This is a genomic window from Mesorhizobium sp. B4-1-4, from assembly GCF_006439395.2.
Lineage (GTDB): Bacteria > Pseudomonadota > Alphaproteobacteria > Rhizobiales > Rhizobiaceae > Mesorhizobium.
This window is the reverse complement of the sequence record NZ_CP083950.1, coordinates 748,430-802,103: the sequence shown is the minus strand read 5'-3', so window position 1 is coordinate 802,103 and position 53,674 is coordinate 748,430. Positions and strand designations below refer to the sequence as shown.

The 53,674-nt window shown below is 60.3% G+C and carries 61 protein-coding genes, 3 pseudogenes and 1 riboswitch (2 of these 65 cut by a window edge); of the genes and pseudogenes, 24 read left to right on the top strand and 40 right to left on the bottom strand.

What is annotated here, in order from left to right:
- The 3 genes from FJW03_RS03670 to FJW03_RS03660 all read right to left on the bottom strand — a co-directional run.
- Positions 1-158, bottom strand: the 5' portion of a protein-coding gene (locus FJW03_RS03670) for a DUF2277 domain-containing protein (protein ID WP_140761515.1). The gene continues 109 nt to the left of window position 1, outside the view; 158 of the gene's 267 nt are visible here — the first part of the coding sequence; it begins with the start codon at positions 156-158; its stop codon lies off the left edge, out of view.
- A gap of 111 nt (positions 159-269) precedes the next feature.
- Positions 270-521: an exodeoxyribonuclease VII small subunit gene (locus FJW03_RS03665; protein WP_013532792.1), complete on the bottom strand. Its 252-nt coding sequence runs from the start codon at positions 519-521 to the stop codon at positions 270-272.
- A gap of 3 nt (positions 522-524) precedes the next feature.
- A complete protein-coding gene (locus FJW03_RS03660) occupies positions 525-1,451 on the bottom strand; it encodes a histone deacetylase family protein (RefSeq protein WP_140761440.1) in 927 nt (308 codons plus the stop codon).
- A gap of 180 nt (positions 1,452-1,631) precedes the next feature.
- A riboswitch (cobalamin riboswitch) is annotated at positions 1,632-1,814 on the top strand.
- 48 nt (positions 1,815-1,862) lie between these two features.
- Here FJW03_RS03660 and bluB point away from each other — a divergent pair.
- Positions 1,863-2,444, top strand: a pseudogene (gene bluB / locus FJW03_RS03655) (5,6-dimethylbenzimidazole synthase); the annotation flags it as partial.
- A 164-nt stretch (positions 2,445-2,608) separates the two neighbouring features.
- Here bluB and FJW03_RS03650 read toward each other — a convergent pair.
- From FJW03_RS03650 to aroC, 3 genes are all read right to left on the bottom strand, one after another.
- Positions 2,609-3,592: a hypothetical protein gene (locus FJW03_RS03650; protein WP_226890576.1), complete on the bottom strand. Its 984-nt coding sequence runs from the start codon at positions 3,590-3,592 to the stop codon at positions 2,609-2,611.
- 391 nt (positions 3,593-3,983) lie between these two features.
- On the bottom strand, positions 3,984-5,084 hold the full coding sequence (ribB, locus tag FJW03_RS03645) for a 3,4-dihydroxy-2-butanone-4-phosphate synthase (RefSeq protein WP_140611106.1): 1,101 nt from the start codon (positions 5,082-5,084) through the stop codon (positions 3,984-3,986).
- Positions 5,085-5,170: 86 nt separating this feature from the next.
- Positions 5,171-6,292: a chorismate synthase gene (gene aroC, locus FJW03_RS03640; protein WP_140761445.1), complete on the bottom strand. Its 1,122-nt coding sequence runs from the start codon at positions 6,290-6,292 to the stop codon at positions 5,171-5,173.
- A 183-nt stretch (positions 6,293-6,475) separates the two neighbouring features.
- Between aroC and FJW03_RS03635 the strand changes: the two genes are divergently transcribed.
- Positions 6,476-6,730 carry a DUF1344 domain-containing protein gene (locus FJW03_RS03635; protein ID WP_140611134.1) on the top strand — a complete coding sequence of 85 codons (255 nt, stop codon included), beginning with the start codon at positions 6,476-6,478 and terminating at the stop codon, positions 6,728-6,730.
- Positions 6,731-6,888: 158 nt separating this feature from the next.
- Positions 6,889-7,608: a carbonic anhydrase gene (locus FJW03_RS03630; RefSeq protein ID WP_140761448.1), complete on the top strand. Its 720-nt coding sequence runs from the start codon at positions 6,889-6,891 to the stop codon at positions 7,606-7,608.
- A gap of 81 nt (positions 7,609-7,689) precedes the next feature.
- Here the strand turns inward: FJW03_RS03630 and FJW03_RS03625 are convergent, their stop codons facing one another.
- The 4 genes from FJW03_RS03625 to FJW03_RS03610 form a co-directional block, all read right to left on the bottom strand.
- Positions 7,690-8,277 (bottom strand): histidine phosphatase family protein, encoded by a 588-nt coding sequence (locus FJW03_RS03625; protein ID WP_140761451.1) that lies wholly within the window; start codon positions 8,275-8,277, stop codon positions 7,690-7,692.
- Between the two features lie 51 nt (positions 8,278-8,328).
- A complete protein-coding gene (fabI, locus tag FJW03_RS03620) occupies positions 8,329-9,147 on the bottom strand; it encodes an enoyl-ACP reductase FabI (protein ID WP_140611098.1) in 819 nt (272 codons plus the stop codon).
- 107 nt (positions 9,148-9,254) lie between these two features.
- A complete protein-coding gene (locus tag FJW03_RS03615; RefSeq protein WP_140611096.1) occupies positions 9,255-10,187 on the bottom strand; it encodes a DnaJ C-terminal domain-containing protein in 933 nt (310 codons plus the stop codon).
- Between the two features lie 100 nt (positions 10,188-10,287).
- Positions 10,288-10,749, bottom strand: coding sequence for an RT0821/Lpp0805 family surface protein (locus FJW03_RS03610; protein WP_140611094.1), 462 nt, complete (start codon positions 10,747-10,749; stop codon positions 10,288-10,290).
- 40 nt (positions 10,750-10,789) lie between these two features.
- Here FJW03_RS03610 and pdxH point away from each other — a divergent pair, with 40 nt between their 5' ends.
- Positions 10,790-11,407, top strand: a complete 618-nt coding sequence (pdxH, locus tag FJW03_RS03605; protein WP_140611092.1) for a pyridoxamine 5'-phosphate oxidase — start codon at positions 10,790-10,792, stop codon at positions 11,405-11,407.
- Between the two features lie 8 nt (positions 11,408-11,415).
- On the opposite strand, the gene FJW03_RS03600 is transcribed toward pdxH, so the two are convergent.
- Positions 11,416-12,168: a crotonase/enoyl-CoA hydratase family protein gene (locus tag FJW03_RS03600; RefSeq protein ID WP_140761454.1), complete on the bottom strand. Its 753-nt coding sequence runs from the start codon at positions 12,166-12,168 to the stop codon at positions 11,416-11,418.
- Positions 12,169-12,195: 27 nt separating this feature from the next.
- Positions 12,196-13,965: an acyl-CoA dehydrogenase gene (locus FJW03_RS03595; RefSeq protein WP_140761457.1), complete on the bottom strand. Its 1,770-nt coding sequence runs from the start codon at positions 13,963-13,965 to the stop codon at positions 12,196-12,198.
- A gap of 317 nt (positions 13,966-14,282) precedes the next feature.
- Here FJW03_RS03595 and FJW03_RS03590 point away from each other — a divergent pair, with 317 nt between their 5' ends.
- Positions 14,283-15,065: a hypothetical protein gene (locus FJW03_RS03590; protein ID WP_140761460.1), complete on the top strand. Its 783-nt coding sequence runs from the start codon at positions 14,283-14,285 to the stop codon at positions 15,063-15,065.
- Here the strand turns inward: FJW03_RS03590 and FJW03_RS03585 are convergent.
- The 3 genes from FJW03_RS03585 to FJW03_RS03575 are packed head-to-tail and all read right to left on the bottom strand — an operon-like array spanning position 15,049 to position 17,276.
- Positions 15,049-15,297, bottom strand: a complete 249-nt coding sequence (locus FJW03_RS03585; protein WP_140761463.1) for a hypothetical protein — start codon at positions 15,295-15,297, stop codon at positions 15,049-15,051. The two genes, FJW03_RS03590 and FJW03_RS03585, sit on opposite strands and share 17 nt — an antisense overlap.
- Positions 15,290-16,894 (bottom strand): DNA-packaging protein, encoded by a 1,605-nt coding sequence (locus FJW03_RS03580; protein WP_140761468.1) that lies wholly within the window; start codon positions 16,892-16,894, stop codon positions 15,290-15,292. Before FJW03_RS03580 ends, FJW03_RS03585 begins: the two co-directional genes overlap by 8 nt.
- Positions 16,815-17,276 (bottom strand): hypothetical protein, encoded by a 462-nt coding sequence (locus tag FJW03_RS03575; protein ID WP_140761470.1) that lies wholly within the window; start codon positions 17,274-17,276, stop codon positions 16,815-16,817. The genes FJW03_RS03580 and FJW03_RS03575 overlap by 80 nt, the downstream gene beginning before the upstream one ends.
- A gap of 227 nt (positions 17,277-17,503) precedes the next feature.
- Here FJW03_RS03575 and FJW03_RS03570 point away from each other — a divergent pair, with 227 nt between their 5' ends.
- Both FJW03_RS03570 and FJW03_RS03565 read left to right on the top strand, forming a co-directional pair.
- Positions 17,504-17,746: a hypothetical protein gene (locus FJW03_RS03570; protein ID WP_140761473.1), complete on the top strand. Its 243-nt coding sequence runs from the start codon at positions 17,504-17,506 to the stop codon at positions 17,744-17,746.
- Positions 17,743-18,492, top strand: coding sequence for an HK97 family phage prohead protease (locus FJW03_RS03565; RefSeq protein ID WP_140761476.1), 750 nt, complete (start codon positions 17,743-17,745; stop codon positions 18,490-18,492). The genes FJW03_RS03570 and FJW03_RS03565 overlap by 4 nt, the downstream gene beginning before the upstream one ends.
- 7 nt (positions 18,493-18,499) lie before the next feature.
- On the opposite strand, the gene FJW03_RS03560 is transcribed toward FJW03_RS03565, so the two are convergent.
- Positions 18,500-18,763, bottom strand: coding sequence for a hypothetical protein (locus FJW03_RS03560; protein WP_140761479.1), 264 nt, complete (start codon positions 18,761-18,763; stop codon positions 18,500-18,502).
- 69 nt (positions 18,764-18,832) lie between these two features.
- On the opposite strand from FJW03_RS03560, the gene FJW03_RS03555 reads away from it, so the two are divergent.
- On the top strand, positions 18,833-19,450 hold the full coding sequence (locus tag FJW03_RS03555; RefSeq protein ID WP_140761482.1) for a hypothetical protein: 618 nt from the start codon (positions 18,833-18,835) through the stop codon (positions 19,448-19,450).
- Between the two features lie 217 nt (positions 19,451-19,667).
- Positions 19,668-19,886, top strand: a complete 219-nt coding sequence (locus tag FJW03_RS03550; protein ID WP_140761485.1) for a hypothetical protein — start codon at positions 19,668-19,670, stop codon at positions 19,884-19,886.
- Positions 19,887-20,121: 235 nt separating this feature from the next.
- Here FJW03_RS03550 and FJW03_RS03545 read toward each other — a convergent pair whose 3' ends face one another.
- Positions 20,122-21,081 carry a DUF2971 domain-containing protein gene (locus FJW03_RS03545; RefSeq protein ID WP_140761487.1) on the bottom strand — a complete coding sequence of 320 codons (960 nt, stop codon included), beginning with the start codon at positions 21,079-21,081 and terminating at the stop codon, positions 20,122-20,124.
- 2 nt (positions 21,082-21,083) lie between these two features.
- On the bottom strand, positions 21,084-21,437 hold the full coding sequence (locus tag FJW03_RS03540) for a hypothetical protein (protein ID WP_140761489.1): 354 nt from the start codon (positions 21,435-21,437) through the stop codon (positions 21,084-21,086).
- Positions 21,438-21,569: 132 nt separating this feature from the next.
- On the opposite strand from FJW03_RS03540, the gene FJW03_RS03535 reads away from it, so the two are divergent.
- Entirely contained in the window at positions 21,570-21,809 is a 240-nt protein-coding gene (locus FJW03_RS03535; protein WP_140761493.1) for a hypothetical protein, read from the top strand.
- Between the two features lie 15 nt (positions 21,810-21,824).
- On the top strand, positions 21,825-21,980 hold the full coding sequence (locus tag FJW03_RS03530) for a hypothetical protein (protein WP_181173172.1): 156 nt from the start codon (positions 21,825-21,827) through the stop codon (positions 21,978-21,980).
- A 29-nt stretch (positions 21,981-22,009) separates the two neighbouring features.
- Here the strand turns inward: FJW03_RS03530 and FJW03_RS03525 are convergent, their stop codons facing one another.
- From FJW03_RS03525 to FJW03_RS03510, 4 genes are all read right to left on the bottom strand, one after another.
- Entirely contained in the window at positions 22,010-22,819 is an 810-nt protein-coding gene (locus tag FJW03_RS03525) for a hypothetical protein (RefSeq protein WP_140761496.1), read from the bottom strand.
- 300 nt (positions 22,820-23,119) lie between these two features.
- Positions 23,120-23,293, bottom strand: coding sequence for a hypothetical protein (locus tag FJW03_RS03520; protein WP_181173174.1), 174 nt, complete (start codon positions 23,291-23,293; stop codon positions 23,120-23,122).
- A gap of 130 nt (positions 23,294-23,423) precedes the next feature.
- Positions 23,424-24,521, bottom strand: coding sequence for an IS630 family transposase (locus tag FJW03_RS03515; protein ID WP_140767530.1), 1,098 nt, complete (start codon positions 24,519-24,521; stop codon positions 23,424-23,426).
- 179 nt (positions 24,522-24,700) lie between these two features.
- Positions 24,701-24,952 carry a hypothetical protein gene (locus FJW03_RS03510; RefSeq protein ID WP_140760812.1) on the bottom strand — a complete coding sequence of 84 codons (252 nt, stop codon included), beginning with the start codon at positions 24,950-24,952 and terminating at the stop codon, positions 24,701-24,703.
- A 314-nt stretch (positions 24,953-25,266) separates the two neighbouring features.
- On the opposite strand from FJW03_RS03510, the gene FJW03_RS03505 reads away from it, so the two are divergent.
- Positions 25,267-26,034, top strand: a complete 768-nt coding sequence (locus FJW03_RS03505) for a hypothetical protein (RefSeq protein ID WP_140760810.1) — start codon at positions 25,267-25,269, stop codon at positions 26,032-26,034.
- Positions 26,035-26,147: 113 nt separating this feature from the next.
- Here the strand turns inward: FJW03_RS03505 and FJW03_RS03500 are convergent, their stop codons facing one another.
- The 6 genes from FJW03_RS03500 to FJW03_RS03475 all read right to left on the bottom strand — a co-directional run bounded on the left by FJW03_RS03500 (position 26,148) and on the right by FJW03_RS03475 (position 29,729).
- Complete coding sequence (locus tag FJW03_RS03500; RefSeq protein ID WP_140760809.1) at positions 26,148-27,182, bottom strand: hypothetical protein; 1,035 nt, start codon at positions 27,180-27,182, stop codon at positions 26,148-26,150.
- Positions 27,183-27,269: 87 nt separating this feature from the next.
- Entirely contained in the window at positions 27,270-27,572 is a 303-nt protein-coding gene (locus tag FJW03_RS03495) for a hypothetical protein (RefSeq protein WP_140760806.1), read from the bottom strand.
- A gap of 87 nt (positions 27,573-27,659) precedes the next feature.
- Positions 27,660-28,193: a hypothetical protein gene (locus FJW03_RS03490; RefSeq protein WP_140760804.1), complete on the bottom strand. Its 534-nt coding sequence runs from the start codon at positions 28,191-28,193 to the stop codon at positions 27,660-27,662.
- A complete protein-coding gene (locus FJW03_RS03485; RefSeq protein ID WP_140760802.1) occupies positions 28,190-29,233 on the bottom strand; it encodes a hypothetical protein in 1,044 nt (347 codons plus the stop codon). Before FJW03_RS03485 ends, FJW03_RS03490 begins: the two co-directional genes overlap by 4 nt.
- On the bottom strand, positions 29,230-29,487 hold the full coding sequence (locus FJW03_RS03480) for a hypothetical protein (protein ID WP_140760800.1): 258 nt from the start codon (positions 29,485-29,487) through the stop codon (positions 29,230-29,232). Before FJW03_RS03480 ends, FJW03_RS03485 begins: the two co-directional genes overlap by 4 nt.
- Positions 29,487-29,729: a hypothetical protein gene (locus FJW03_RS03475; protein WP_140760798.1), complete on the bottom strand. Its 243-nt coding sequence runs from the start codon at positions 29,727-29,729 to the stop codon at positions 29,487-29,489. The genes FJW03_RS03480 and FJW03_RS03475 overlap by 1 nt, the downstream gene beginning before the upstream one ends.
- A gap of 149 nt (positions 29,730-29,878) precedes the next feature.
- On the opposite strand from FJW03_RS03475, the gene FJW03_RS03470 reads away from it, so the two are divergent.
- From FJW03_RS03470 to FJW03_RS03455, 4 genes are all read left to right on the top strand, one after another.
- Entirely contained in the window at positions 29,879-30,328 is a 450-nt protein-coding gene (locus FJW03_RS03470) for a hypothetical protein (RefSeq protein ID WP_140760796.1), read from the top strand.
- Positions 30,329-30,505: 177 nt separating this feature from the next.
- A complete protein-coding gene (locus FJW03_RS03465; protein ID WP_140760794.1) occupies positions 30,506-32,326 on the top strand; it encodes a hypothetical protein in 1,821 nt (606 codons plus the stop codon).
- 395 nt (positions 32,327-32,721) lie between these two features.
- The gene (locus FJW03_RS03460) at positions 32,722-32,967 is read left to right on the top strand and encodes a hypothetical protein (RefSeq protein WP_140760792.1); all 246 of its coding nucleotides are present in this window, start codon (positions 32,722-32,724) and stop codon (positions 32,965-32,967) included.
- Positions 32,968-33,032: 65 nt separating this feature from the next.
- Positions 33,033-33,593 (top strand): hypothetical protein, encoded by a 561-nt coding sequence (locus tag FJW03_RS03455; RefSeq protein ID WP_140760789.1) that lies wholly within the window; start codon positions 33,033-33,035, stop codon positions 33,591-33,593.
- 327 nt (positions 33,594-33,920) lie between these two features.
- Here the strand turns inward: FJW03_RS03455 and FJW03_RS03450 are convergent, their stop codons facing one another.
- Positions 33,921-35,216 carry a tyrosine-type recombinase/integrase gene (locus FJW03_RS03450; RefSeq protein WP_140760787.1) on the bottom strand — a complete coding sequence of 432 codons (1,296 nt, stop codon included), beginning with the start codon at positions 35,214-35,216 and terminating at the stop codon, positions 33,921-33,923.
- A gap of 321 nt (positions 35,217-35,537) precedes the next feature.
- Here FJW03_RS03450 and FJW03_RS03445 point away from each other — a divergent pair.
- Positions 35,538-35,778: pseudogene (locus tag FJW03_RS03445) on the top strand (hypothetical protein).
- Between the two features lie 58 nt (positions 35,779-35,836).
- Here FJW03_RS03445 and FJW03_RS03440 read toward each other — a convergent pair.
- Positions 35,837-36,937, bottom strand: coding sequence for an autotransporter domain-containing protein (locus tag FJW03_RS03440; protein WP_226890575.1), 1,101 nt, complete (start codon positions 36,935-36,937; stop codon positions 35,837-35,839).
- Between the two features lie 426 nt (positions 36,938-37,363).
- Here FJW03_RS03440 and FJW03_RS03435 point away from each other — a divergent pair, with 426 nt between their 5' ends.
- Together FJW03_RS03435 and FJW03_RS03430 are read left to right on the top strand one after the other, a co-directional pair.
- Positions 37,364-38,806: a caspase family protein gene (locus FJW03_RS03435; RefSeq protein WP_140760783.1), complete on the top strand. Its 1,443-nt coding sequence runs from the start codon at positions 37,364-37,366 to the stop codon at positions 38,804-38,806.
- 234 nt (positions 38,807-39,040) lie between these two features.
- Positions 39,041-40,150 (top strand): glycoside hydrolase family 25 protein, encoded by a 1,110-nt coding sequence (locus FJW03_RS03430; RefSeq protein WP_226890574.1) that lies wholly within the window; start codon positions 39,041-39,043, stop codon positions 40,148-40,150.
- 15 nt (positions 40,151-40,165) lie between these two features.
- On the opposite strand, the gene purD is transcribed toward FJW03_RS03430, so the two are convergent.
- The gene (gene purD, locus FJW03_RS03425; RefSeq protein ID WP_140760779.1) at positions 40,166-41,443 is read right to left on the bottom strand and encodes a phosphoribosylamine--glycine ligase; all 1,278 of its coding nucleotides are present in this window, start codon (positions 41,441-41,443) and stop codon (positions 40,166-40,168) included.
- Positions 41,444-41,600: 157 nt separating this feature from the next.
- Positions 41,601-41,768: pseudogene (locus tag FJW03_RS03420) on the bottom strand (phytanoyl-CoA dioxygenase); the annotation flags it as partial.
- A gap of 37 nt (positions 41,769-41,805) precedes the next feature.
- Between FJW03_RS03420 and ubiA the strand changes: the two are divergent.
- Complete coding sequence (gene ubiA, locus FJW03_RS03415; protein ID WP_181165675.1) at positions 41,806-42,789, top strand: 4-hydroxybenzoate octaprenyltransferase; 984 nt, start codon at positions 41,806-41,808, stop codon at positions 42,787-42,789.
- A gap of 242 nt (positions 42,790-43,031) precedes the next feature.
- On the opposite strand, the gene FJW03_RS03410 is transcribed toward ubiA, so the two are convergent.
- The 3 genes from FJW03_RS03410 to FJW03_RS03400 all read right to left on the bottom strand — a co-directional run bounded on the left by FJW03_RS03410 (position 43,032) and on the right by FJW03_RS03400 (position 46,197).
- A complete protein-coding gene (locus tag FJW03_RS03410) occupies positions 43,032-43,598 on the bottom strand; it encodes a DUF6101 family protein (RefSeq protein ID WP_140611076.1) in 567 nt (188 codons plus the stop codon).
- A 184-nt stretch (positions 43,599-43,782) separates the two neighbouring features.
- Positions 43,783-45,213, bottom strand: coding sequence for an FAD-binding oxidoreductase (locus FJW03_RS03405; protein ID WP_140760777.1), 1,431 nt, complete (start codon positions 45,211-45,213; stop codon positions 43,783-43,785).
- Positions 45,214-45,222: 9 nt separating this feature from the next.
- Complete coding sequence (locus FJW03_RS03400; RefSeq protein WP_181173131.1) at positions 45,223-46,197, bottom strand: L-threonylcarbamoyladenylate synthase; 975 nt, start codon at positions 46,195-46,197, stop codon at positions 45,223-45,225.
- Between the two features lie 186 nt (positions 46,198-46,383).
- On the opposite strand from FJW03_RS03400, the gene FJW03_RS03395 reads away from it, so the two are divergent.
- Together FJW03_RS03395 and FJW03_RS03390 are read left to right on the top strand one after the other, a co-directional pair.
- Positions 46,384-46,815 (top strand): hypothetical protein, encoded by a 432-nt coding sequence (locus tag FJW03_RS03395; RefSeq protein ID WP_319022916.1) that lies wholly within the window; start codon positions 46,384-46,386, stop codon positions 46,813-46,815.
- Positions 46,816-46,941: 126 nt separating this feature from the next.
- On the top strand, positions 46,942-47,328 hold the full coding sequence (locus FJW03_RS03390; protein ID WP_140760769.1) for a hypothetical protein: 387 nt from the start codon (positions 46,942-46,944) through the stop codon (positions 47,326-47,328).
- A gap of 75 nt (positions 47,329-47,403) precedes the next feature.
- Here FJW03_RS03390 and FJW03_RS03385 read toward each other — a convergent pair whose 3' ends face one another.
- The 3 genes from FJW03_RS03385 to FJW03_RS03375 all read right to left on the bottom strand — a co-directional run bounded on the left by FJW03_RS03385 (position 47,404) and on the right by FJW03_RS03375 (position 50,739).
- Entirely contained in the window at positions 47,404-47,733 is a 330-nt protein-coding gene (locus FJW03_RS03385; protein ID WP_140760767.1) for an ATPase, read from the bottom strand.
- Positions 47,734-47,840: 107 nt separating this feature from the next.
- Complete coding sequence (gene glyS, locus FJW03_RS03380) at positions 47,841-50,150, bottom strand: glycine--tRNA ligase subunit beta (protein ID WP_140760765.1); 2,310 nt, start codon at positions 50,148-50,150, stop codon at positions 47,841-47,843.
- 196 nt (positions 50,151-50,346) lie between these two features.
- On the bottom strand, positions 50,347-50,739 hold the full coding sequence (locus FJW03_RS03375) for an endonuclease domain-containing protein (RefSeq protein ID WP_140760763.1): 393 nt from the start codon (positions 50,737-50,739) through the stop codon (positions 50,347-50,349).
- 228 nt (positions 50,740-50,967) lie between these two features.
- On the opposite strand from FJW03_RS03375, the gene FJW03_RS03370 reads away from it, so the two are divergent.
- The gene (locus FJW03_RS03370; RefSeq protein ID WP_140611060.1) at positions 50,968-51,147 is read left to right on the top strand and encodes a hypothetical protein; all 180 of its coding nucleotides are present in this window, start codon (positions 50,968-50,970) and stop codon (positions 51,145-51,147) included.
- On the opposite strand, the gene FJW03_RS03365 is transcribed toward FJW03_RS03370, so the two are convergent.
- Complete coding sequence (locus FJW03_RS03365; protein ID WP_181173137.1) at positions 51,144-52,064, bottom strand: glycine--tRNA ligase subunit alpha; 921 nt, start codon at positions 52,062-52,064, stop codon at positions 51,144-51,146. The genes FJW03_RS03370 and FJW03_RS03365 overlap by 4 nt on opposite strands.
- A gap of 318 nt (positions 52,065-52,382) precedes the next feature.
- On the opposite strand from FJW03_RS03365, the gene FJW03_RS03360 reads away from it, so the two are divergent.
- Entirely contained in the window at positions 52,383-52,844 is a 462-nt protein-coding gene (locus FJW03_RS03360; RefSeq protein ID WP_140760760.1) for a GNAT family N-acetyltransferase, read from the top strand.
- Positions 52,845-52,922: 78 nt separating this feature from the next.
- Here the strand turns inward: FJW03_RS03360 and FJW03_RS03355 are convergent, their stop codons facing one another.
- Positions 52,923-53,674 carry the 3' end of a tetratricopeptide repeat protein gene (locus FJW03_RS03355; RefSeq protein ID WP_140760836.1) on the bottom strand. The gene runs 1,024 nt beyond the window's last position, so only the last 752 of its 1,776 coding nucleotides appear in the window; its start codon lies off the right edge, out of view; the stop codon is at positions 52,923-52,925.

Sequence of the window (53,674 nt, the reverse complement as noted above, 5' to 3'; positions counted from 1 at the left end):
GCGATGGCCTCCACCGCATGGTCGAACGCATGCTGGTTCTGCTTCGAAGGACGCGTCGTCCCGCTCAGCTTGCGGACAAATTGAAGTGCCGCGTCGCGAACTTCATCGTTGGTTGCCGGCGGGTCAAAATTGAACAGGGTCTTGATGTTTCTGCACATCGCTTCCGTTTCTCCTCTTGTCCTGGAGCCGTTCCAATCCGGACGAGCTTGATCCTCAATCATGATCGTGTCCAAAAACCGGCGAGGCAAGACCGTCATCGCGACCCTGCCTCAGTCCGCGTCGAGCGGTTCCGTTCCAACCGGCTTTCCGTCGCGCGACAGCCTGATCTTCTCGACCTTGTCCTCCGCAGCCTTCAGCAACCGGTCGCAATGCGCCTTCAGCGCCTCACCGCGTTCATAGATCCGGATTGACTGATCGAGCGGCACGTCGCCACGCTCCAGGTCATCGACGATCTTCTCCAGCGCATCGAGTGCCTGCTCGAAGCTCATCGCCTTGACGTCTTCATTGGTCTCACCAGCCATTATTCATCCTTTCATCAGCCGCGCGACATGGGCCGCGACCGAAAATGCCAATCCCTGCAGATCGTAGCCGCCCTCGAGCAGGCTGACGAGCCGGTTGTCGCCGTGACGCGCGGCGCGTTGCATCAGCTGGCCCGTCGCCCAGTCGAAATCATCCTCGGTCAGATTGATCTCGGCCAGCGGGTCGCGGTGGTGCGCGTCGAAGCCGGCCGAAATGATGATCAGATCGGGCGCGAATTTGTCGAGCGCCGGCAGGATCCGCGACAGGAAGGCATCGCGAAACACCTCGCTGCCAGTCTGCGGCGCCAGAGGCGCGTTGACGATGTTGCCAGCGCCGGTTTCGTTCTTCGCGCCGGTGCCGGGATAGAGCGGCATCTGATGCGTCGAGCAATAGAGCACCGAAGGATCGTCCCAGAAAATATCCTGTGTGCCGTTGCCGTGATGCACGTCCCAATCGACGACGGCGACCCGCTCGGCGCCATGCTTCCTCTGCGCATAGCGGGCCGCGATCGCCGCCGTGTTGAAGAAACAGAAACCCATGGCGGTGGTTTTCTCGGCATGATGGCCGGGCGGCCGTGCTGCGACGAAGGCATTGTCGGCCCGGCCAGTGAAGACGTCGTCGACGGCCGCATTGGCGGCACCGATCGCGGTGATCACCGCCTGCCAGCTCTTCGGACTGGCGGTGGTGTCGGCATCGACGCGGGCGATGCCCTCTTCGGGGATGGCGGCGCGCACACGCGCGACGAAATCGGCCGGATGCGCATAGAGGATAGTGGCTTCATCTCCTTCCGGCGCCTTGACCCGTTCGAGCGCGGCAAAGGCTTCGTCGTCGAGCACGCGCTCGATAGCGCGCAAGCGGTCCGGCCGTTCGGGGTGGCCGGGCGGCGTGATGTGTTCAAGGAAGATAGGGTGCGTGTAGAGACGGGTGGCCATCGTCCCTATCTAGTGCCCCGACACGGCAATGGCCATGCGTTGCGGCTTGATCGCTGGGGAAAATCACGTCTGCGTCCATTCGCGTCGCTGCGGGGATTGGCGCGGCCGGGGCTTCGGGGTAAGGTCGCCACCACTGCCTGGTGCCCGCCGGCCTGTTTGTTCTCAGTCGCATTATGCGACGCCAAGTGAAATCCACTTGGCTGCAAATGCTCTGGCGGGAGAATCGGGAACACGGTTGAATTCCGTGGCGTGCCCAACGCTGTAAGGGGGACCGCGCCGGTAAATGCCACTGTCGATGACGGGAAGGCACCGGACGCGGGTTGATCCCGAGCCAGAAGACCGGCCTGGCAGGCATCGTCACCCGCATGGTCAGGCGGGCGGCATTGATTTGAAGTCGCAAGGGGACAAGCGATGCCGGAAGCCATGACCGCTCCTGTGGGCGATGGATTTGACCAGATGGCGCGCGACGCCGTCTACCGAGCCATGTTCACCAGGCGCGATGTTCGCAGCCATTTTACTCCCGAGACCATCGACGACGAGGTGCTGGCTCGGCTGCTGCTTGCAGCCCATCACGCGCCATCGGTCGGGTTCATGCAGCCGTGGAACTTCATCGTCATTCGCGGTGCCGGGCGCCGGGAGAAGGTACGTGACCTGTTCCTGGCCGCGCGTGAACAGGAACTGCCAGCAATCGAGGAAGAGCGACAAGCGCTCTACCGCAAGCTCAAGCTGGAAGGCATCTGCGAAAGCGCGCTCAACATCTGCATCACCTGCGACCGCCAGCGCTCGAAAGGTTCGCCGCTGGGGCGTTGGCACAATCCGGAGATGGATCTCTACAGCACGGTCTGCGCGGTGCAGAATTTCTGGCTGGCGGCACGGGCCGAAGGCATCGGCGTCGGCTGGGTCAGCATCATCGAGCCTGAGGCGTTGAAGCGGCTGTTGGCCATTCCCGAGCACGTGACGCCGATCGCCTATCTCTGCGTCGGCCGTGTTTCCGAGTTCGCGCCCAAGCCGGACCTCGAGACACATGGCTGGGGCCGGCGATTGCCGCTGCCCGAATTGATCATGAGCGAGACGTTTTGCGGCCAGGGCGAGGCGCCGCTCAAATCAGCGGTGTCGAGCCTCTATACCGTCGCCGGCACGCCCGCCAGCCCGGCCGATCAGCGTGTCGCGCCGGCCGTGTCCCAGCGCGAACCACCGAAGGAGGAGAGCGCCTTGTCCTTGAGGTCCCTGAACTTCGACGATGCCTCGGCCAGCCGAGCGTCCCAAGCCGGATCTGGCACCTGGCCGGCGATGGTCTTGAAGTAGACCTGCATCAGGCAGGCGATGGCGAAGGGCTCGATGAAGGCTGCCTTGAAGGCCCAGGCAAAGACGATGGCGAGCACGAAGGCCCAGCCGGCGAGCTGCCCGGGCATGAGGAAAAGAATGGCGCCGGCCGGGGCCAGCATCAGCAGGAAGATGACAAACGACACGCCCCACATGATGATCGCCAGCCAGACGGCGTTCTTGACCATGATCTTGCCGTTCTGGGCGTAGAGCACGACGCCTTGGCGTGCGGTTTCGAATGGCGAGGACGAGTTGATGCGGATATCGTAGCCGAGGATGATCTCGTCGACATAGGTGAGCGACAGGCGGATTACCGTGTTGATGAAAGACACAAGGCCGCTCAGGCCTGGAATGGGCAGGAAAGCGGCTACGCCGCCAAGCAGGCCGGTAATGGCGCGGATAGCGCCCTTGACCAGCTGGTCGACGACGAAAAGGACGTTAGCCTCGGCGAAACGCTCGGTCACGACCTCCTTTGCGTACACGATCTGGTTCTTACCGTCGGGAACGTCACGGCCGTCGATCAGATGGACCATGACGGCGATATGGCCGGCCTTGACGACGTAGAGGATGTATTCGCGGATCCAGTAGACGGCGATCGAGACGGCGCCAAAGCCGACCACGCCGCCCCATAGGGCAAAGGACAGCGGCCCGCCGGGATCGGTGGAGATATGGCCGACGCCATAGCCGACGGAGGCGCCCGTGCCAGTCGCCAGGATATAGGCCAGAGTGATGCCGAAATAGACGATCATGCGAAAAACAATGAAAGGCCAGGTCCGCATCATGATGGACACCGACCTGCCGATATCGAAATCCCACATGCCCCGAATCTCCCCTCAGAGAGGGCTGGGAGGATGCGCTCATCCCGAAGATTGTCAACCGGGGGGCGACGAGAAGAAGCGAGCAGCCGCTCGTTTCGCAAACGTTCGGAATTGGCCGAGGCTTCCGCGACGTCGTCATCCACGGGCGGAGCGACGCGAAGCGGAGCGCAGACCCGAGGATCCATGCCGTAATCTTGATCGAAGATCACAGCGGAGCAGAATTATGGACGTGGCAACACGTCGAAGTCGCGGCATGGATCCTATGGTCTGAGCCGCGTCGCTTCGCTCCTTGCTTCGCCATAGGATGACGAGGCAAGCGGACGCTTCAGTCAATCGCCAACGCAGGTGACCTGCCAGCAGGACCTTTCCGCCGCGTCGATCCCTCGGTGGACTACAGAATCTCGGTCTTGGCGATATGGATGCCAAAACCTTCCAAGCCGACATAATGGCGCTCGCGCGAGGCGATCAGGTTGATCGAGGAAATGCCGAGATCCTTCAGGATCTGCGCACCGAGGCCAATTTCGCGCCATTCGTTTTCGCGCCGGCGCGCCTCTTCGTGATCCTCGCGGTCGCCCGACGCCGGGCGCTTGCGCTCCTGGTGGGCGACGCCAACCGAGCCTTCGCGCAGATAGACGATGACACCGCGCTTACGCTCGCCCATCGCCTTCATGATGCCGTCGAGCCGATGGCTGGTGCCGAAGACGTCGGTCACCACGTCTTCGGAATGCAACCGCACCGGAACGTCCTCGCCGTCGCGGATATCGCCGAAGACCACCGCGACATGATGCATCGTGTCCCAGGGCAACGTATAGGTGAAGACCTGCGCCTTGCCGCCGAGCGTGTCGATCTCCGAGCAAGCCACGCGTTCGACCAGCGTTTCCTTGCGTTGCCGGTAGGCGATGAGATCGGCGACCGAAACCTGCTGGAGGCCATGCTCCTCGGCGAAGGCCGCGACCTGTGGGCCGCGCTTGACGGTGCCGTCGTCATTGACTAGTTCCGAAATGACACCGATCGGCGGCAGGCCGGCGAGTTTGCACAGATCGACCGCCGCCTCGGTATGGCCCGAACGCATCAGCACGCCGCCTTCGCGCGCGATCAGCGGGAAGATGTGGCCGGGACGGACGAAGTCGGAGGCGCCGACATTGCCGTTGGCGAGGTTGCGCACGGTCAGCGTGCGGTCGTCGGCCGAAATGCCTGTTGTCGTGCCGTGCTTGAAATCGACGCTGACGGTGAAGGCGGTGGTGTGGGCTGAATCGTTGTCGGCCACCATCGGCGCAAGATTGAGCCGCTTGGCTTCCTCGCGCGGCATCGGCGTGCAGACGATGCCCGACGTATTGCGCACGATGAAGGCCATTTTCTCGGGCGTGCAGTGGACGGCGGCAACGATCAGGTCGCCCTCGTTCTCGCGCCCGTCATCGTCCATGACGACGACGATCTCGCCGCGTTCAAAGGCACGAATGGCTTCGACGATCTTCTTCTGGTCGTAAGGCATGGACGCTCACTTCGTTCGCAGGGCAGTAGGGGAATAGGGCAGTAAGGCAGTAGGGAAAAGGAAAATATGTTGGGCAGGCAGGCTGCCTACTGCCTACTGCTACTGCCTATTCCCTGCCCTGTCTGTCCTCGATGGCGCAGATAATGATCGGCAATGGCGCAGGCAACCATGGCCTCGCCGATCGGCACGGCGCGGATGCCGACGCATGGGTCGTGCCGGCCCTTGGTCATCACCTCGATGTCATTGCCGTCCTTGTCGATCGACTTTCGCGGCGTCAGGATCGACGAAGTCGGCTTGACGGCGAAACGGGCGACGATCGCCTGGCCGGTCGAGATGCCGCCGAGGATGCCGCCGGCATTGTTGGACAGGAAGACCGGCTTGCCGTCGTTGCCCATGCGCATCTCGTCGGCATTCTGCTCGCCGGTGATGCGGGCGGCTTCGAAGCCATTGCCAATCTCGACGCCCTTGACGGCGTTGATCGACATCAGCCCGGAGGCGATGTCCTGGTCGAGCTTGGCGTAGATCGGCGCGCCGAGCCCTGGGGGGACGCCATCGGCGACGATCTCGATCACCGCGCCGACCGAGGAACCCGATTTGCGGATGCCGTCGAGATACTGCGTGAAAACGGGAATAGAGGCTGGATCGGGGGTGAAGAACGGATTTTCCGGGTCGCCAATAAAATTCCAGTTCCAGTTGGCGCGATCGATCGACTTTTCGCCCATCGACACCAGCGCGCCGCGCACCACCATGCCCGGCACCACCTTACGCGCGAGTGCGCCGGCCGCCACGCGCGCCGCGGTCTCGCGGGCCGAGGAACGGCCGCCGCCGCGATAGTCGCGTATGCCGTATTTGACGTCATAGGTGTAGTCGGCATGGCCCGGCCGGTATTGGCGGGCAATCTCGCCATAGTCCTTCGAGCGCTGGTCGACATTTTCGATCAGCATCGAAACCGGCGTGCCGGTGGTGATCATCGTCTCGCCGTCCTCGTCGAGCACGAAACCGGACAGCACCTTCACTTCGTCGGGCTCACGGCGCTGGGTGACGAAACGCGACTGGCCGGGCCGGCGCTTGTCGAGTTCGGCCTGGATTTCGTCGCGCGTGAAGCGGATACCCGGCGGACAGCCATCCACCACGCAGCCGAGCGCTGCGCCATGGCTTTCGCCCCAGGTGGTGACGCGGAAAAGATGGCCGAACGTATTGTGAGACATGGAAAAGTGCCCTGCCCGGCATCGAAGCCGACTGAAGTCTGCCTTCTATTGGCGTTTTCCACAGGGGTCAAACTGTGATCTGGCGGATTTAGTTTTGACACATTCGGTTGGTTTCTGCTCTGCTCCATTCGCCGTTGAGGATCCGCCGCCACCGTGCCGGCGCAATGACCAAAGAGGACGATGATGCGTACCCTGATTGGCGCTGTTGCCGCCATACTGCTGCTTTCCACCGCCGCTTTCGCCGGGCAGACCGAAGGCTTGATCAAGAAGATCGACAAGGACGCGCTGACCCTGACGCTGGATGACGGCAAATCCTATAAGCTGAACGCCGAGACCGATCTCGACTCGCTGAAGCCGGGCATGGACGTTGTCATTGCCTATGACGTGACCAATGGCGAGAACGTCGTCACCGACATGGAATTGCCGGACACCGAATAGGAGCCTCCGGCTGCGCACGGCCGGATCCATTCCGACAGGCTCGGAATCGAGCTCCCGGATGGACCGGACGAGAGTTAGCACTTGCTAATGCAACTCATTGGTAGCAGTCTCAGCTCGCGGATCCAGTCATCGGCTGGATCGGCGGCGGGAGCAGGACAATGTGCAGCGACTGCGAGGGCGAAGGGATCCGCCGGAGGGATTTCCTCAAGGTCGGCGCGGGGCTCGTCGCGACCGGTTTTGGCGGAGCGATCTGGCCGGCGCGCGCGGCCGAGGGCACTGCGACGCCTCTGCCTCCCGATGAAGCGTTGGCCGCGTTGAAGTCCGGCAACGAACGCTATGTCAGCCATCCGGAACTCTGTTCGATTGACCTTGCCGCGCAGCGGAATGCTGTCGCTACACACCAGGCGCCTTGGGCCACGGTCATCAGTTGCGCCGACAGTCGCGTTCCGCCGGAGCTGATTTTCGGCGGCCACGGCGTTGGAGAACTGTTCGTCGCCCGGAATGCTGGCAACCTCGTCGACACCGCGACGCTCGGCACGGTCGAATATGGCGCGGAGGTACTCGGTTCGCCGTTGATCGTCGTCCTCGCGCACACAAGCTGCGGTGCGGTCAAGGCGGCTTGCGACGTGGTCACCAAGAACGCCACTTATCCGGGCGCGATCGGTCCGATGATCGAGCCGATCTTGCCGGCGGCAATCGCGGTGCGGAGCGAGGCGGGCGATTTTGTCGACAACACGGCTAAGGAGAGCGCAAGGCGGACCGCGAGGCGCCTTGCCGTTTCAAGCAAGCTCTTGGCCGGTCTCACCGGGACCGGGAAGCTGAAGATCGTCGCGGCGATCTACGATCTTGAAACGGGTGTGGTGACCTACCTCGAATGATACGTTCATCCGGGCGACCGCGCTCAGGGTTGGGAGCCTAGCGAACCAACCTCGGATGAATAACCATCATAGCCAGGACAGCTACAGCCACTCCAGGCATTCACCCTGCAGCCGGAGCACGCGATCGTGCGGTATCTCCAGGTTCGCGGCCTCGTCCTCGGGCATCTCAAGCACGAAGCGAAACAAGGTCCGCATGACGCCGCCATGCGTCACGCAGATCGTGTTGTGGTCGAGCGCGTCGAATCGGGGCTTCACCCGTTCAAGCAGCATCTGGTAGCTCTCGGCACCTTCGCCGGGCGGCTGGAAGTTCCATTTATCCAAAGCGCGAGTCTTCTTCGCACGGGGATAGCGTGTCTCGAGCTCGGCAAAGGTGAACCCCTGCCAATCGCCGAAATTGACTTCAACGAGATCGGGATCGGTTCGATAGGCGAGCGGATCGAGCTTCATCGCGACGCGGATGCGCTCCATCGTTTCGCGCGTCCGCCTCATCGGGCTGGCGATGAAATCGAAATCCTCCGGCTTGTGGACGAGGCCGGCCAACCGATTCCCGTTTCCGGTGGCCTGTTGGCGGCCGAGCTCATTGAGATCGGTGTCGGCCTGACCCTGAAGCCGGGCCTCGGTATTCCACGCGGTCTGGCCGTGGCGCACGATGTAAACCAGCGGGTACATCAGGTCTTCCGGAGGTGAGGCCTGGGCCTAGGCGGAGGATTGGCGGGAAAGCTATTCCTTGACCGTCGAAATATCAGGCGCGTCGACCGCCTTCATGCCGACCACGTGATAGCCGGAATCGACGTGATGCACTTCGCCGGTCACGCCACGCGACAGGTCGGACAGGAAATAGACGCCGGAATCGCCGACCTCTTCCTGCGTGACCGTCTGCTTCAGTGGTGAATTGTATTCGTTCCACTTCAGGATGTAGCGGAAGTCGCCGATGCCGGATGCGGCCAGCGTCTTGATCGGGCCGGCCGAGATTGCGTTGACGCGGATCTTCTTGGCGCCGAGATCGACGGCAAGGTAACGCACGCTGGCCTCGAGCGCGGCCTTGGCAACGCCCATGACATTGTAGTGCGGCATCACCTTCTCGGCGCCATAATAGGTGAGCGTCAGCAGTGAACCGCCCTCGGTCATCAGCGCCTCGGCGCGCTTGGCGATGGTGGTGAAGGAAAACACCGAAATGTCCATGGTGCGCAGGAAGTTGTCGCGCGTCGTCTCGACATAGCGGCCGGTGAGTTCGTCCTTATCGGAGAATGCGATCGCGTGGACGAGAAAGTCGAGCTTGCCCCAATGCTTGGCGACATTGGCGAAGACCTCGTCGAGGCTGGCCGGATCGGTGACATCGCAATGGCCGGCCACATAGGCGCCCAGTTCCGCCGCCAACGGTTCGACACGCTTTTTGAACGCCTCGCCCTGATAGGTCAGCGCGATCTCGGCGCCATGGTCGGCGCATGCCTTGGCGATGCCGAAAGCGATCGACCTGTTGTTCGCGACGCCCAGAATCAGGCCGCGCTTGCCGGCCATCAGGCCCTGTCCACCCGCCATGTGCGTGCTCTCCGCAAGAGTATCTGCTTTGTGGAGAGCCCTATCGCACAGGCACAGGGCCCCTTCAAGCGCTCAAACCGGACAGTTCGGGGGACAAAAGTCGCCGATCAGCCTTTTTGGCCACGCAGCATCGCTTCCAGAGCGCTGTCACCACCCTCCGGCAGCATGATGCGCACATGAGCGTAGAGATCGCCGTGACCGCCGGCTTTTTCCGGCAGGCCCCTGCCCTTGAGTCGCAGCACCTTGTCCGAACTCGACCAGGCGGGAACGTTGACCGCGAGCCTGCCTGTCGGCGTCTCGACCGGCACCTTGGCGCCCAGCACCGCATCCGCCAGCGACACCGGCAGATCGGCATGCAGGTCGCGGCCCTCGATACGGTAACGCGGATGCCGGCGGATATGGATCTTGACCAGCGCGTCGCCGGGCTGGCCCGGCCCCTGCTCGCCTTGCCCCTTCAACCGAATGGTCTGACCATCCTCGACGAAGACCGGCAGTTTGACCGCCACCTTGCGGCCATCCGGGAACATCGCCGTCACCTTTTCGGCGTTCGCCGCTTCCTCGATGGTGATGTCGAGCGTGACGTTCAGATCGGCAGCGGTGGCGGGCTGGCGGCGGTCGCCCATGCCGGCGCCGCGCGCGCCCGAAAAGGCGTCGCCGAAAATCTGGCTGAAGATGTCGCTGTTGCCGTCGAACGGATCACCGCCTGGCCGCCCGGAGCGGAACTCGAATCGCGAACCGCCGGGCCCCTGCTGCTGGCGGCGGAACCCGGCAAAGGGGTCGCCGCCACCTGCGGCGCCTTCAAAGCCCTGGAAGCGCGGCTTGCCGTCGGCGTCGATCTCGCCGCGATCGAAGGCGGCGCGTGTCTTCTCGTCGCCGACGATCTCATAAGCCTGATTGGCCGCGGCAAAACGGTCCTTCGCCTTGGGATCATTCGGATTCTGGTCCGGATGATGTTTCTTGGCGAGTTTCCGGTACGCCGATTTTATATCCTTGGCCGATGCGTTCTTTGCAACGCCCAGCACCTCATACGGGTCGCGCATGCTTTCTGCCCTGGGGAAGGAGTGAGTCCATACTTGCCCCCTATATGCGCTTGCATAGGAAGAAATTCCAGTAGCGGACTGTCACATCAAAGGCGGAAAATCAGAGCGCCTTGAAGCCCTGCATGCGCCAGCCGCCGGCGCCGGCGAGGCAGAGTTCGCCCTCGAACATGGCAACGCCATCAAAGCTTTCGCGCGAAGCCTTGAAGCGACGGCAGGTCTGGCCCCTGTCCTTCAATTCCGCCAGCTCAATGATGGAGCCGCGCGACCCGGTGCCGGCATTCGCCCACGGCACGGCCTGGCCGCCGAGCTGTACGATGTCGGCGGAAGACACCGCATTGCCGATCGTCGTCTGGTCGGAGTCGCGATCCGAATCGGCCGGCTTGGCCAAAGTCGATGTGCCGCTGGTCAGGATCGAGCGGTCGACCTCGGCTTTCTCCAGGCTGAAGCCACCCGCGCCACAGCCGGCAAGCGGCAGGGCGATTGAGACGATCGCGGCTTTCGCGCTGGCCGAAGCGATAACGCCCCATTGCCTGCTGTCAAAAGCTTGCGCGATACGCGACAATCGGCAACCTCCCCGGCTTAGTGACAATTTGAGAAAAATTATGAGTGACACAGAGTTAACAACCAGTGACTTTACCGATGCGGCCGAGCCCTTTCGCCTCTTTGCCGCATGGCTGGAGGACGCCACGAAAAGCGAAGTCAACGATGCCAACGGCGTAGCGCTGGCAACCGTCGATACCGAGGGCATGCCGGATGTGCGGATGGTGCTGCTCAAGGGGTTCGATGAAAGCGGCTTTGTGTTCTACACGAATTTCGAAAGCGCCAAGGGCCAGGAAATTCTGGGCAGCATGAAGGCGGCGATGTGTTTCCATTGGAAATCGCTGCGCCGCCAGGTGCGCGTGCGCGGTCCGGTGGAGATCGTCACCGATGCCGAGGCCGACGCCTATTACGCGACGCGGCCGCGCGGCAGCCGCATCGGCGCCTGGGCCTCGAAACAGTCGCGGCCGCTGGAAAGCCGCTTCGCCCTGGAGAAAGCCGTCGCCGAATACACGGCCCGTTACGCCATCGGCGAGATCCCCCGCCCGAAGCACTGGTCGGGCTTCCGCATCGTGCCGAAGACCATCGAGTTCTGGCAGGACAAGCCGTTCAGGCTGCATGACCGGATGGTCTTTTCGCGCAACGCCAAGGGTGGTTGGGATAAGACGCGGCTTTATCCCTGAAAAGGGCCTCAGCCCTTCTTTCTGGTCATGAACGCGGTGAGCGCCTCGCGCGCCTCATCGGATTTCAGCCGCTCGCGAAAATGCGCGCTTTCCACGCCGATGCGGGCGACGACGTCGTCGCGCGAGCCGCGCATCAGGTCACGCGCGATCTTCAGCGCCTGCGGCGGCTTGGCGGCGATCTGGCGAGCGGCCGCCAGGACCGAGGCCTCCAGAGCGCTCTCTTCGACCACATCGTAGATCAACCCGGCAGCCTTCGCCCGCTCGGCCGAAAAACCCTCGCCGAGGCCGAGCAGGGCGAAAGCGCCTTGCTGCCCCAGGATGCGCGGCGCCAACAGGCTGGACCCCGCCTCGGGCACCAGGCCGAGATCGACGAAGGGCGTCTTGAACAGGGTGCGCGGCGTGGCGAAGGTCAGGTCGCAATGCAGGTTGATCGTGGTGCCGATGCCAACCGCGATGCCGTCGACACCGGAAACGATGGGCTTCTCGACCCTGGCCAGCGCCATCAGGAAATCCCAGACTTCCGTGCCGCCGTCGCCGCCTGTGGCGACAATCATGAAATCGGCAAGGTCGTTGCCGGAAGAGAAAGCGCCGGGCACACCGAGAAAGACATGGACGCGGATCGCCGGATCGACGTCGCCTTCGGCAAGAGCCGCCGACATTTTCGCATACATGGCGCGCGTCAGCGCGTTCTTCTTGTCCGGGCGGTTCATACGGATGATCTGGACGGCGCCCTGGCGCTCGACGAGGATATGGTCTGTCACGATGGTCCCTTCGAGCGTTGGAATGTTTCAGGTCGATATCAGCGACTTGCCGGCAGCGGCCAGGCTTCCGGCACCATTGATGACGCGCTCCTTCAAGGCGCGCGTTTCGCCAAGCAGGTTTTCGGCAAAGAAGCGGCAAAGGGCGATGCGGCCACGGTCGGCAAGCCCGCCTTGCGCCAGATAGGCGCCGCCGGCGGCGAATGAGATCAGCCTGAGATAGGGCGTGGCGCCGGCAAGCGCCGCGTCGGTTGAGCCGTTGGCCAACAGTTCCTGCAGGAAGCGCGTCGCCTCGTCGAGATCGGCAAGCGCCCGGTCGAGATTGTCCGCGGTGCGGCCAAAGCCCTCGATGTTGGAGGTGCGGACCGCATCGGCGACTGCTTTCAGCTCGCCGATGTAGAAATGCACATGTTCGCCCCCGCCGAGCAGCAGTTTTCGCGACACGAGGTCGATTGCCTGGATGCCGTTGGTGCCTTCATAGATCGGCGCGATGCGCGCATCGCGATAGAGCGCTGCCGCGCCCGTCTCCTCGATGAAGCCCATGCCGCCATGCACCTGGACACCAAGCGAGGCGACCTCGACGCCGACATCGGTCGAAAAGGCTTTCGCAAGGGGCGTCAGTAGATTGGCGCGGTCGCGCCAGTTGGCGGCAGCCTCGCCCTCGGCGACGCGGGCGCGGTCGATGGCGTGCGCGCAGGAATAGCTGATGGCGCGCGCGACCTGGGTCAGCGCCCGCATCGTCAAGAGGTTGCGCTGCACGTCGGGGTGATGGACGATCGGCGCCATGCCGGACCCGGCATAATCTGATGCCTTGCCCTGGCGGCGCTCATTGGCATAGGCGATCGCCTTCTGGGTGGCGGCTTCCGCGACGGCTACCCCCTGCATGCCGACGGCCAGACGCGCATTGTTCATCATGGTGAACATGCAGGCCAGGCCCTTATTCTCTTCGCCGATCAGCCAGCCGATGGCGCCAGGTTTGGCGCCCTGGAAACCATCGCCATAGATCATGGTGCAGGTCGGCGAAGCATGGATGCCGAGCTTGTGCTCGAGGCCGGAACAGAAGACGTCGTTGCGGGCACCGAGCGAGCCATCCTCTTCGATCAGGAATTTCGGCACCAGGAACAGCGAGATGCCGCGCGTGCCGGCGGGAGCATCCGGCAACCGCGCCAGCACCAGATGGATGATGTTGTCGGTGAAGTCGTGCTCGCCATAGGTGATGAAGATCTTCTGGCCGAAGATGCGGTAGGTGCCGTCGCCGGCGGGCTCGGCGCGAGCGCGGAGCGCGTTGAGGTCCGAGCCGGCCTGCGGCTCGGTCAGGTTCATCGTGCCCATCCATTCGCCGGAGACGAGCTTTGCGAGATATTTCGCCTTGAGCTCTTCGGAGGCATGCTTGTCCAGCGCTTCGACGGCGCCCATGGTCAGCGTCGGGCCGATGCCAAAGGCCATGGCGGCGGAATTCCACATTTCGAGCGCGGCGACGCCGAGCATGGTCGGCAGCGCCTGTCCGCCATATTCCTCAGGTCCGGACAGCGCGTTCCAGCCGCCGTCGATCCAACGGCGATAGAGTTCCTTCCAGCCCGGCGGCATCGTGACGGCAGCGTCCTTCAGCACGGCACCTTGTTCGTCGCCGATCTTGTAGAGGGGTGCCACCTCCTCGGTGGCGAAACGGCCGGCCTCGCCAAGAACGGCATCGACCAGATCCTCGCCGAGATCGCCGAACGTGCCGGCATCGAGCGCTGGCTTCATGCCGGCCACGTGCTTCAGCGTGAACGCGATGTCCTCGACCGGTGCCCGATACATGCCGCTCGATCCTCCTGATACATCGGCCTCGCCGACCCTAGAGCCAGTACCGCCGCAAAACCATCCGCCTTTGGGCGGTCTCCCATCTTCTTTTTACGTAAACACCAAGTGAACACTTATTGCTCAACAATCTCAACCACATGCCGCAAACCCGAAAACCTCAACCCACGTTTAACCCCACACCCCAACATTAAAGCGCACGAATGCGAGACGCGCCGAAATGCGCCCATGTACGCATCTGACCCATATCCCCAGTGTGGCGCATTGCCTTTCGATCCCGCATTATGTCGCTACACATCTACTAGCAGGGACATATTGTGACCGAAACAGAGACCGCCCGTTTATCCCGAACTCTCCCCGACGATCAGCGCGATAAACTGAGGCCGTTCGCTGATGACATTCGCCAACGGTTCGACTCAGGGGCGAAACGAACAGTTCAAAACGCGGTGGAAATTGGCCGTCTATTGTCGGAAGCGAAAGACCGCCTGCGTAACAGCGACGAGGGATGGATTTCATGGGTCGAGCTTGAGTTTGCAGGCCGCCTGTCGATGAAGAGCGTTCAGGTTTATATGCGAATAGCGCGGTTCGTGAGGGACTGGCAGATAAACGTAGAATCTACGTTTTTGAACGTGTCGATCCTTGCCGAATGTTCGATGAAATCGGCGGATGAAAGGCGCGTTAGCGATGTCATCAAAGCCACGATATATGGCCCAATAACGCTAGATCACGCGAAGGCGATTCTCTACCCTGAAAAGCCCATCAAGAATAAGCGCCCCGAGCCCGAGCCGAACCTTGATCCCTCGCCACTCGAACCATCGGGCGAACCATACCTCACGCCACTGTGGTTTAAGCTCATGGTGGAGGATGTCGAGGCGCGCCTAAAAGGGATGGATATCTATCAGCACCTAATGCACGTCGCGCAATCGAAGGGCGTGCGCCTCACGTTGTCGGCACCTGGGAATCCTGAGTATGAATTGCTGATGCCTGACAATCCCAAGGAACCGCACGATCCAGATGCGCCGGATTGGGCGAGGGTTAAACGCGATAAAGTTAAATCTGTCGGTGACGGGTTTCCCTTGTCTTTCAACCCCACCAACTGAACAGGCGAGCGAGGACGCCTTTGCGCTTGCCCTGCAAAGAATCGATGAGCGATTGCAGCGGCGATACAATGCGAACTGACCTCGTTCGACGCTGCAGTTCGGCCTCGCGCTCGGCTTCCTCGATCTGCGCATCATAGCGCTTTTGGTCGATCGCTATCGCCCTCGCCACAAGCTTACGCTTTTGCCATTCCCAAGCGCTCATGCCTTCGGGGATATTCTGAGCATCAAACATCGTTAATCCGCCTCCTGCCCGCCAACATATCAGCGACGATCGCCTGGATGCTGTGCGGGTCTTCGACAACGTGAAATGCTGAACCCACAAGCGCCTGCTTGATCCTGGCCACGTCGTCACCGCGCTCCGACAATTCGCGCCCATGTACGTCAGTGTCTGCTCGCATGTTCATGCTAGGCGCGACAGGCTGAGGCGTCGAACCTTTGCGCCGCCAATCAAACGCGCCATTGCCGACCTGCACCATTTCCCAATTGTCGCGGTCATCGTTCTCGCCAAGCATCAGTTCAGTGATTGCCCATACCAGCGCGTCAACGCGGTCGGGCGATCCTTCACCCTCGAAACCGTTGCCGCTCATCAAGCAGCATTGATCTTCAAGCTCATCGAGATTCCCAACATGCGAGACACGGCCTTGCTCGTACAGGGCGGCAACAGGTTCGGCGCGAACGACCTTGCCTCTTGACGCATGAACCGCTTTGTATGGCACGCTAGGATCGATGGTGTGGATTGTCGCCTCGACCATCTCGCCGCCGAAGTTCACTTCAGCAACGATGCGGTCGGCTTCAAATCGCCGGTACGCTTCAACTGCGCGCTTTCCCCAGCCCGACGGCGACAGGTTGCACGAGTAGTCTGCAAGCACGTAAGCACGCCCATCGACGCCCAAACCCACCACGACGATGCCTGTTGCGTCGCCGCCCCTCGAACCTGTCGGGTCGATGGCGACGACGACGCGCACTAGGTCAACAATCGTTCCTGGCTTGCGGCGCGCAGTGTCGAACCATTCCCGCTGCCAAAGCGCGCCCTGCATGTCGTCAAGGATTTCGGCGTGCAGTTCCTGCCGACCGAGACGGGTGCCCTCGTACTTCTTGGTGATCGAACGCATGAATGGTTTGGCGAGGTTCGCCGCGTTGTCATAGGTCGAACCGCCGCTGATAACCGTACCTTCGTCTCGCATGATGTCGCGCAAAAGCGCCATCGGTTTCGGTGTGGTCGTCACGCAGCATTGCGGAACGATACCGAGGCGCAGGCCGAATTGCAGCATATCCCAGGTATCACGTGCATATTGCCAAGCGCATACTTCATCGGCCCACGCGGCATCATGCTGCGGACCGCGAAGACGATCCGGTTCCTCGGCTGAGTAAAGAACGGCTTGCGCACCGTTCGCCCAAATGATGCGCCGCTTCGATGGTTCGTAAACCGGGATGCCCATGTGATCGCCATTGATGTCGCGATCGTGTTCCCAAGAAACGGCGATGATGCCGCTTTCGCCCTGCACCATCACGTCGCGAGCATCGGCGGCGGTGGCGGCGACGAGCGCTATTCGCTCGCACCCTTCCTTGGCCTTCTCGCGTACCCATTCGGCACCAGCGCGGGTTTTGCCGAAACCGCGCCCTGCGAGGATCAACCATGTCTCGAATTGCTCGGGCGAAAGCTGTTGAGGCCGTGCCCAAAACCGCCAGTTGTGCGGCAGGTACAGCTTTTCGTCTTCGCTGAGTCCTTCGATAAACGCCCGGCGCTTGTCAGTGTCGAGTTTTGCGAGGATCGCCGCTTTCGACAGGATCGTGCTCGATAAGCTTGTTGAACTTGCGGTCGATGGCATCGACTAATTCCGCCTGTGAAGTTGTGATGTGCAGGTGCGTATTGATCTCGACCTTCTCGCGCCATTCGGTCGGCGCAAGGTTCTTGAGCGCGAACGTCGCGACCACAGCTGAGCGACCGTCGCGCAGCGCGGAAGCCTGTTCCTTTTCCCAATACAGGACTGCCGCCGCCCTGCCCCGTTCGATGGCCTCAGCGAGTTCAGGGTGCTCAAGCGCCCATTCATCGAACAACTTGCGACTGATACCTGCAACGCCGCAGTAGGCCGTCACGGTGTGGCCCTGCTTCATATACGAGATGACGCTATCGCAATGCACGGCACTATAGACGCGCACAGCGCGAGGTTTCGCTACTGAATTGACATCGAAGTGCAGCTTGAAAGGCATAACAACCTCGCCATGTACGTGAATGACTGTTGATCACATACAGGTTTGCGCAAATAAATGCAAGTATCTCCAAATAAATCTGCAAGCATACTGACCTGTTATGTTTACAGTGCGCGCAAATTATGCGTTCAATACACAGTCCCTACGACGGGGCCACCACGCGCACTTGCTGCAACCCTGATCCGGTAGTGGTGGCCCTCGTTAGGGACTCGAAAGGGACACAACCAATGCCGGCATCAGCTCCCATCAAAGGCCTCGACCAGATCGAGCATAATCCCGTGCCACGGGGCGCGCCTGATTTGCGCCTCGAAACCGTCGCTGGCCTGCCGGCGTCGATGGTCGAAGGCGTCGTGCTGTTCGGCGAGCCAACCGCGATCAAGTACGCCGCGCTCGCAGATGGTCAGCTGTTCGAAAGCATTCCCGTCACCGATCCCCGAGCCCTCAAACCAATTGATGAGCCAGCACAATGAGCATTCTAACCAAAGGTTATGACGATGCATCCCAGCGCCTTTGGTACATGAAGGCGGCGGTTGCTTCGCTGATCGCCGTCAGCAAGGGCGATACGAAGGCGCTCGCTGACGCGGAACTGATGGTAACGAAGCTCAAGTCCATGCGCGCCGATGCGGTGCGAGTGCCGACGCAGAAGAATCTTACCGGGGCTGTGATCAAGCTCGACGCGTCGTCGGTCAGCAGTGACTCGGGCGTCATCGCCGGGTGGGCAAGCACCTCCGACCGCGACAGCTACAACCACGAGGTGATGGCCGGCGCCTTCCAAGCGTCGATTGATAAGCGCGGCCTGACCGGTCCGAAGGGCATCAAGCTGCTGCTCGATCACGATTGGACGAAGCCGGCAGGGGTGATCACTACGCTTGAGTATCGCCGAGGCGGCAGGCTTTGGATGGAAGCCAAGCTCAATCTGGATATCGAATACGTCGCGGAACGTTACTCGTACTTGAAACAGTCTGGTGGCGCGAACTTCAGCGTCGGCTTCATGTTGGAAGATTACGAGGTCGTCACGCGAAAGGTCGATGGCGGCGAGGACCAGTACTTGCGCATTGATCGCGGCGACCTGTTCGAAGTGAGCATTGTTCTATTTCCGGGCAACGAAGCGGCGCAGATGCAATCCGTAAAAGCAGGGCCTGAGCATGCCGACACGATGGCGCGCCTGGAACGCCTGCAAACGCTGATACGCACGGCGAAAGGTCAGCTGGCGTGAGCAAGCTTCAAACCCGCAAACCAGCACGCGATCCGGTTCGCCCAGCTGACGAGAACATGTCGATGGCCCCAATCTGGCCGCGCGACAACAGCGGCCCGAGCGAGACCGCGCCGGCGCCCATGTACTCGATGCCTGCGCCGCAGCCCGTCGAACTGCTTGCGCCCATTAGGCCCTCGACCCAGCCCATGAGCGCGGCAAAACCTGCTGCCTCCGTGGCACCCTTGCCGCGCACCCAATCATCCGATCTTCGCGCCCGCACACTCGATGCCATCGACCGCCTCGCGACGTTGGCGGACCTTCAACAATTTTACGCACAATTAGCACAGGGCAAGGAACCATCATGAGCACCGAAACCGACAAGCTCAAGGCCATTCGCGATCATATCTGCCTGCTCAGCGAGCGCTCGATTGAAGCTGTCGCGGTCGAGTGTGGCGTCGGCATTCGCGATCTGAAAGCGTTCGATCTCCCGTCGAAGGCAGCGAAGAAGGTTGTCGAGCGCATTTGGCCGAGCAAGACCATTGACGACGTTACCGGCGAGATTGTTTACAAAGATGCGCAGTCAATCGTGCTGACGGTCGCCGAACTGCGTAACGACGTGCGCAAGCAGCTGACCGATATCGTCGGTTTGTCGGCGCGAACCAACGTTCCCCAGGATGATCTCGTAGCTTTCGCCTACAACGGCGCAACGCTCACCGACGCGCAGATCACCGCAATCGCCAAAATGCGCAACAAGAATGCGGGATACCAAGACGGCAAGTTCGTCAACACGTTCAAGACTGGCATTCTCGGCGACGTGTCGAGCCCCATCATGGCCGGCCCCGCATACGATCCCACCGTGCCCGTGCTGGTGAGCGAGGATGAGCGCGACACGCAGCGTCGCCGCACCGAGCAACTGCGCGGCGCAGAAACAGGCGTCGGCAGGATGAACCCCGCCGCAACGCTAGGGGATCGGGCTTAGTCATGAGCGAACTTCACGTGCCAGTCGATCAGCCCGCGGTACCGTCCGATGAGTCCACGTATCGGCTGCGTGAGGTCGAGCGCGGTTCCGCCACCGACAAGGCCTATGGCGAGCGAATGCGCGAGCACCTGGACACGCTCAGAGCATCCATGCCGACGCTACCGGACCCGAAGCCAGCGCCCGCGCCGAGGCCCGCGCCTGTGAAGTGGCGCATGCCATGAAGCGCCAGTACCTTTACGACGTGATGCGGCACGCTGAGAATCAGGACCTTGCCGACCGCAAGAAGGCGAAGTCTGACGCCGACGTGTTCGCCGATTTCGCACATACAGGGCGCGATAAGTCGGGCCGTGTCAGGTTCGCGAGCGACAATCCGAAAGTCGTGTCGCACCGCGATCAAGCTCACTTCTTCCGCACGTTCGAGAAGCTGAAACCATGAGCAAGCCCGTTACGCCGATCAGCCTGCCCGAACCCTCGCCAGAAGTTAAGGCGATCATTCGCGAATACGTGGCCAAGCAGGAGGCGAAGTACGGGCCGAACTGAAAGTATTTCAAGGCGCGTGAACTGACGAATGAAACCGCGCCCGTGATCGACCGACTTTACAACGTGCTTAGGCCCAACGACAAAGCACAGCTTTTTGGTATCCTTCTTGGTCATCACTCCCCCTTTAATCTCTACTGCCGGAGAGGGATCGTTGAACAGACGACCTTCTTTTCGGCGTCCGGCACGCTTGCCTCCTGTAGAAGCGCGATCGTCGCTTCGCGCAGTTGGTCAGGAAACTCGGTAGGGCCGATAATAATGCGATTAATAAGCTTCGGAAGCTCGGCGCCGACGAATCCATCCTCAGGGTAATCCTTGAAGGGAATGCTGTGGACGACCTGCGGCACACCGCGGATCAATTCAACACTTCGTTCAAGCTTGTGGGAGGTCGAAAAGCGCGGGTCAAAAATTATCCGCCATTCTCGCTCCTCTCGGAAGCCAGGATGCTTCGTACATAAAACAGCGAAGCGAAAGGCAGCAAACAGTGAGTTGATAAGAGCTTGCCGACCCTGACCTTTCAGCAAGGCGCTATGGGTTTCGATGCCTTTGGTCACGCGGTCGAACTGAGCCGAGAATTCGCCCTCGTCCAGATAGGCAACCGGCGAAGAGACGGCGCCCAGCACCGTACTGGTCGAATAAAATGGCTCTGGGTTCAACACCACTGCTACGCCCGCCGGGCCGCCGTAAGCCCTCCACATTGACAAGCGGCCGAGGTCGTCCTCATCGTCGCCGTGTTCGGAAAGGCAGCTTATAAACGTCTCCTTGCCGAAGAGCGGCACCCAACCATTCAAAAGGCCAGTCAGCTCCTCAGCAATCCCTTCGAAAACACCGTCCACAACCGCTCGGAACCGTTCGCCGTTCGCACTGTTCCAGGCCGCCCTAAGGCACCTGGTGCCGTGCTCGATTTCCATAAAATCGTTCATGACGGTCGCGTTGCGAAGCCGCATCTTTTTCGACCGGATGATATGGAAGGCCGTTTCCGCGCTGCAGTAGTGAACGAAGCGGGTCTTGGCCGCCAAAACTTTCATGTACTGTTCCACGGCGACCGGGTGGAAAATCCCAAAGTGGATCAGCTCTTCTTGCGTCACTTGCATTTCTAATACCTATCCGCGTCGGTGCGCTCCGGAGCCTCGTTACCGGGCCTCACCCGGTAGTCTTTCAGATCCTTACCCGGCTCGAAATGGGCGCGGAAGGCCTCTTCAGCCTTTTTCCCGCCCCTGCCCGTCCAGCCCTTCTGTTTTGCGCGAATCCAATACTTGAACTGCGGCACCGCGCGGCGGACCTTGCCCGGCTCCGCTGGGCCAGCCTGTTTCGCCCGCAGCTGCGCGAGGTTCTTTTCAAGGGTGGCTATCTGCTCGGCCAGCTTGCTGTCACGGACGGCGGCGGCGTCCGCAATCAGTTTATCCAGCTCATCAATGGTCATGCCGTGCAGGTTCGGGGCGCCAGCCATCGGTCTCTCCAGTGGGGCCGGACGGTACGCTTAATGGCTAGGAGAATCAAATAACCGAGCCGGTTAAAGGGTTTAGCGGTTAATGGCCGAAGCATTTGGTATTGTCGGATGTGGATAAATAACTATTATAAAATGCTTTACAGTATTATCATCTGCCCGAACCAGTTTGGTCATGTTGATGATGAAGTCAGCGAGCAGGCTGCCGATGACGAGGCGGTGGATAGCTTTATCGAAACCGAGGATGAAGCCCGCGCGGCAGCTTTAAGGTTGGCAAAGCATGTCGGCTACCGCGTCGAGGTCGAAGCCGTAACCGTTCGCCGTGACAATTGGCAATCCGAGCCCGCCTTCCGCGTATTCCCGTGGTCGAATTGAGGGAGGGTCCGATGCATGAAAATCACAATCGCCCTTCTCGCACTGGTGGCCTACCTCGCCATCGCTGACATTACCTACGACATTGCCCGACATCACCAGTTCGAGCAGCCTGTTGCCATCGGCACGGCTGTCGCTTGGCCGGTGTTCTGGGTGTTCATGGCCGGAAATTAAGGGGGTCGCAACGAGGAAGCGTACCCCGCCTAACCGCCCGGGATACCAAATCCAATCAAGCCTGCGATTCCGGCCTGCTTAGCCAGTGCGGCCCACCCGTATATCTCGATGAGAAATCGACCGTTGTCGGTCACATCCCTAGCCACCCCGACCTTGTCAGAAATAGCTTTGAGGGTGTCGAGCGTCTTTTTAACGACGGCTGCAGCTGGCGGGTTGGTCTGCGTAGCGTCCGGAAAGCCACGTTCGAGCGCCATGTACGCGCCAATTACGTCCCGAAGCGACTCTACCGTGTAGCCCCAGCCAAGCCACTGTAGCCGGTCAAGCCGCGTCCTGCACCGCTGTAATCCCTCCATGAGAGCCTGGCGCAGGAAGTCTTGTTCGTTCAGCTGGATATCCTGCAGCCAGGTCAGCAGGGAATCCACGAGACCCACGATCTCTTTGGCTTCTGCTTCGTCCAGTTTCGGGTACCAAATCTTCGTCCGCACCTGACCCGATAGGGCGTTGATGGCGGCGGCGTGCGGACCTTTCAGAATGGCCAAGCCGCCGCCCTTGACGTTCCAAGCCGTTATCAATGCGTTGCGGCTAAATGCGGACTTGATGGATTTGATATGGCCGCGGATCTCTTCCCGCTGGTCCTCGTCCAACTCTAGCTCGTCCAGCACCCGGAGAAGCAATTCCAGACGCTCTGCGATTGAGAAGATCACCTCATAAAAATCGCGAGACCATTGCTCCACTCCAATGGTTGTAGCGATGTGCTTATCACCCGGCTGGTCAGAAGACCCTCCCAGCTTTCTACAGATATCTGCAATCTCACGCGCGGGATCGGTTTTGGACACCATTCTGCATGCACCTGAGAGTTGCTTGGTTGTTTCGACGGCAACATGTCTACCGTTAGGACGACCGAAAGCGCAATAGAACCCCACGCAGCTTGCGTTGCTGTTCACAGCCGCCATAGACTCGTCCTCTCACAGGAGGCGGCCAGTCGACTTGACCTCGGCCCAAGTGTGTTGAGCGTAAAGCGCTGCCTGACCGTTCTCCTGCGCCCAAAATGGCAGGGGCACTTTCTTCGCCCATGTCGCATGTGTAAGTCCCTCCGGAGGCGGCGGCATGGGTGGAGGCGGTGGCGGAAGTTTGGCGGACTACTTTTTCAGCAGCAAGAGCGCTTCACGCACGAGCGACGGCAGACTGCCTATGCCGAGCAAGTCGATAAGCTCGCGGGCCTGTGAATGGGTGATGCCGGTTTTGTTCACAAGCCAGTTGACGTGCTGTTCCTTGGCAGTCTGAAGCTCGCGGTCGCCGCCCTCGCTGGACATGGCTTTCCTCCCGTTGGGCGAAAGCACGATATCGTCTCTTTCAAGCATCCGCTGCCAGGTTATGCGCGGGCGACCGGATAATCATACGCCCTAACCAGAACCATGACTAGGATGCTCGTCACACTACGCCCTAGTCACCTGAATCTGAAGTTCGGTTCATTGTCTTCTGGCAGAAGCGCTTGACCGACGCGAGGATTTGGTCGGCGGATTTGACCCATTTGTATGGGGTCGGGTTCTCGTTGTGGGTTTCGATGAAGGCGTCGATATCAGCTTCCAGTTCTGCGGTGGAACGGTGTACGCCGCGCTGCAACTGCTTTCGCGTCAGCTCTGCGAACCACCGCTCGACCTGATTGATCCAGGATGCCGACGTTGGCGTGAAGTGAACATGCCAGTGTGGACGGCGCGCGAGCCAAGCCTTGATCCTCGGCGTCTTGTGGGTCGCATAGTTGTCCATCACCAGATGCACGTCCGGGCCATTGGGCATTTCGGTGTCGATCCGCTTCAGGAAGTCGAGGAATTCGGTGGCCCGGTGACGCTTGTAGCAATGACCTATCACCGCCCCAGTGGCAACATCGAGCGCGGCGAACAGAGAAGTCGTGCCGTTGCGAACATAAGTATGAGTACGCCGTTCGGCGACGCCCGGTGCCATAGGCAGAACCGGCTGCTCGCGATCCAATGCCTGGATTTGCGATTTCTCATCCACGCATAGCACGATCGCCCGGTCCGGTGGTGACATATAGAGGCCGACGATGTCCTGCACCTTATCAACGAAGAGCGGATCGGAGGAAAGCTTGAATGTCTCGGTACGATGCGGCTGCAGGCCAAACGCGGTCCAGATCCGACGGATGGTGGTATGAGAAAGGCCGCGGTCGGCTGCCATCGAACGGATGGACCAGTGCGTGGCATCCTTGGGAGTGGTGTTCAACGTACGCTCGACGACCTGAGCAACCTGGGCATCGGAGACAGTTCGCGGTCGACCGGTACGATATTCATCTGTCAGCCCTTCAATACCATCCTGTACGAACCGACGGCGCCACTTGCCAACCGTGTGCTCGTGAACACCCAGGCGTTCGGCAACGTCTTTGCTTTGCAAACCCTGCGCGCACAGCAAGACCATCCGGCATCGATCCGACAAGGAGCGCGGCGCCTTATGCCGGCGCACCTGAGATTCGAGGAAACCTCTATCCGCGTCGCTTAGAACGACAAGGTCCGCCTGCCTGCCAGCCATGAATCAAACTCCTGCTCTTGTGACAGAAGCCAAACAAAATGAAGCTTACTTTTGTTCCAGGGGACTAGGGCGCGCAATCATCGATAGGGGTACGCGTGTAGGGTCAGGGTCGCCGAACGCGTTTACTGACGCTGTGCGGGCGGAATGCGATAGGTTCGGGAGCGCCCGTCGCTAATACGTCAATACGGTATCGAGCTCTCTTCCTCGACAGGCGGCGGCGAATAGCTCGAACCGTCATAGAGCAGCTTGATATCGATCACGTCGCCGTCGATGCGGCTGAGCTTGTCGAAGATCGTCTCGATCGTCTGCTCTCCGGTAAACGTAAAGGACCGATCTTCAAAGAAGGTCAGCCACAGTTCGCTCCCGTCGTGGTGACTTTCGCCGTTCGATTCTCTGCGGCGCACTTTGGCGACGACGACATAACGGTCCATTCAATTCCCTCCCGGTTGCTACAGCATCGGTAGCACAGCAAGCAAAATGTCGGTAGCGGATGGGCAATATTGAACCTCAATCATGCACCGAGAACACTCCCCTGCCCGCTGTATGTGCGAGTGCGGGTATATCGCGACGACGATGCGACCTGCACAAACGAAAACGGGCACCCGAAGGCGCATCAGTTTGCACGCGCAGCGGTGCTCGGGCACACTTGCGAACACGCGGGATGCGACAAGGATGCAGGCTGGGGTTTTGCGAGACCTAGGTTCTGCTACGATCATCGCGGAAAAGTTGAGGGGGAACGTTTCTTATGAGCGACTTGCCTGAAGTCCCAACACTCCCAACCCCGCAGCTTCCGCTACCCCCCAGTGAGATTAGCTTCCGAAATCATGTCGAGCAGGAGTGGGAGAGAATAATCCGATTTTGGAAGAATGGCTGGGCCGATGAGTCAAGACTGTCGAACTTGGAGAGCTTGATAGAATTCGAAAGAGTCAAAATATTTGACAACAAAATGCCAGATTCAAGGCCGTTCGATTGGGGAACGGATTGGATTCAGGCGAAGCATGTTCACGATTTCAACGTCGATGTGGTGAAGAACAGGAAACAGCATGTCGATGACGTTAAAAAGATGTGGTTCGAATGGACCGAACGAAGCTACACCTACTTCTCAGACGTGAGCCTTGAAGCTCTCAAATCGATGGTCTTGATTGATGGTGCGGCTATTATCGCTGCCCTGACTGTTCTTTCGGGGCAAATCGCCCAGCCTTGGCATGCTGCCGTACTCGTCGCGAAGCTGACCGTCTTCACGTCGGTTGTCAGCTTGTTGATGATGGGCATTGGGCATTCGGTACTGTTTTTGCGAATGGACGAGTTGGTTAGCCGAGTGCGTTCTGTGCTAATAGGGCACACCAAACACAACAAGCTTTATGCTATACCGAGGTATCTCAAGCGATATGGCCACCCGGCGACGCAGCTGGCGAATTTACTGATCTTCGGTTCGATCGCAGTATTTGGCATTAGTGCATTTTTCTCGGCTTTAATATTGCTACTCGCGGCGGGTCCTTCCGCGCTCCCTTAGTTCACCTCCCGAAAGTCCTTGAGCGAGGTATGCACAGCTTGTCTTCACCCTTGAGAAACTTCACCCGTCCAACAAGGCTGGGCCTCAGCCATTCGGACGCTATGATGCGCTCGTTAATGTTGATTAATCCAATCCTCGACAGCGTCGATAAGTTCCTTGCTGGCTCCTATGGCGTTGCGTATTAACTTAGCGACGTTCTCTCCGTCCAGTAGAATAGGCTTACCAAGTTCACCCTTAGGAACGTCCAGGCGTCGCAACTTGGCTACATATTCTTCGTCTGCAAAACCAGCTCTGTGGATCATAACGTTCCTAACAGCGCTCAATTCATCTAGCGCCTTGTTCCCCAGCGCCTTATCAATACGGCCAGCTTTTTCGCTGAAAGCTGTGGCGTATGCCTCTCTGATAGACGAGAGCCTAGTGAATTCGAAACGACGCTGCTCGCGAAAAATTGAACCCATACTAGAACGTAGATCGAACCGATGTTTTTCAACTAGAGCCAATGGAACTGATTTTAACTCTCGTTCGATTTTCGCGCTGGTCTGTTCAGATATACCCTTCGCGGAATACGGCTTTATGCGCGCGGCGCTTCCCTTTAACGATGAAAGAATTTCTGGGTGCGTGTTTAACGCGGCCTCCCAAAGATCGCCTAGCATGGTCTCAATTGCCGTCCAGGTCCCCGTCGTATGAGCAACTAACATATTTAGGAATCCGTAGGCACCAGTTGCCGTATCAGTAAGTCCATCCAGGGCTTTGGCTGCGCTGAAATGAAACTCACCCGCCTCTTCATCCCAATCAGGTTGACCCATTCGAGCCAATTTTTCTGTATTGAGGGCGCCGAGCATTTCCAACCGACGGGCCGTTATTCTGAGCCTCATATCTGAGGGGATTGAGATCTCGTCTCGCACCAAGCTGCCCGTTAATTCGAACTCGGCAATGTCATTTGCCCTTTGAGTAAGAGCCATTCCTCCGGCTATTGAAGTCGGAAGCAACATAAGAAATCGAATACGGGCAACATTGGCTCGGAAGGCTTCGCAGACGGGCACTAAACTCGGCAAAGTTGGAAGCGGTAGCTCCCAATTTTCATGGGCCAGCTTCGTAATCTCTTTCATTTTCAGATCGCGAACAGGGAAGTTCGGAATTGATGCCATTTCGTTGCCCTAAGAAGCTCAGTCACGATCTTCCGGCAATATCACTCAACCGTACGTATTGGGAATTGATTTCCTTGTTGCACAGATTTATGCGCCTGCCGCCCTGTCGCGCTCGAGCGTGATGCAGGCGAGCATGAGCAAGCGTGCTTGCAGAACCAGTTCGCGGTCGAGGTCGGGGATAAGTTCGAGGACTTCGTGCCAAAGCTTCATTGGTTCCTCAATACAGGAACCATCGCTGCAGTCGAAGTTGGTGATCATGCGAACCGTTCGCCCCAATTGCCAGGCGGCAAGGTCGCGGTCGTGTTGGTCGTCGGTGACATCGATCTCGGGACCGAAAAAGTCGGTGTTGCTGAACATGCTATTGCAGGCCGCTGCAGGCGTTGCCGTCATGGATGTATCCATTTGATTTTGTGAAGGTTTTCAATGTATTGCGTTGCCGATATTGCTGTCAATGGGGCGTGATTTGCCACACGGGGTTTATCGCGTTTCTCGTACCGCCGTAATCGAGCGGGTTATGGTTTCGGTTATGACTGTACGCCCCTGGGGCATGTGATTGCTCGGCGCATGTGGCACATGTGGCACATCTATCGGGGTCGGCAGGACAGGGCTCGGCAGGAACCAGATTCCGTTCACCGCCCGGTAATTCGTGATGACGGTGGTCCGCCCAACAGTCGTTATCTGAACCTCAAGAGGGATTCCGTACAGTTTATCGACGTGCCCCGGCACAGGAACCGCGCAGGCATGAACTAGGCACGACAGGCGTTGGTATTCTTCTTCCTGCACCCACTCATCCTGATGATGGGTGAACATGTGATCAGCAAAGGTCACACCGGCATTATCGCCGAGGATCACAAGGAACTTGAAAGCGATATATGGGTCGAAGTTTTGCGGTTTAATTTTCTCGGCGCCGGTGACCACCACCCTATAAATGCCGGTGCTCAGACGACCGTATGGTTTGCGGGGAAGCGTCGCCCAAAACGGGATGGGCGGCTTTAACGAGATATCGCTCATTGGTTGGGTTCCTTTGGTTGAGGATTGAAGTCGAGCGCCCCTGTACGTGCTTGCCACACGCCGTTGACGCATTCGAACTTTGAGAGGTATGCGTCGTTCTTGGCGCGCGCCTTCGCGAGCATCACGCCGAACTGATCTTCGGTACGGGCGTATCGGTCGGCGCCGTTCGCTGCACGCCCGGCGAACTTCAATCGCTTCGACGCGAACAGTATGCGGTGCACCTGCTCAGGATCGCCCGTGACCTTGTCGAGATCGAGCACAAGCCGAAACGTGTCGCCCGACCAGTTGCTAGGCGTTTCGCCGTCGAGCATCCGGCGACTTGAAGCATTCAGCGCATCGATCACCTGGGCGTCGCTGAGATCGAGGCGGCGACCGTGTTCTTCACATACATGGGCAGTTGTGCCCTCAGTCTTCGCAACCGGGCGTATCAGGTCGATCGATAGGGCATAGGCGATAAGTTCGTTCAGCGCGGATTGCGCATTCGGTATGGACGCACTCGATCGCGGGTGCAGGTCGCCCGTCATATGCACGTGACCATCGCGGTAAATGTGGCCGTACTGGCGAATTGCATACTTCGCTTCCGGCGTTTGACCGAAGACGAGGATATGCAGTCCCTTTCCCGACGATGAACGCTCGATCCAGGCGCCGCACTCGATCGCCCATTTGAGCAGGCGATTGATCTGCACGTTTGCGGCGTCAATAGCGCGTTGCCGGTCCTCGCCGTCGAGGGAACCAAATGCACGCTCGGGATTGTCGAGGTCGATGACCGTCAATCCTGTGCCGTTGACAACGAAGGTAGGGCCGATCGCGTCGCCCCGCGGTGCCGTTCGCAGTTGATCGTATGTCGCCCACGACGTCGGATCGTTGATCGAGAACCGCACGCCGCTCGCCGACCTGGGCGCCTTGTCGCCGAGGTAGAATCCCCAATGCGGGAACGAGCGCAGTTGAGCAGGCATCGCGTCAATGCGCCCCTGTACGCGCTGGTCGCGCACCGCTGCATCATGCGCAGCCTGTTGAGCGAGGGCGTGCGGATCGGTCATCGCGCCAACCAATCGTGATTGAATAGGTCGACAGGATAGCCGTACTTCTCGGTCGCGATCTCGGGGATGCGATCGCGACGAATGCTATCATCCATCGGTATAAGTTCGGCGCGGATTTGCGCAAGCAGAACGACATGCTCGCGCTTGTCTCGGAGCGGATTGTGCGCTGACATTGCTTCGACTTGCGTCCAGAATATCTGGTTGTCGCGATACATGTGTACTATGTCATTGTACGCTGTCATGTTGGTCGCCATCAGTTCGTCCTCTCATTGATCTGCACGGGGCGACCGATGACGCGCCCTTCCCTGAGCATGACGCGGTAAAGCGAACCGTCGTCGGTGCGCACGTCGATGGTGTTTATTGGCATTGGGATCGAGCGCTGAAAAGCGTTGGCGGATTCTCGAGGGTGCAGGACCATCATAGCAACACCATCAAAGTAACTAGTGCGACGGTAAATAAAATATCGACCAAATACCGTCTTATAATTCGAATGCATTATATCTTCCTCTGGGTTACGTCGAACATTTGCGATCGAATTATTTGCGGTCGGCAATGAAAACGCCTGTTGTGTTTGCCGCGTAATCACGATACGTGTATTTCAAACGACATGTCAACACGAATGTTTCAAAATTGCGAGGTATACTTATGGATGCGACCCCACCATTCAATCCTATAGTTGAAAGCGGGTGTGAATACATCAAGCGTGGCAAATCTCCGAATGAGATCAAGTTGCGCATGGGGTTCACGTTTCGCGAGTTCACGAGCGCTCGGCGACGTGAGATCGCCGCAAAACTTGGCGTCTCTGTGCAGACGTTGACGGACTTCGCCACGAACCCATTCGTTCGCGAATATCAGCCGAGTACCGTTCGCGGCCTACTCGCCGAACTGTGCGAGGATATGGACCCGGCGTTGATCGGCCTGCCGCATCAAACGCCTGAGCAAGCGGCGCTCGCGCCCGACACCAAAACCTACGGTTGGACGATCGTCGGTGATGTCGCGTATGAGTATGAACTTCCTGGCGGGAAATTGACGGGGCGAAGCGGTCCCGTTAAAAAGGATCCGAACTGCAACAGCGTCGCCTGCCGCGCGCTGTGACACCGCAGTCCCGCCTGAGCAATTCCCGCCTGAGCAATTCGCGACACCCGATAACGCGTAATCCCTCGGAAAACAAAAACCCCGCCGACTGCGACTAACAGCGACGGGGTCAAGTTGGGAATATATAATGCTTGACGAACATATGTCAGCGCGCAACTCACGTCAAGGGGTTGTGTCATGAATACTCAGAATTCCGTCGAAATAGTTGCCCTTCTTCGATCGCTTATTGACGAACAACAGATGAGCGAAGCGGATGCAATTATGCGAGCTGTCGAAACCTGTGGACTTACAGCATTGCAAGTCGTCGAATATTGGCAGGCACATACTGCCGCGCAGCACGCTGTTGAAGCGACAAGAATACCTGTCGAATACAAGAAAACCGAACACGCTGTTAGTGTTGACCGGTATCTCGATGCATTGAGGACAGTTAAGGATCGCGTGACGATCTTTGCCACTGACGGGCGATTGGTTGATCTAGCGGATCACAAGTATCGGGCGAAAGTTTGGGTTCGGGATGATGCGGGTACGAAAATTGCAGTCGAGAAAGAACATACGATTTTCGGCACGTCGCCTCTGACAATAACCGCGCTTGACGACGTGATATCGCGACATATCGAGTCGACGCAGTATGACGGCAAAGCAAAGAAACCAGTCGAGGTTGGCGTGCCGCCCAAGGTTGCGCCGACCATCATCGGTCGATCGACCAGCGCACATTCGTTCCGGCGCCTCAATGGCGTGATCGGATGCCCATCGCTGCGCCCTGACGGTTCGCTGATGGTACGACAAGGACATGACATCGACACAGGTTATTACCTCGCTTGTGATGTCAGCGCATTGTGCGAGATTGAGACCCATCACAAGATGATGCTCGACAATCCGGATGAAGGTCAGGCGCGGGCGATGCTTCGCCACGTTCGCCAATTGCTGGGCGGGTTCCCGTTTCACGATGCCGGCGAGGACGAAAGCACAGGAATAACGCGCCGCCTGTATGAGGTCGATCCTGACAAGGTCACGTTGTCTGAAAGCGTTGCGCTCGCAGGACTGATGACAAGCGTGTGTCGCTCGATGTTTGACGTGGTGCCTGGGTTCTGCATCAGTGCAAACGGGTACGGCATCGGCAAAACGTTCCTGAGCGAAATATTCGGATTCGTTGTGACAGGGCGCCAATTGCCGTCATACTTCTGGTCAACGAATAACGAGGAGAACGACAAGCTGCTGGCGACCTTATTGCTGCAGGGCATCGCGTTCGGCATCCTCGACAACATCAACGGTCGGTTGATGAATACCCTCCTGGCACAGTGGTTATCATCACCCCGCCCTGAACCGCGTCAACTCGGTTCGAACACAACCATTCAGGTACGCCAGTGGGCGACGCTGTTCATGAACGGTGTCAACCTCGCGCCTTCCGACGACCTCGAACGCCGCCTCTTGTACTGCGACATGATGACGGATACCGAGCGTCCGCAGGACCGAACATTCAAGTTCAACCCTATGACCTCGGTGCAGCAAAATCGCGGTCAATACCTGCTCGCCGTGTTGACGATCATGCGGTGGCACATGACCACAGGCGGACAGTTGCCGTCGCATATTCGTCCACTCGCCGGGTTCGAAGATTGGTCGCACGCCGTCGTTGGCGCGCTTGTACGTCTTGGTTGCCCGAACCCGATCAAGTCTCAGGCGCGCATTCGAGACAAAAGCGCCTCGGCGAATGCCGATGTCTCATTGTTCAAGGCGATACGCGAAGCATTCAAGGAAAAGGGTGCGACAACGACCGAGTTGCGAGCACACGCAGTCGCACATACAGGGGGCGAGTTGTTTACGGCGCTGATGGCGCTTGGTTGGGACAAAGGCGTGTTGCCGTCGGTCATGTCGATCGGAAAACATTTGGGCAATAAGGCGAACATGATCACCGGCGGATTGAAACTATGCTGTCATAAGAATCGAGTGAACCAACAAGAATGGCGTGTTGAAGTAGTCGATGCGATCAAAGATGCATAGGGTGCATAGGATAAACGCAAGTGTGCTTTTGGTGTTGTGCATAGGGTTGCATAGGTTGAAGGGAGGTTTTCCCCTCGACCCCCAAATTATTGCAATGCGATTTTCACGCGTAAAGGATGACGAATACCCTATGCATCCTATGCAAACGCCCTCAACCCCTTGCGCACCAAGGGTTTCGCCCGCATAGGGTACCAATTTTTATCCTATGCATACCCTCTGCAAAGCGCCCACAACCTATGCAGATCATCGATTTGGCATCAAAAACGTGCGTGTTCCTCGAGTTTGTCCGCCAAATCGTCGCAAATCGGGCATGCGCCGCCCTCCCCTGTACGTGAGTGACAGCTACCGTCAGTCGTTCCCCCGTGCTACCGATGCGCCAACCGTGGAGGGATTCAATGAGCCGTTGTGTCGTCATCGCCAAAGTGCTTCGCCGCGAGCCAAAGGGCACAAGCAGCATCGACCATAGCGAACTGTGGACCACCTTCTTTGAGGAACAGGCGTACACGTTTACCGATGACCAGCCGATCTCGGCGATCTTCGAACGGATAAATCGAATCCGCAGCGACGTGGTTGAGATCAGGCTGGCGGATGATGGAACGAATTATCCGATGAGGGATGAGCAGGGCAATCTGGTCTACTAGCGCGCCGTTATCCGATAGCGTTGACAGGGTGTGTGGTACAGTTCGGCGAAGGGGAGAATCGCTGAATGACCGACAAGTCGCAGGGATCGCGAAAACAACTCAGAAAGCTCTCGGGGAAAATTCCATCTCCTAGCGAGATCGAAGAGATCATGAATGAGTTGCACAAGTTCCCTGATATCGCCGTTTCGATCACGGGCGCAGCGATACTCGATGCAGCGCTCGAACAACTGATAATCTCAAAGCTGAAAAGCAAGGGATCGACGCTGCTCGATCAGCTTTTTCAGAACCGCGGGCCGCTGTCGGACTTCGGATCGAAGATTGTGATCTGTCATGCGTTCGGCCTGATAACGTCGCCGATGGCCGAAGAACTCCAAGCGATCAAAGCCATCCGTAACACGTTCGCTCACGCTAAAGTGCTTCTGACGTTCGATAACGAGATCATCGGCAAAGAGATCAGCGCCATGATGATGAGCGGCGTCCTGCGCAGCCAGACACCGCTGGCCGGCTTCGAAAGCAACCGATCATGCTACATGGCCGCAGTCCGGGTTACGCTAGTGATGTGCCTGCTATTGGCCGAGATTGATGAAGATCCTAACACAGCCATGGAGAATGCGTTGAAGAACTAATCGACACGGCACGCGACTAGTCGCCCGCAGCGTCCGCCGCCTCACGAGCCCGGCGATGCATCTCAGCGACCCATTCCGGCGATCCTTCGACCATACCATCAGCGCGCCCTTGCAGCGCCAGCACGTCCTCACGCCGATACCTGGGGCGGCCTGCCGACGACCATTCGACGCGCTTCAATCGGTAATGTTGCCGAAGCTGCCAAAAGCGCGTTCGACCGATCCCGAGCAGGGCAGCGCCTTCATTGGCGTTGACGGTGGCGGATTCCTGTCCTTTTGTGGGGCTATTCGTGGGGGCGCTCATTTCGCTGCAACCTTATGCTTATGAATTTATTGGACATTATCCGCTTGATTGACGTTTTTCGTCGGAACGCCATCAACCAAGCGCCAGTCTTCGATCGCCAAACGACCGTCGATGAAGTCGGCCCAATACTGCAGCGCCACGCGCCGCTTAGCGAGGCCCGACGACCGGCGATAAGATGCAACCGTGCGGTCGCCGACACGATGGCTCAACACTTCCTCGGCCGTCTCATACGGGACGTCGGTAACATCACCCAGGAAATCGCGAAGCGATGAGCGAAAGCCGTGGACGGTCACGCCCTCAGGTGTCAGGTGAACGAATGCACCGTGCGACATGCCGCGAACCGCGCCGCGCGCCCCCCTCACTGACGCGTGTGGCGCGGTCGTTGTGTCGGGTGATGTCGTGATACCCCTTGACGCAACCGCGCGCCCTCCGACACGCCTGCCGGCACTGGATTGCGGGAACACGAAGTCGCCATCCGTAAGCGCCCGCTGGTCGCGGATGATCGTCAACGCTCGGTCCGTAAGCGGTACAGTGTGCAGGCGGTTCGCTTTCATGCGCCCGGCTGGGATCGTCCATACCGCCGTACCAAGGTCGACCTCGCTGAAGCGCATTTGCGTTGCCTCGGTCTTGCGAACGCCGGTTAGGATGATGAACTCGAGACAGCGAGCGGCCTTGGCGCCCTGCGAAACCTTGGCGCGCAAGCCATGTACGAATGCGGGCACGTCCTCATACTGCATAGCGGCGTTGTGTTTATGCTTGTGGTCGAGCGTCGTGATGCGACCCATGATGCGAGCCACGGCAGGGTTCCCCTCGCGCAAGCCCTTGGCGACGGCGGTATCAAAGACACGCCGAATGACCGAAAGGATGAAGCGCTTTTGCGGCACGCGATCATCGAAGGGTTTGAGCACGACGCGAATATCCTCGACCGTGATCCCCTTGACCGCAAGGGACGCGATCGAACTGCATGCCTTGATAGCGTTGTCCCATTTGATCTTCTCGCGCTCGACGTGACGCCACTTCGCCTTGAGCACCGCGAACGTCTCATTGGCAACATCGCTGAACGTGACGCCTGTCGCTCGATCCGCTTTGCGCGCTTCAATCGGATCGACGCCACTAGCGACTTGATCGCGACACTCGCCGGCCAAACCCCTCGCGGCGGCAAGCGACATCGCACCGAAACCCATCTCACGACGACGACCGCCGAATGTGTAAAGGAACGCCCACGTCGCCCCATTCCAGTACAGGCCCCCGCCGTCGCTCAAACGACCTGGCCCTTTGAACGCCTTAACTTCGCGATCCGATAAAAGATTGATGCCTCGCATCTATGACCCCTTGAAAATCGTGGGCCGATATCTCGACCCCACAATCGACCCCACAAAATGAAGATGCACAATGACGGGCGCTGATGAACACAGGATCATATTATGTGAACACTCGCGAACACTCAAGCCAGATAGCACAACAAAATCAATGGTCCAAAATGCACGTTCGCGAACACTGATGAACGCTCAATGCTACGGATCCAATTTTTTACGTAAACGTCAAACTTTGTCACGCGGATTTTGCAATCGCGCTGGCCTAAATTCCGTCGAAGCCGGATCAAGTCGACCGGCGAGACCACAACCAGCCGACCGGAACATCTCATGCTCGCCAGACCCGACGCTTACCGCTGCATCGAATGCGGCCTGCCCTATCGCGCACCGGGTCTGGTACCATGAGGGCAGGCGGGAACATGGTGCGGCCTACGGGTCGGATCGCGGCATATTGTGCTCGCCGCAACGCTCGTTGGCCCACCACCACAAGCGCGCCGCCGAACGCACGCTGCAGCAGGAGCCCGCGTCCGACCCGATTGAATTTCCGCCGGGTCCGGCGCTAGCCAGATAATCGTCCGCCAAGCATCTTGCGTTGCCGGCCACGGAAATGACCATCCTGTCGTCTATGTTCAGAAGGCGATCTTTACGCCCAGCTTGCCACTGACGGTCGAGCTGTCTTGGGACCACTTGCCCCGAATCTCACTGCTGACGGTGGTCGATTGGGACATTTTCAGATTGAAGCCTGCCGACACCGCCGCCGAGAAGTACGCATCTTCGAAGTTACTCTCGATACCGGATACGCTCGCGGTGTTTGAATAGCCGAAGCGCTGCTGCAGATCGGCTCGCGCGTAAGGGCTGATCACCATACCGTTCCCGAGTTGATAATCGGCATAAACTCCAGGTTCGAACTTGATTGCGCCAAATGACAGGCGGCTTTTTCCGTACGAAACGCCAGAGCTGTCCGTGTATTCGTCGCCGGTGAAACTAACACCAAGCAATCCACCACGCAGATCGAACCGCACCCGATCGGTCAAGTTGAAGATGTGGCCGATCGACCCCGTTACGGCGTAGCCTTGTGTGTCATACGTGCCGGAGCCGAGGCCTGTGCTTTCGACATCGGTGTTGCCGAGGAACGCCGATGCAGCCACAAGCATATAGCTGGTGCCGCGACGATAGAGCCCATAACCGCCGAACATACCGCTTCTGTTGGTGGCTTCGCCGTTAGGAGGAAAGAAACCGAGCGCATTGGCGTCTACCTTGGCCGATGCATAACCGCCAAACAGACCCAAGTTTAGTCCGTGCTCATTGTCGAAACCGAAATGCTTTGCAGCGTTGAAGTCCACGCTGACCGCAGCGGAAAATTCGTCAACGTCGAAGTCCGGTCCGGTGGTCACGATCGGTCCCCGTGAAATCGTGAAGCCGTCGTGCTCCGTGTGCGCCAACTGGCCGGAAGCGAAGACGCCGAACGGCGTCGACAGAGCTTGCGGGGGCCCGTTCGCAAGGCCGACATCTGACTCGATTGCGTCATCGACAACACCCAGAAGCGCATCGAGGGACGTGTCGACAACCGCGCCGTTGGCTATGCCGTTGAGATAGCACTGCCCTGACAGAACAGTTCCCTCACCAACGAAAATGCAGGCGGCTGCCTTCGAAGGCAGGAGGACGAACATAGCACCGATCGAGAGCGCAATCGCGTTGACCGGGTCAAAATACCATTTCCTTGCTATCATTGTCATTTCCCCTCTTTGTTACAAGTAAGACAATAATAATCAGGGATGCAATTCGCCGACGATATTCAAAATATCCGTCCGGCTTCAGCGTGCGCGCTCAGCATACTGCGATCGCACTATGACGATTATGACAGGTTACGCCCTGGGAAGATATGGTTTCGCATCGAATCGGCTTCCGCATGCCGGCGCGGCTGGGGTCCTTGCCAAGCGAGCCTTTTGAAGCACGTGTAAGACGATGGTTCGCGCCGCCCCGCTCGGCCGATCAAACGCGGTCGCGAGACCCTCGCCCTTTCTTTGAGGCGGTTTGTGGTGTAAAATTCAGTGGTCTTCGGAGATATGGGTTTCCGCCGTCCGAGGGGACGGCGCATCAGCCGGACGGACACTTCGACGGCGCGAACGTTGTCGCAGCTGAAACGAGCCCGTGACATGACCTACAGTTTCTTCCGGCACTTTGCTGCGGTTCTGCTGGTCGTGTTTTTCGGCTCGATGGGTGCCCAAGCCGCGGTCGAGGAAGTGCTTGCGTCAAAGCCAAGCAAGCGGCTTGCCATCGTCATTGGCAATTCGCATTACCGAAGCACCCGCCTTCAACATTTGACCAATGCGGTAAACGACGCCACACAACTCTCCGAAAGTCTGAAAAGGCTGAATTTCGACGTGCTGACGGGGCTCGATCTTTCGTCGGACGGGTTTGCCAAGCTCTTTGACAGGGCCGACAGCAAACTCGCAACCGCCAGCGCTGTGGTGATCTTCTACGCCGGTCACGGCGTTCAGTTGCAGAGAGAGAACTATCTCCTGCCTGTCGATACACCCGATCCCGTAACCCTGGAAAAACTGACCGCGGGCGCGATCAGGCTAAACGACGTGATCGCAAAATTTTCCAACCGGGAGAGGCAGACATTTATTTTTCTTGACGCTTGCCGGAACAACCCGGTCGGCAAAGGCGCCAGCATCATGGATGGCCTTGCCCAGGTCGAAGTGGGCGAAAACACGTTTGTTGCCTTCGCGACCCAGCCAGGCAACATCACGGCCGATGGCTCGGGGGACAACAGCCCCTTTACCACAGCCCTGTTGAGGAACGTGGAGATTCCCGGGCTCAGCATCTCGGATATGATGATCCGCGTTCGCAACGAGACCGAGGCACTCACCGCAGGTCGTCAGGTTCCATGGGACCAGTCGAACCTTCGTGAGCAGTTCTATTTCACCGAGCAACAAGAGCTCGACCCGGCTCAGTTGAGCGCTAGCCTGTCTCGCATTCTCTCGGATCCGGCCGCCAAGAAAAAACTGCAGGTCGAGCTTGCTTCCAACGACCTACAGACCGCCGTGCTTATCGTGGGACAAACATTGCGATCGGCCGAAATTTCAGTCCCGCCCGGCGCTTCGCCGGAACCGGGAGGTACGCAGCTTGCCAGCCTTGAAGGAGCCCGGCAAAGCGTGGTTTCCGGTCTTGAAACATTGATCGTCGGCACATCGGCAGGTGAGCCGGGCCCTGCGAAAGCGACCGACCTCGCACGCAACATCCAGACGGAATTGCGCCGCTTGGGCTGCTATCGCATGACAGCCGATGGGGATTGGGGCAAGCACTCGGTCCAAGCTCTCAACAACTACTATAAGAACACCAAGCGGGCCGCGTCGGCGACCGAGCCAACGGTTGAACTTCTGGGCGATCTCTTCTTGCACTCCGGCCGTGTCTGCAAAGATCCGGTCATCGTGAAGGTCAAGCCGGCGAAGGTCGCGTCGGACGCCGCTCCGCTGCGCAAAAAGGGAGCGGCGAGCCGAAAGACCTCCACGCCCTCGCGTTCGCCATCGTCGCGTCCCGCCGCCCCCCCTCCCGACATCAGTGGCGGAATTGGTATTGGCGGTGTGTTCTAACCTGGCACGGGGTGTTCCCAGCATCGAGAAGCATTCCTTAACCATGACGGTTCAGGATTTGCCTTTGATCAACGGGGATTCCCTGTTTTGAAATTGCCAAGGCGTTTCCATCGCCGTTCAAAGAGCGCTGTGCCAACGCTCGTCAAACTCTTTTTCCCTGGGGATGCCGCTTCTCTAAAACCTCTGTATATTTTCTGGCGACACGCACTGACGGCTCTGGCTTTTGCGGCGACCGTGGCGTTGTCGACAGCGGCAAAGGGTTCGGACTTCTCCGAGCCGTGGAAGAACGCCGACCGCGCGCTGGTCGTCGACGCCTACGAATACAATTCCATCGACTGGGCACAACTTGCCACCGACAAGCGCATCGTCGCCTTCATCAACAAGGCTTCCGACGGCATGCCGCCGCCCTATTTCTGCTCCGGCGGCGATACCGAGGTGAAGCTGTGCAAAGCGTTGTGGAAACGCCACGCGGTGACACGCGAACTGTTCCAGACGCGCAGGGTCGTCGCCAAGGCGCTCGGACTGAAATGGGGTGCCTATCACCTCGCCCGCCCCGGCAATCCGGTCGAGCAGGCCAACAATTTCCTCGATTTCGCCGATCCTGCGCCCGACGATCTCATGGCTCTCGACCTCGAAGGCAACGATCCCTCGCAATGGATGTCGCTCGACGATGCCGAGGAATTTGTGCGCCAGGTGCATCGGCGGGTTGGACGATTCCCGATGCTCTACACCAACGGCAAGACCGCCCAGTTCATCGCCGACAACCACTACAAATACCGGCTCCTGTCGCGGCTGCCACTCTGGTACGCGCGCTACAAGCCTGACATCGACGTGCATTTCCCGATGGGCAACTGGCGGGGCTACGCGCTCTGGCAGTTCTCGTCGCAGGCCAATTGCGGCCGCTTCCGTTGCCCCTACAGGGTTGCCGGCACGCCCGACAACATCGACGTCAACGTCGTGCCGACGGATGCCGTCACATTGCGCCAGCAATGGCCCTTCGGCGGGCTGATCGACGTGCCGTCCGACTATCTTGCCAGCGTGCCGGTGCCGCTCTCGAGGGAAGCGGCGTTGGCCGGCAAGGCCACCATCATTTATGCCGATGTGGCGACGCCGCCGACATTGGAGGAAATGGTCGCGGTGCTCGGCTCGCGCTGGTCAAAATTCCGCGACGGGTTCCGCATGCCTGTCGTGAAGACGGTGCCGCGACGGTCAGGCTTCGGCATCGTCCAATATGTCGCCTGGAAGCGGACCGGACAGCGCTCGCCCGCGCAACTAGACGCCGCGTTTGCCACCGCCGACCCGGTCAGCACCGCTTCGACCGAGCTCGATCACGGCCAGCAGTAACCTGTCATCTGGACGTCAGCCCGCCCGCTCGCGCGCCACCGCCTGCCAGCCGATATCGCGGCGGCAGAATCCATCCGGCCAGTCGATCCGGTCGAGCGCGGCATAAGCCCGCCTCTGCGCCTCGCCGACCGTGGCGCCGGTCGCCGTGACATTGAGGACGCGGCCGCCATTGGCAACCAGCGCACCGCCGTTGATTGCCGTACCGGCATGGAACATCTGGACGCCTTCGCCCGCGGCGTCCTCGACACCGCGGATGACGGAGCCTTTTTCCGGCGTACCGGGATAGCCCCTCGCCGCCATCACCACGGTGAGCGCCGCCTCGTCACGCCAGCGCACCGACATATGCGCAAGCTGGCCGTCGGTTGCGGCGTTGAGCAGCACCAGCAGATCGTCCTTCAGCCGCATCATCAGCACCTGGCATTCCGGATCGCCGAAGCGGGTGTTGTATTCGATCAGCTTCGGCCCGTTATCCGTGATCATCAGGCCGGCGAAGAGAATGCCGGTGAAGGGCGCGCCGAGTTCCGCCATGCCGCGCATGGTCGGCTCGATGATTTCGCGCATGGTGCGCTCCACCATCTCCGGCGTCATCACCGGGGCCGGCGAATAGGCGCCCATGCCGCCGGTGTTAGGACCGACGTCGCCATCGCCGACGCGCTTGTGATCCTGCGCGGTGCCGAAGGGCAACGCAGTGGTGCCGTCGCAAAGGCAGAAGAAGCTCGCTTCCTCGCCGGTCATGAATTCCTCGATCACCACCTCGGCGCCGGCTGCGCCGAAGGAACCCTCGAAACAGGCATCGAGGGCCGCCCGCGCCTCGTCCAGCGTCATGGCGACAGTGACCCCCTTGCCGGCGGCCAGCCCGTCGGCCTTGATGACGATCGGCGCGCCAGTCTTTTCGACATAGGCCTTGGCGGAGGCGAGATCGCTGAAACGGCCATAGGAGGCGGTCGGGATGTTATATCGGGCGCAGAGATCCTTGGTAAAACCCTTCGAGCCTTCCAGCCGTGCGGCGGCCTTCGAAGGCCCGAAGACGCGGATATTTTCGGCGCGCAGATCGTCCGCGATGCCGGCGACAAGCGGCCCTTCCGGCCCGACCACGACAAGGTCGATGTTCTTGTCCTTGCAGAAAGCGGCAATGGCGGCGTGGTCCGCAATGTCCAGCTTCACCAGTTCGGCCTCACTGCCGATGCCCGGATTGCCGGGGGCCGCATAGAGCTTGGCCAGCAGAGGCGACGCGGCAATCTTCCAGGCGAGCGCATGTTCGCGGCCGCCGGAGCCGAGAAGAAGAACGTTCATGGCCACCTCTTGATACCGACTGTTCCAAGAGAACCCGCTATTGCTCTCTGGACGACGGGTCAAGACATCCGGGCGCTTTGCCGGGATTTGCGCACGGGAACGTTACCCCCGCCGACAACCGGTGGCGGGCAACGCCGCCGATCTTCTGGCGCTCGCTTCAGCCGGGAAAGACGACCGGAAACCAGTCCTCGCGCAGTTTTTGGCCTGGCTGCATGCCGTGGCCATAATAGGGCGGCGACATGCGGCCCGGCCGCTCGACATAATGAGCATCGTCGCCGACCCAGCGCAGCGACAGCGCCCGGCGGCGTGCCGCGGTCAGGTTGCCGCTTGACGGTTTCTGCGGCTGCTGCCACTCCATAGACATGGAACCTATCCAGTCGAAAGCGGCCCAGGGCCGTGTCGCCGATGCACCGAACGGCCATTGGGTCTACCGGGTGCTGCCGCGCCAAGTTTGGCCCTATGCGCAGCTTGCGCGATGGGACAGGCCGATCGGCTGGCAGCTGCTCTTATGGCCGTGCTGGTGGTCGGCGGCGCTGGCGGCCAGCGCCTATCCGCGGCCTGGCGACCCGCTGCTCTCGCTGCTGCCCGCGCCATTGTATCTCGTGCTGTTCCTGGTCGGCGCCATCGCGATGCGCGGCGCCGGCTGCACCTATAACGACATCGTCGACGAGGGTATCGACAACCAGGTCGAACGCACCCGTTCGCGCCCGTTACCATCGGGCCAGACCACCCGCCGGCGGGCCTGGCTGTTTCTCGTGCTGCAGGCCCTGGTCGGCCTTGCCGTGCTCGTCCAGTTCAACAGCTTCGCCATCCTGCTCGGCGTCTGTTCGTTGGCCATCGTCGCCGTCTATCCATTCATGAAGCGGATAACCAACTGGCCGCAATTGTTTCTCGGCCTTGCCTTTTCCTGGGGCGCGCTGATGGGATGGGCGGTCGAGTTCGGCGATCTCGATGGACCCGCCATCATGCTCTATATCGGCTCGATCCTGTGGGTGATCGGCTACGACACGATCTATGCGCACCAGGACAAGGAAGACGACGCCATTGTCGGCGTGCGCTCGACGGCGCGGTTGTTCGGCGACAACACCAAAGCGTGGCTGGCGGGGCTCTACGGCGGCACGCTGATCTGCTTCGCCGTCGCCTTCGCGTCGGCGCAGGCACCGGTGGTGGCGCTGGCCGGGCTGATCGCCGCCGGCGCCCATATGGCCCGGCAGATCGCGGTCCTGGACATCAACGATCCGGACCAGTGCCTGCGGCTGTTCCGGTCCAACAACCAGGTCGGCTGGCTGATCTTCCTCGGCCTGATCGGCGGCGCGCTATGGGTGGCGCTCAAGCCGCTGGTCTAGCGGCTTCTGCCTTCTCCCCGTCACTATACGGGGAGAAGGTGGCGGCAGCCGGATGAGGGGCAGCGCCAACCTTGGAGCAAAATGAATTTAGCAGCGATATAGGGCGTCCGTCAGATCAGGTTTTGAGGTGGACAACGCCAAGTCAGCGCCGCCCCTCATCGCCCTGCCGGGCACTTCTCCCCGTATAGTGACGGGGAGAAGGAGACTGTCATTGATGGTTTCGCCAACTGTGCAAGGCGAAGTTACTCCCGAGAAATGATCTCCTGGCCGTCGATGACCAGCCTGAGGCCAAGGTCGCCCGCCCTGCGGCGGGCGAGGAAGCGCGGGCGGCGCGTGTTGGAAACGCGACCCTTGCGGCGATCCTGCGGCGGCAGCGTCTTGATGGCGGCGCCGAGCGATTCTTCCAGGGTGCGGGCCACGCCGTCCGATTCGATCAAGAGCATCGGCAGGCGGTAGGCATCGGCCCAGGCGCGCCAGTCGGCCGCGACATCGTCGAGGTCGTCGGCCACCAGCAGCGGCACCGACAACATCGGATCGTTGTGCAGGAGTTCCAGGGTCACCGTGACATTGCCATCCGGATCCTCCATCGCGCGGGCGGCCACGCCGCGGAACGCGTTGGCAGGCAGAGCGATGATCGCCGGCACGCCGCTCATCTCGAGCATGCGGCGGATCACGGCGCCACGATGGTCGATGGTGAACGTCACGTCGCCATAGTCATCGCGCGTCGCGTAGCTGACCACCTGCGGCAGTCGGAATGGGTCGAGGCGCATGTTGCGTCCCGCCCAGACTGGCTTCAGTCCAGTGTTCATAGAGTGCCTTCCTGTCTGTCTCCTGAGAGCCGGTGTCCGGTTCTCTCCGGGCCAGTTTTCCCGGCCTCGTTATGGGGAAACAGTAGCGTGGGCTCCTTACCGCCGCGCTTAAGAAAGTCGGTTAAATTTTGCTGATCTCAGGGATGGTTATCGGAATGCCACCGACCACAAGATGTTGAAAGGATCAGATAACCTTACCGGGATTCATGATACCGGCCGGATCGAAGGCCGCCTTTACCCGGCGCATCAGATCGATCGCCACCGGCGGCGCGGTGGCGATCAGTTCGTCGCGCTTCAACTGGCCGATGCCGTGCTCGGCCGAGATCGAACCGTGCAGGCTGCGCACGACGTCATGCACTGTCTTGTTCATGGGATGGTAGAGGGCGAGAAACGCCTCGTCGTCGCCATCGATGGGCCGCGAGATGTTATAGTGGAGATTGCCGTCGCCCATATGGCCGAAGCAGACGACGCGGGCACCGGCACTCACCGACGCCACCGCGCCGGCGGCCGCCTCGATGAAGCGCGGGATGGACGCGATCGGCACGGAGATGTCGTGCTTGATCGAGGCGCCTTCCGGCTTCTGCGCTTCAGGCAGCAGCTCGCGGAAATTCCAGAAGGCGTCGCCTTGCCCAAGGCTCGCCGCGATGACGGCATCACCGACGAAGTCCTGATCGAGGCCCGCCGAGAGCACATCCTCGATCAACGCCCGCGCATCTTCCGGCGAGCGGCCCGATGAAATCTGCATCAGCACATACCATGGCCAATCCTCCATCAGCGGCCGCGTCACACCCTGTACATGCGCCAGCGTGAAGTCGTATGGCCGCTTGCCGATCAGTTCGAAAGCGGTGAGCGCGGCCCCGGCGCGGTCCATGGCCAGGCTGAACAGGGAAAGCGCTGCTTGCGGCGACGACAGGCCGACGAACGCGACCTCGCGTCCCTTCGGCTTGGGAAACAGTTTAAGCACGGCGGCGGTGATGACACCGAGCGTGCCTTCGGCGCCGACGAACAGGTTCTTCAGGTCGTAGCCGGTGTTGTCCTTCTTGAGCTTGCGCAAATCGTCGAACACCTCGCCGGTCGGCAGCACCACCTCGACGCCGAGGCAGAGTTCGCGCGCATTGCCATAGGCAAGCACGCCGGTGCCGCCGGCGTTGGAAGAGAGGTTGCCGCCGATCTGGCAGGAGCCCTGCGCGGCTAGCGACAGCGGAAACAGCCTGTCGGCGGCATCCGCCGCCTCCTGCAATGTCTGCAGGATGACACCGGCCTCGACCGTCACGGTGTTGGACAGGACATCGATCTCGCGGATGCGGTTCAACCGCGATAGCGACAGGATGACCTCGCGGCCGGAGCTGTCCGGCACCTGGGCGCCGACCAGCCCGGTGTTGCCGCTTTGCGGCACGATGGGCGTTCCTGTCTCGGTCGCCAGCCGCATGATCCGGCTGACCTCGTCGACGCTGCCCGGCCGCAGCACAAGCGCCGTCGCGCCATGCCAGAGCCCGCGCCGCTCGATGAGATAAGGCGCGATGTCCTGCTGGTCGCGCAGCGCATATTTGGCACCGACGATCGCCGCGAAGCGATCGATGAGAGCGGGATCAAGTGTCTTTGCGGTTTCGGTCATGTGGGAAAATTATGGTGTGGGCTCTGTGTTGTCACGAGGGGCGGCGGCACGAGACAGCCGGTCGTTGATGGCTTCACCGAGCCCATCGGAGGGCACCTTCTCGACCGCGATGATGCGTGCGCCGCTGCGGTCGAGGTCCTGCATGTAGGCGAAAAGATTGCTCGCTGCTTCGCGCAGGTCAGCCGTTTCGGAGAGGTTTCGGAATGCGGCGGCATGGTGCCAGCCTTCAGCCCGTTGGCGACCGAAGGCAAGCAACGCTTCGTCCTTGCCAACTTTGCCGGCATTGAGCCTAACAGCCGCACCCGGCGCATAGTGCGAGGCAAGCATGCCCGGTGCCTCGACGCCGGCCGCACCACCACGCAACAGCTCCATGCCGATCTCCGTCTCGATCTCCCCGGCGGCAATGCCGCCGGGACGAAGTAGTCGCAATCTCCCGTCTTCGGGCTTGACGATGGTCGATTCCAACCCCACTGGCGTCGCGCCGCCATCGACCACCAGCTTGATGCGTGCGCCGAGGTCCGCCGCCACTGCTTGCGCAGTCGTGGCGCTGATCTTGCCGGATGAATTGGCGCTGGGTGCGGCGAGCGGCCGGCCGAGTTTTGCGATGAGATCGCCGCCAAAGCCCCTCGGCATGCGCAAGGCGATCGTATCGAGCCCGGCCGTGACCAGCGGATGAATGCCATTGCCGGGCCGCTGCGGCAGCACCAGGGTCAGCGGGCCCGGCCAGAAGGCAAGCGCCAATTTCCTGGACAGCGGATCGAATACGGCGATGCGCTCGGCCATCGCCATGTCGGCGACATGGGCGATCAGCGGATTGAAACGCGGCCGCCCCTTGGCCTCGAAGATGCGCGCCACGCCGATGCCATTGGTGGCGTCGCCGGCGAGCCCGTAGACGGTTTCGGTCGGGATGGCGACGACATCGCCGCCCTGAAGCAAAGCCAGCGCCCGCTCCAACGCTTCGCCGGCGGCAAGTATTTCAGCCACTCTCGTCACCTCACAGTTGAGGGGTGCGTAGTACGATGGCGGGTGTTGGGCAAGCCGGCTGTCAGGCAAGAATGGGTCTTGGCGAATTATCAATCCCTAAAATGCTATGTTTCCACGAAAGCCGGCATCAATCCCGGCGCGCTATCATCGCGGCTACTGGGGCAAAGGGAGCGATCCATCGTGTCTATGCGTATCCTGCTGGGGATCACCCTGGCGTTGAGCTGCGAGGCTCAGGCCTCCTCACTGGTTTTTCCCGGCGCGCCGACTTCGACACCGTCCATCCTTATCCTGAAGGCGACCGACACCAAGGCGAGCGATGTGGTGTCCGTCGTTGCGCTCGGCCAGCCTGACGTCACCTATGAGAAGGTGGCCGCGATTCCCAACGAGCCCGAAGCGCCGCACGGTTTCATGCAAAGTCCGATGATCATTCGTGGCGGGGTCGTCGGCAGCGCGTTCTCGACGCCCGCACAGGGCAAGGCACCGGCTGCGGCCACTCCTGCGCCCACGCCTGCCAAGGCAACCGCCTCGGCCGCTCCGGCATCGGGCACGCAGAAGAAGCCAATCGCACCGGCGGCCGCACCGACGCCACCCACCTCGGGGGTCGGCAAGGTCAAGTAGCCGCCAGCGGCCAGCGGACGTGCCAAGACGTTGACAGCTTGATGACGCTTCGGCGCCCGCTGCCGACTGCGCTTTGGCCAGGCGGGTCTGGCGGGCGGGATTTCTTCGTTTCAAAGGGGGTTGATCATGAGAAAGTCCAGAACCATCACCGCAGGGCTTTTGTTCGCGTCACTTCTGAGCGCCGGCGCGGCCCATGCGGATGAGATGCTCGGATCCTATGTGGCGCGCATCTCCGATCGCGATCATCAGGCAAGCGACGGCTATGCATTGGATGACGCCGCGCAGATGGTGCGGCAGGACCGCGCCAACTGGCACAAATTCCATCGTCGCGACAGCGACGATGAGAGTGACGCCTGGTTCAGGACCAACGATCAACGCGCGGATCTGCAGCGCATGCTGGAGCGTCCCGGCGCGATGAGTTCCTCGACCAAACGCGCCATCGTCGATGGCGAACCGCTGGTCCAGGTCGACGTCTACGATAACGGCGTGCGCGTCAGCATCCTGGAAAACTGATCAAACCGGCGTTTGGGAGACAAAAGGACGACGCCGATGCGCCGCCCTTTCTTCCCGACAGGCCGTACTGGAATCTCAGGCGGCTTCTTCCTTGTCGTCGTCTTCCGACTCGCCGTCTTCGGATTCTTCTTCGCTCTCGTCGTCGCCGCCTTCGGCCTTCACCGCGCCCTCGGTGTCGTCTTCGTCCTCGTCCTCGTCCTCTTCTTCGTCATCACCCGACGGTGTGGCGGCTTCGGCGTCGTCAGACTCTTCGCCGTCGCCATCTTCTTCGTCGCCGTCCTCGTCAGAATGATCGGCGGCTTCGATCGCAGCGGCGGCGGCGCGATCGGTTTCGGAAGCGGATTCAAGCGCCTCGGCGGGAGCCGAGGTTTCTTCTGTCACTTCGATGTCGTGATCGGAATTCATGGAAGCCTCCGTTGGGTTGGGAACATGTCCCTTTTGCCACGGAGAGATCATCGTCATATGACTGTAAGCCGGCTCGAACGGCCGGCCGGAAGATATTTTCCGGGCTCTTAACCGGCGATTTTCGAGAAATCCGCGACTTTGCCGGTGGCCTCGCGGATGCGAGCGAGCAGCGCCAGGCGGTTGGCGCGCACCGCCTGATCCTCATCATTCACGAGAACATGCTCAAAGAATGAATCAACGGGTTCGCGTAACGCGCTAAGCGCCAGCATGGCAGCCGAAAAATCTTCATTTTGAATCGCTTCGCCGGCTTGCTTCTCAGCTTGATTCACCGCCGCAAACAGCGATTTCTCGGCCTCTTCCCTGAACAGGGCCGGCTCAACGGTTTCGGCTACGAGCGTTTTCTTCTTCTCCTCGGCGGCCAGGATGTTGGCCGCACGCTTGGTGCCGGCGAGCAGATTCCTGCCGTCCTCGCTGTCGAGGAACGAACCCAACGCTTCGACGCGGCGGACGATCTGCAGGAGGTCGTTGGACTGCGGGGTGATCACCGCGTCGATGAGGTCGTGGCGGGCGCCCTGGTCGCGAAGATAAACCTTCAGGCGATCGTGGAAGAAGGCGAGGAGGTCGCTTATCTGATCCGCCCCACTTCCTGAATAACGTGCGCCAGCGCTCGCGAAGAGGGAAGCCAGCCGCAATTGAATTCGGTTTTCGACCAAAATCCTGACCACGCCCAGCGCAGCGCGACGCAAGGCATAGGGGTCCTTCGACCCCGTCGGCTTTTCGTCGATGGCCCAGAAGCCGACCAACGTATCCAGCTTGTCGGCCAGCGCGACAGCCACCGACACCGGATCGCTCGGCACATAATCAGACGGGCCTTGCGGCTTGTAATGTTCCTCGATGGCGGCAGCCACGGATGGATGCTCGCCTTGTAGCAGCGCGTATTTGCGGCCCATGGCGCCCTGCAGTTCGGGGAATTCGCCAACCACTTCGGTGGTGAGATCGGCTTTGGCCAGGACGGCAGCGCGGCGTGCGAGCGCGGACATCTCCCCCCTCGAGGGCGAGATGTCGCCGAAGGCGACAGAGGAGGTCGGTCCGACGGGGAGCGACGCCTTATCGCCGACAGAGGACGCTGGCGCTTCATGCGAAGCGACCCCCTCTGGCCTGCCGGCCATCTCCCCCTCAAGGGGGGAGATCGACTTCGCCACCATCGGCGCCAGTTCTTCCGCCAGCCGCATGATGCGTCCCACCCGTTCGCCCTGCGTGCCGAGCTTGGCGTGGAAGGTGACGCCGAGATGGTCGAGCCGGGCCATGCGCTGGTCGAGCGGCTTTTTCAGGTCGAGGCCGAACTTCTTCGCCGATGCGTCGAGCTCGCCGAGATCAGGCAGATCGCCCTGGTCGGTCGTCCAGAAATAGAGCGCGTCCGAGAGACGGGCGCGCACCACCTTGCCGTTACCGTGGGCAATCTCCTTGCCACCGTCCTTGGCCTCGATGTTGGCGGTGAGGATGAAGCGGTTGGATAGCGCATCGCCGGCGCCTTGCGGCCGCGTCACAAAGCATTTCTGGTTGGCGCGGATAGTCAGCCGGATCACCTCGGCCGGAATGGCCAGGAAAGCCTCCTCGAACTCGCCCATCAGCACGACGGGCCATTCGACCAGCCCGGACACCTCTTCAAGCAAGCCTTCGTCCTCGACAAGGTCGAGCCCGTTGGCGAAGGCGAGATTGCGGGCGTCGGCGAGGATGATCTCCTTGCGCCGGTCGGCATCGAGAACGACCTTCGCGGCTTCCAGCTTGCTCACATAGTCATCGAAGCGACTCACGGTGATTTGGCCCGGCGCGAGGAAGCGATGGCCGTAGGTCACGTTGCCGGAGCGGATGCCGTCGATCTCGAAATCGACCACGACCGGTTCCTCGGTCTCCGGGCCGAAGGAGCACAGGATGGATTGCAGCGGCCGCACCCAGCGCAGCGAACCCGGCTTGGCCGAGGCCGGCCCCCAGCGCATCGATTTCGGCCAGGGGAAATTGCGGATGATACCCGGCACCAGTTCGGCGATGATCTCTTCGGCCGCCCTGCCGGGCTTCGAGATGTGGGCGACATAGAAATCGCCCTTCTTCGGGTCGGAATGGACATGCGCCTCGGCGATCGAAGCCAGCCCGGCCTTGCGCAGGAATCCCTGCACCGCCTGTTCAGGCGCCGTCGTCGACGGCCCCTTGATCTCCTCGTGAATATCTTTCGAGCGCGCGGTGAGGCCACGGATGTCGAGGGTCAGCCGCCGCGGCGTCCAATACTCGCGCGCCGCCTCATAGGTCAGACCCGCCTCGACCAGACCGTCGGTCAGCATCTTCCTGAGATCCCCCGCCGCCTTGCGCTGCATGCGGGCAGGAATTTCCTCGGAACGAAGTTCGAGCAAAAGATCCGGCATCACAGTCTCTCCACCCGCATGCCGTTTTCCTGTTTGCGCGTCCTCGCGCCTTCGGCGCTGCGGGCGCGCGGCTGGGCGGGAATTTCCTCGGAACGAAGTTCTAGAAGCAGGTCGGGCATCGGGGTGGCTCCTCACCCTCCCCTTGATGGGGAGGGTCGGCGCGTTAGCGCCGGGGTGGGGTGGCGGCGTCTCAGCCTCAAGCGCCTTCGGCGTCTCGCGGGCCAAGGTGTGATTTTCGTTCTTCCACCGCCGCATAAATCGTATCGAGCACGGAATCCAGTTCGTTTTTGATTTCGTGGTTCCAGAAGCGGATGACGCGATAACCCTGACTCTCGAACCATTTTGTTCGATGCTCGTCATGGCGCTGCTGATCATCGAAGCTGTGGTGGGCGCCGTCCACTTCGACGATCAGCTTCAGCCGGTGTGAGATGAAATCGGGGAAGTAGATACCGACCGACGCCTGTCTGCGGAAATGGGTGCCTTCGACTGGAATGCGCCATAGATGTCGCCACAGGATGCGTTCCTCGTCGGTCATTGCCGCACGAAGCCGTTGAGCGGAACGCAGCTTGAACCGATCGAGTTTTGGCATGGGAAATCGCGCTGTCACCCCCACCCGCCGCTTCGCGGCGACCTCCCCATCCAGGGGGAGGTAAAGAGCGCATAGCAACTCGGCTGCCCGCTATCACCCTTTCCAGAAATTTTGCCCGCGCTGTCGGAGCAAGGTGGTTCGACCCGTCCTTGGATCAAAGATTTCCATGAACCGAACGCAGCGCTGAAGCGACCCACGCTCAGGCAGGAAACTATTGGCTGAACGACCATGAAAACGGCATCCAGACTTCTGCAGATCCTCGCGCTCAGCGCCTGTTTCGGCGCGCAGGTCCATGGCGCTTTCTCGATGCCGGGCGTGCGGCAAGCATTGCGGACGATCGACAGCGCAAGCGGTCAGAACGCGGCGCCGATCAGGATCTCCGCCGTATTCCCGAAAGCAGTTGGCTAAGCCGCCAACCCACCTGCCTGCGTCTTCAAAAATGCCTCGCCGCAGGCCTTCGCCAGGTTGCGCACCCGCAGGATGTAGCTCTGCCGCTCGGTGACCGAGATCACGCCACGCGCATCGAGCAGGTTGAAGACGTGGCTGGCCTTGATGCACTGGTCGTAGGCGGGGAAGACCATCCTGTGCATCGGCAGATTGTCGTTCGAGGCCGGGGCGCCGGCATCGAGCAGCGCCTTGCACTCGGCCTCGGCATCCTCGAAGTGCCTGAGCAGCATCGCCGTGTTGGCGTATTCGAAATTGTGGCGCGAATATTCCTGCTCGGCTTGCAGGAAGACGTCGCCATAGGTCACCTTGTCGGCGCCTTCACGGCCGTTGAAGTTGAGATCGTAGACATTGTCCACGCCCTGCACATACATGGCCAGGCGCTCGAGCCCGTAGGTCAGTTCGCCCGCCACCGGCGCACATTCGATGCCGCAGACCTGCTGGAAATAGGTGAACTGCGACACTTCCATGCCGTCGCACCAGCATTCCCAGCCGAGCCCCCAGGCGCCCAGTGTCGGGCTTTCCCAGTCGTCCTCGACAAAGCGGATATCGTGCAGCAGCGGGTCGACACCGATCGCCGCCAGCGAGCCGAGATAGAGCTCCTGCAAGTTCGGCGGGTTCGGCTTCAGGATCACCTGATACTGATAATAATGCTGCAGCCGGTTCGGGTTCTCGCCATAGCGGCCATCCTTGGGACGGCGCGAGGGCTGGACATAGGCGGCGTTCCAGCGCCGGGGGCCAAGCGCGCGCAGCGTCGTTGCCGGATGAAACGTGCCAGCGCCCACTTCCATGTCGTAAGGCTGGAGGATGACGCAACCATAGGCGGCCCAGTAGTTGTGCAGGGTCAGGATCAGCCCCTGGAACGAACGGCTGGGGTGCATGTGGGCGGGGATTTCAATCGTCACGGTGGCCTCGACAGCAACGGCTAGAGCCTATTCCATCCCGACGCAATCGGGACGGGGCTCTATCTATTTGTTCGAGCATGATCTTTTCCAAAAGCCGGTACCCGGTTTTTGGGATCATGCTCTTGCCGGCCCGTCCTAGAGACATGGCGGCGAAGCGTCAAGCAAGGCGTGTCGGATGCAGGCTGCTGTGGGTGTACCGCATGATGGTGAAGGTTTTGCAGGGGACTGGCCCATTGCCGGCTCGGAGAGCCTGAAGTCTGTTCGATCCCTCACAACAGCGACACAGGTTCAGCCATGCCCAGTTCCATCATCGTCCGCCCCGTCACACGGCGGGATTTCGACCGATGGCTGCCGCTGTGGGGTGGCTACAACGCATTTTATGGCCGCTCGGGCGAGACGGCGCTGGCAAGCGAGATCACGGCGATGACATGGTCGCGCTTCTTCGATGCCTATGAGCCGGTCCATGCCCTGGTTGCCGAAAGCGAGGGACGGCTTCTCGGCCTCGTGCACTATCTCTTCCGCCGCAGCACGACGGCGATCGCGCCGAACTGCTATCTGCAGGACCTTTTCACCTCGGAGGCCTCGCGTGGAAAGGGCGTCGGCCGGGCATTGATCGAGGGCGTCTATGAGCGCGCCCAAGCCGCCGGTTCCGGCCGGGTATACTGGCTTACGCACGAAACCAACCACACGGCAATGAAGCTCTATGACAAGGTCGGCGAACGCTCCGGCTTTGTCGTCTATCGCAAGATGTTCTGAGACAGCAGCGTATCGACACCTTTCCAAACGAAAACGGGGCCCTGAAAAGAGCCCCGTCCGCATTCAAAAAAGACGATTTCACCCCTTCGGGGTCGGCACCGGCTCGGGCTTGACCTTCGGAGTTTCCTGCGCCGTGTTGGACTCGATCGGCGGCAGGCCCTTCATCAACTTCTGCTGCAGGGCGGCCAGCACATCGGGATCGGGCTTCAGGGCGCGGGCCTGGTTCCACTGGAAGGTGGCTTCCAGCTTGCGGCCAACGCGCCAGTAGGCGTCACCGAGATGGTCATTCAGCACCGGATCTTCCGGCTTCAGCGATACGGCGCGCTCCATCTCGCGCACCGCGTCATCGAACCTGCCGAGCCGGAAATAGGCCCAGCCCAGCGAATCCACGATATAGCCGTCGCTCGGCCTGAGATCGACGGCCTTCTGGATCATCGCAAGGCCTTCCTTCAGGTTCGTGTTCATGTCGACCCAGGAATAGCCGAGATAGTTCAGCACTTGCGGTTGATCCGGCTGCAACTCCAGCGCCTTGCGGAAATTCGGCTCGGCCTTCGGCCATTCCTTCAGGCGCTCATAGGCGATGCCGCGCTGGTAGAAGATGTTCCAGTTGGCCGCCGTCGGCGTCTTCAGCACCTCGACAGCCTTGTCGTAGAGATTGGCGGCCGAGCGGAAATCATCCTTCGAGGAATAGACCCCGCCAAGCGCCAGATAGGCGCGCATGTCGGTGGAATGGGCATCGACGAATGCCTTGAGATGCGTGATCGCCTCGTCATGGCGGCCGAGATCGGCAAGGTTGAGGCCGAGTTGCAGGTCCGAAAGCTCCTTCAGCG

Coding starts and splice junctions, on each gene's coding strand:
- FJW03_RS03560 (WP_140761479.1), bottom strand. CDS start 18,763: ATGGCATCGAGTGTGCGGGCGCGAAGATCGGATGATTGGGTGCGCGGC.
- FJW03_RS03595 (WP_140761457.1), bottom strand. CDS start 13,965: ATGTATCGGGCACCGGTCGAGGACATCGCGTTCACGCTGAAGCACGTG.
- FJW03_RS03530 (WP_181173172.1), top strand. CDS start 21,825: ATGAAAATCACAATCGCCCTTCTCGCACTGGTGGCCTACCTCGCCATC.
- FJW03_RS03575 (WP_140761470.1), bottom strand. CDS start 17,276: ATGCCTTTCAAGCTGCACTTCGATGTCAATTCAGTAGCGAAACCTCGC.
- FJW03_RS03570 (WP_140761473.1), top strand. CDS start 17,504: ATGCCGGCATCAGCTCCCATCAAAGGCCTCGACCAGATCGAGCATAAT.
- FJW03_RS03410 (WP_140611076.1), bottom strand. CDS start 43,598: ATGAACACTGGACTGAAGCCAGTCTGGGCGGGACGCAACATGCGCCTC.
- FJW03_RS03585 (WP_140761463.1), bottom strand. CDS start 15,297: ATGTTTGATGCTCAGAATATCCCCGAAGGCATGAGCGCTTGGGAATGG.
- FJW03_RS03615 (WP_140611096.1), bottom strand. CDS start 10,187: ATGCGCGACCCGTATGAGGTGCTGGGCGTTGCAAAGAACGCATCGGCC.
- FJW03_RS03435 (WP_140760783.1), top strand. CDS start 37,364: ATGACCTACAGTTTCTTCCGGCACTTTGCTGCGGTTCTGCTGGTCGTG.
- FJW03_RS03470 (WP_140760796.1), top strand. CDS start 29,879: ATGGATGCGACCCCACCATTCAATCCTATAGTTGAAAGCGGGTGTGAA.
- FJW03_RS03490 (WP_140760804.1), bottom strand. CDS start 28,193: ATGAGCGATATCTCGTTAAAGCCGCCCATCCCGTTTTGGGCGACGCTT.
- aroC (WP_140761445.1), bottom strand. CDS start 6,292: ATGTCTCACAATACGTTCGGCCATCTTTTCCGCGTCACCACCTGGGGC.
- FJW03_RS03580 (WP_140761468.1), bottom strand. CDS start 16,894: ATGCCATCGACCGCAAGTTCAACAAGCTTATCGAGCACGATCCTGTCG.
- FJW03_RS03520 (WP_181173174.1), bottom strand. CDS start 23,293: ATGTCCAGCGAGGGCGGCGACCGCGAGCTTCAGACTGCCAAGGAACAG.
- FJW03_RS03535 (WP_140761493.1), top strand. CDS start 21,570: ATGCTTTACAGTATTATCATCTGCCCGAACCAGTTTGGTCATGTTGAT.
- FJW03_RS03635 (WP_140611134.1), top strand. CDS start 6,476: ATGCGTACCCTGATTGGCGCTGTTGCCGCCATACTGCTGCTTTCCACC.
- FJW03_RS03370 (WP_140611060.1), top strand. CDS start 50,968: ATGAAAACGGCATCCAGACTTCTGCAGATCCTCGCGCTCAGCGCCTGT.
- FJW03_RS03555 (WP_140761482.1), top strand. CDS start 18,833: ATGAGCACCGAAACCGACAAGCTCAAGGCCATTCGCGATCATATCTGC.
- FJW03_RS03395 (WP_319022916.1), top strand. CDS start 46,384: ATGCGTATCCTGCTGGGGATCACCCTGGCGTTGAGCTGCGAGGCTCAG.
- FJW03_RS03540 (WP_140761489.1), bottom strand. CDS start 21,437: ATGGCTGGCGCCCCGAACCTGCACGGCATGACCATTGATGAGCTGGAT.
- FJW03_RS03525 (WP_140761496.1), bottom strand. CDS start 22,819: ATGGTGTCCAAAACCGATCCCGCGCGTGAGATTGCAGATATCTGTAGA.
- FJW03_RS03450 (WP_140760787.1), bottom strand. CDS start 35,216: ATGCGAGGCATCAATCTTTTATCGGATCGCGAAGTTAAGGCGTTCAAA.
- FJW03_RS03360 (WP_140760760.1), top strand. CDS start 52,383: ATGCCCAGTTCCATCATCGTCCGCCCCGTCACACGGCGGGATTTCGAC.
- FJW03_RS03465 (WP_140760794.1), top strand. CDS start 30,506: ATGAATACTCAGAATTCCGTCGAAATAGTTGCCCTTCTTCGATCGCTT.
- FJW03_RS03545 (WP_140761487.1), bottom strand. CDS start 21,081: ATGCAAGTGACGCAAGAAGAGCTGATCCACTTTGGGATTTTCCACCCG.
- FJW03_RS03365 (WP_181173137.1), bottom strand. CDS start 52,064: ATGCACCCCAGCCGTTCGTTCCAGGGGCTGATCCTGACCCTGCACAAC.
- FJW03_RS03495 (WP_140760806.1), bottom strand. CDS start 27,572: ATGACGGCAACGCCTGCAGCGGCCTGCAATAGCATGTTCAGCAACACC.
- FJW03_RS03625 (WP_140761451.1), bottom strand. CDS start 8,277: ATGTACCCGCTGGTTTACATCGTGCGCCACGGCCAGACCGCGTGGAAT.
- FJW03_RS03660 (WP_140761440.1), bottom strand. CDS start 1,451: ATGGCCACCCGTCTCTACACGCACCCTATCTTCCTTGAACACATCACG.
- FJW03_RS03455 (WP_140760789.1), top strand. CDS start 33,033: ATGACCGACAAGTCGCAGGGATCGCGAAAACAACTCAGAAAGCTCTCG.
- FJW03_RS03485 (WP_140760802.1), bottom strand. CDS start 29,233: ATGACCGATCCGCACGCCCTCGCTCAACAGGCTGCGCATGATGCAGCG.
- ribB (WP_140611106.1), bottom strand. CDS start 5,084: ATGCCTTACGACCAGAAGAAGATCGTCGAAGCCATTCGTGCCTTTGAA.
- glyS (WP_140760765.1), bottom strand. CDS start 50,150: ATGCCGGATCTTTTGCTCGAACTTCGTTCCGAGGAAATTCCTGCCCGC.
- FJW03_RS03630 (WP_140761448.1), top strand. CDS start 6,889: ATGTGCAGCGACTGCGAGGGCGAAGGGATCCGCCGGAGGGATTTCCTC.
- FJW03_RS03505 (WP_140760810.1), top strand. CDS start 25,267: ATGAGCGACTTGCCTGAAGTCCCAACACTCCCAACCCCGCAGCTTCCG.
- FJW03_RS03510 (WP_140760812.1), bottom strand. CDS start 24,952: ATGGACCGTTATGTCGTCGTCGCCAAAGTGCGCCGCAGAGAATCGAAC.
- FJW03_RS03385 (WP_140760767.1), bottom strand. CDS start 47,733: ATGAATTCCGATCACGACATCGAAGTGACAGAAGAAACCTCGGCTCCC.
- FJW03_RS03650 (WP_226890576.1), bottom strand. CDS start 3,592: ATGTGGGATTTCGATATCGGCAGGTCGGTGTCCATCATGATGCGGACC.
- FJW03_RS03550 (WP_140761485.1), top strand. CDS start 19,668: ATGAAGCGCCAGTACCTTTACGACGTGATGCGGCACGCTGAGAATCAG.
- FJW03_RS03390 (WP_140760769.1), top strand. CDS start 46,942: ATGAGAAAGTCCAGAACCATCACCGCAGGGCTTTTGTTCGCGTCACTT.
- FJW03_RS03500 (WP_140760809.1), bottom strand. CDS start 27,182: ATGGCATCAATTCCGAACTTCCCTGTTCGCGATCTGAAAATGAAAGAG.
- FJW03_RS03565 (WP_140761476.1), top strand. CDS start 17,743: ATGAGCATTCTAACCAAAGGTTATGACGATGCATCCCAGCGCCTTTGG.
- fabI (WP_140611098.1), bottom strand. CDS start 9,147: ATGGCGGGTGGACAGGGCCTGATGGCCGGCAAGCGCGGCCTGATTCTG.
- FJW03_RS03480 (WP_140760800.1), bottom strand. CDS start 29,487: ATGGCGACCAACATGACAGCGTACAATGACATAGTACACATGTATCGC.
- FJW03_RS03665 (WP_013532792.1), bottom strand. CDS start 521: ATGGCTGGTGAGACCAATGAAGACGTCAAGGCGATGAGCTTCGAGCAG.
- FJW03_RS03440 (WP_226890575.1), bottom strand. CDS start 36,937: ATGATAGCAAGGAAATGGTATTTTGACCCGGTCAACGCGATTGCGCTC.
- FJW03_RS03515 (WP_140767530.1), bottom strand. CDS start 24,521: ATGGCTGGCAGGCAGGCGGACCTTGTCGTTCTAAGCGACGCGGATAGA.
- purD (WP_140760779.1), bottom strand. CDS start 41,443: ATGAACGTTCTTCTTCTCGGCTCCGGCGGCCGCGAACATGCGCTCGCC.
- FJW03_RS03405 (WP_140760777.1), bottom strand. CDS start 45,213: ATGACCGAAACCGCAAAGACACTTGATCCCGCTCTCATCGATCGCTTC.
- FJW03_RS03475 (WP_140760798.1), bottom strand. CDS start 29,729: ATGCATTCGAATTATAAGACGGTATTTGGTCGATATTTTATTTACCGT.
- FJW03_RS03375 (WP_140760763.1), bottom strand. CDS start 50,739: ATGCCAAAACTCGATCGGTTCAAGCTGCGTTCCGCTCAACGGCTTCGT.
- ubiA (WP_181165675.1), top strand. CDS start 41,806: ATGGAACCTATCCAGTCGAAAGCGGCCCAGGGCCGTGTCGCCGATGCA.
- pdxH (WP_140611092.1), top strand. CDS start 10,790: ATGAGTGACACAGAGTTAACAACCAGTGACTTTACCGATGCGGCCGAG.
- FJW03_RS03460 (WP_140760792.1), top strand. CDS start 32,722: ATGAGCCGTTGTGTCGTCATCGCCAAAGTGCTTCGCCGCGAGCCAAAG.